The sequence below is a fragment of the Streptomyces lydicamycinicus genome (assembly GCF_000829715.2).
Classification (GTDB): Bacteria; Actinomycetota; Actinomycetes; order Streptomycetales; family Streptomycetaceae; genus Streptomyces; species Streptomyces lydicamycinicus.
In genome coordinates, this window is the sequence record NZ_BBNO01000001.1 from 1,004,577 (window position 1) to 1,062,247 (window position 57,671).

At 71.1% G+C, this 57,671-nt stretch carries 46 protein-coding genes (2 of these 46 cut by a window edge); 35 read left to right on the forward strand and 11 right to left on the reverse strand.

All coding sequences use genetic code 11. The annotated features are described in order from the left end of the window. The 14 genes from TU31_RS04330 to gatB all read left to right on the forward strand — a co-directional run. A protein-coding gene (locus TU31_RS04330; protein ID WP_245698424.1) for a VC0807 family protein crosses the window boundary here: on the forward strand, nucleotides 1-608 show its 3' portion. It extends 64 nt beyond the left edge of the window; 608 of the gene's 672 nt are visible here — the last part of the coding sequence; the start codon falls outside the window, past its left edge; it ends in the stop codon at nucleotides 606-608. 428 nt (nucleotides 609-1,036) lie between these two features. Next, a complete protein-coding gene (gene gdhA / locus TU31_RS04335; protein WP_181018525.1) occupies nucleotides 1,037-2,413 on the forward strand; it encodes an NADP-specific glutamate dehydrogenase in 1,377 nt (458 codons plus the stop codon). Between the two features lie 201 nt (nucleotides 2,414-2,614). Further along, the gene (locus tag TU31_RS04340) at nucleotides 2,615-3,157 is read left to right on the forward strand and encodes an LOG family protein (RefSeq protein ID WP_042149068.1); all 543 of its coding nucleotides are present in this window, start codon (nucleotides 2,615-2,617) and stop codon (nucleotides 3,155-3,157) included. 48 nt (nucleotides 3,158-3,205) lie between these two features. Next, a complete protein-coding gene (locus TU31_RS04345) occupies nucleotides 3,206-3,895 on the forward strand; it encodes an SDR family oxidoreductase (RefSeq protein ID WP_042149069.1) in 690 nt (229 codons plus the stop codon). 147 nt (nucleotides 3,896-4,042) lie between these two features. Further along, a complete protein-coding gene (locus tag TU31_RS04350) occupies nucleotides 4,043-4,420 on the forward strand; it encodes a MarR family winged helix-turn-helix transcriptional regulator (RefSeq protein ID WP_042149983.1) in 378 nt (125 codons plus the stop codon). A 145-nt stretch (nucleotides 4,421-4,565) separates the two neighbouring features. Then, the gene (locus TU31_RS04355; protein ID WP_245698397.1) at nucleotides 4,566-6,032 is read left to right on the forward strand and encodes an MFS transporter; all 1,467 of its coding nucleotides are present in this window, start codon (nucleotides 4,566-4,568) and stop codon (nucleotides 6,030-6,032) included. Nucleotides 6,033-6,205: 173 nt separating this feature from the next. Continuing rightward, nucleotides 6,206-7,219 (forward strand): methionine synthase, encoded by a 1,014-nt coding sequence (locus TU31_RS04360; RefSeq protein WP_078885566.1) that lies wholly within the window; start codon nucleotides 6,206-6,208, stop codon nucleotides 7,217-7,219. A gap of 31 nt (nucleotides 7,220-7,250) precedes the next feature. Next, on the forward strand, nucleotides 7,251-9,464 hold the full coding sequence (gene ligA / locus TU31_RS04365; protein ID WP_042149078.1) for an NAD-dependent DNA ligase LigA: 2,214 nt from the start codon (nucleotides 7,251-7,253) through the stop codon (nucleotides 9,462-9,464). 156 nt (nucleotides 9,465-9,620) lie between these two features. Beyond that, complete coding sequence (locus TU31_RS04370; protein ID WP_042149081.1) at nucleotides 9,621-11,729, forward strand: putative bifunctional diguanylate cyclase/phosphodiesterase; 2,109 nt, start codon at nucleotides 9,621-9,623, stop codon at nucleotides 11,727-11,729. Nucleotides 11,730-11,773: 44 nt separating this feature from the next. Next, nucleotides 11,774-12,205 (forward strand): hypothetical protein, encoded by a 432-nt coding sequence (locus TU31_RS04375; RefSeq protein WP_045867292.1) that lies wholly within the window; start codon nucleotides 11,774-11,776, stop codon nucleotides 12,203-12,205. 150 nt (nucleotides 12,206-12,355) lie between these two features. Continuing rightward, on the forward strand, nucleotides 12,356-12,652 hold the full coding sequence (gatC, locus tag TU31_RS04380) for an Asp-tRNA(Asn)/Glu-tRNA(Gln) amidotransferase subunit GatC (RefSeq protein ID WP_006602950.1): 297 nt from the start codon (nucleotides 12,356-12,358) through the stop codon (nucleotides 12,650-12,652). Between the two features lie 5 nt (nucleotides 12,653-12,657). Further along, nucleotides 12,658-14,151: an Asp-tRNA(Asn)/Glu-tRNA(Gln) amidotransferase subunit GatA gene (gatA, locus tag TU31_RS04385; RefSeq protein WP_042149086.1), complete on the forward strand. Its 1,494-nt coding sequence runs from the start codon at nucleotides 12,658-12,660 to the stop codon at nucleotides 14,149-14,151. A gap of 5 nt (nucleotides 14,152-14,156) precedes the next feature. After that, entirely contained in the window at nucleotides 14,157-14,390 is a 234-nt protein-coding gene (locus TU31_RS04390) for a hypothetical protein (protein ID WP_033266953.1), read from the forward strand. 16 nt (nucleotides 14,391-14,406) lie between these two features. Further along, a complete protein-coding gene (gatB, locus tag TU31_RS04395; protein ID WP_042149089.1) occupies nucleotides 14,407-15,915 on the forward strand; it encodes an Asp-tRNA(Asn)/Glu-tRNA(Gln) amidotransferase subunit GatB in 1,509 nt (502 codons plus the stop codon). A 135-nt stretch (nucleotides 15,916-16,050) separates the two neighbouring features. On the opposite strand, the gene TU31_RS04400 is transcribed toward gatB, so the two are convergent. The 4 genes from TU31_RS04400 to TU31_RS04415 are packed head-to-tail and all read right to left on the reverse strand — an operon-like array spanning nucleotide 16,051 to nucleotide 18,438. Continuing rightward, entirely contained in the window at nucleotides 16,051-16,308 is a 258-nt protein-coding gene (locus TU31_RS04400; RefSeq protein ID WP_042149091.1) for a hypothetical protein, read from the reverse strand. A 23-nt stretch (nucleotides 16,309-16,331) separates the two neighbouring features. After that, nucleotides 16,332-17,336 carry an aldo/keto reductase gene (locus TU31_RS04405; RefSeq protein ID WP_042149094.1) on the reverse strand — a complete coding sequence of 335 codons (1,005 nt, stop codon included), beginning with the start codon at nucleotides 17,334-17,336 and terminating at the stop codon, nucleotides 16,332-16,334. Nucleotides 17,337-17,353: 17 nt separating this feature from the next. Further along, complete coding sequence (locus TU31_RS04410; RefSeq protein WP_042149096.1) at nucleotides 17,354-17,617, reverse strand: DUF397 domain-containing protein; 264 nt, start codon at nucleotides 17,615-17,617, stop codon at nucleotides 17,354-17,356. Then, nucleotides 17,614-18,438, reverse strand: a complete 825-nt coding sequence (locus TU31_RS04415; RefSeq protein ID WP_042149099.1) for a helix-turn-helix domain-containing protein — start codon at nucleotides 18,436-18,438, stop codon at nucleotides 17,614-17,616. Before TU31_RS04415 ends, TU31_RS04410 begins: the two co-directional genes overlap by 4 nt. Nucleotides 18,439-18,550: 112 nt before the next feature. On the opposite strand from TU31_RS04415, the gene TU31_RS04420 reads away from it, so the two are divergent. Further along, nucleotides 18,551-18,979, forward strand: a complete 429-nt coding sequence (locus tag TU31_RS04420) for an ATP-binding protein (protein WP_042149101.1) — start codon at nucleotides 18,551-18,553, stop codon at nucleotides 18,977-18,979. A 43-nt stretch (nucleotides 18,980-19,022) separates the two neighbouring features. On the opposite strand, the gene TU31_RS35790 is transcribed toward TU31_RS04420, so the two are convergent. After that, the gene (locus TU31_RS35790; protein ID WP_052718813.1) at nucleotides 19,023-20,048 is read right to left on the reverse strand and encodes a hypothetical protein; all 1,026 of its coding nucleotides are present in this window, start codon (nucleotides 20,046-20,048) and stop codon (nucleotides 19,023-19,025) included. 205 nt (nucleotides 20,049-20,253) lie between these two features. Here TU31_RS35790 and TU31_RS04435 point away from each other — a divergent pair, with 205 nt between their 5' ends. The 6 genes from TU31_RS04435 (at nucleotide 20,254) to TU31_RS04460 (ending at nucleotide 32,168) form a co-directional block, all read left to right on the forward strand. Further along, nucleotides 20,254-22,362 (forward strand): phosphocholine-specific phospholipase C, encoded by a 2,109-nt coding sequence (locus tag TU31_RS04435; protein WP_042149108.1) that lies wholly within the window; start codon nucleotides 20,254-20,256, stop codon nucleotides 22,360-22,362. Between the two features lie 231 nt (nucleotides 22,363-22,593). Further along, nucleotides 22,594-24,828: an MMPL family transporter gene (locus TU31_RS04440; protein WP_042149113.1), complete on the forward strand. Its 2,235-nt coding sequence runs from the start codon at nucleotides 22,594-22,596 to the stop codon at nucleotides 24,826-24,828. 117 nt (nucleotides 24,829-24,945) lie between these two features. Continuing rightward, nucleotides 24,946-25,590, forward strand: a complete 645-nt coding sequence (locus tag TU31_RS04445) for a hypothetical protein (RefSeq protein WP_042149116.1) — start codon at nucleotides 24,946-24,948, stop codon at nucleotides 25,588-25,590. Between the two features lie 320 nt (nucleotides 25,591-25,910). Then, on the forward strand, nucleotides 25,911-28,499 hold the full coding sequence (locus TU31_RS04450) for a type 1 periplasmic-binding domain-containing protein (RefSeq protein ID WP_245698398.1): 2,589 nt from the start codon (nucleotides 25,911-25,913) through the stop codon (nucleotides 28,497-28,499). 137 nt (nucleotides 28,500-28,636) lie between these two features. Next, nucleotides 28,637-28,903 carry a hypothetical protein gene (locus tag TU31_RS04455; protein ID WP_245698399.1) on the forward strand — a complete coding sequence of 89 codons (267 nt, stop codon included), beginning with the start codon at nucleotides 28,637-28,639 and terminating at the stop codon, nucleotides 28,901-28,903. A 160-nt stretch (nucleotides 28,904-29,063) separates the two neighbouring features. Then, nucleotides 29,064-32,168: a helix-turn-helix transcriptional regulator gene (locus TU31_RS04460; protein WP_042149125.1), complete on the forward strand. Its 3,105-nt coding sequence runs from the start codon at nucleotides 29,064-29,066 to the stop codon at nucleotides 32,166-32,168. Here TU31_RS04460 and TU31_RS04465 read toward each other — a convergent pair. The 3 genes from TU31_RS04465 to TU31_RS04475 form a co-directional block, all read right to left on the reverse strand. Next, nucleotides 32,165-32,398: a DUF6191 domain-containing protein gene (locus TU31_RS04465; protein WP_042149128.1), complete on the reverse strand. Its 234-nt coding sequence runs from the start codon at nucleotides 32,396-32,398 to the stop codon at nucleotides 32,165-32,167. The two genes, TU31_RS04460 and TU31_RS04465, sit on opposite strands and share 4 nt — an antisense overlap. An 86-nt stretch (nucleotides 32,399-32,484) precedes the next feature. After that, complete coding sequence (locus TU31_RS04470; protein ID WP_042149130.1) at nucleotides 32,485-33,657, reverse strand: PQQ-dependent sugar dehydrogenase; 1,173 nt, start codon at nucleotides 33,655-33,657, stop codon at nucleotides 32,485-32,487. 220 nt (nucleotides 33,658-33,877) lie between these two features. Continuing rightward, the gene (locus TU31_RS04475; protein ID WP_181018527.1) at nucleotides 33,878-34,915 is read right to left on the reverse strand and encodes an aldo/keto reductase; all 1,038 of its coding nucleotides are present in this window, start codon (nucleotides 34,913-34,915) and stop codon (nucleotides 33,878-33,880) included. A gap of 88 nt (nucleotides 34,916-35,003) precedes the next feature. On the opposite strand from TU31_RS04475, the gene TU31_RS04480 reads away from it, so the two are divergent. The 9 genes from TU31_RS04480 (at nucleotide 35,004) to TU31_RS04520 (ending at nucleotide 47,280) form a co-directional block, all read left to right on the forward strand. After that, nucleotides 35,004-35,966, forward strand: a complete 963-nt coding sequence (locus tag TU31_RS04480; RefSeq protein WP_042149134.1) for a 2-hydroxyacid dehydrogenase — start codon at nucleotides 35,004-35,006, stop codon at nucleotides 35,964-35,966. A 305-nt stretch (nucleotides 35,967-36,271) separates the two neighbouring features. Further along, the gene (locus TU31_RS04485; protein WP_042149136.1) at nucleotides 36,272-39,190 is read left to right on the forward strand and encodes a putative bifunctional diguanylate cyclase/phosphodiesterase; all 2,919 of its coding nucleotides are present in this window, start codon (nucleotides 36,272-36,274) and stop codon (nucleotides 39,188-39,190) included. Between the two features lie 207 nt (nucleotides 39,191-39,397). Continuing rightward, on the forward strand, nucleotides 39,398-41,269 hold the full coding sequence (locus tag TU31_RS04490) for an acetolactate synthase large subunit (protein ID WP_042149138.1): 1,872 nt from the start codon (nucleotides 39,398-39,400) through the stop codon (nucleotides 41,267-41,269). Between the two features lie 40 nt (nucleotides 41,270-41,309). Further along, a complete protein-coding gene (ilvN, locus tag TU31_RS04495) occupies nucleotides 41,310-41,834 on the forward strand; it encodes an acetolactate synthase small subunit (protein ID WP_018087233.1) in 525 nt (174 codons plus the stop codon). A 101-nt stretch (nucleotides 41,835-41,935) separates the two neighbouring features. Continuing rightward, nucleotides 41,936-42,934 (forward strand): ketol-acid reductoisomerase, encoded by a 999-nt coding sequence (ilvC, locus tag TU31_RS04500; protein ID WP_042149142.1) that lies wholly within the window; start codon nucleotides 41,936-41,938, stop codon nucleotides 42,932-42,934. Nucleotides 42,935-43,191: 257 nt separating this feature from the next. Beyond that, on the forward strand, nucleotides 43,192-44,784 hold the full coding sequence (gene serA / locus TU31_RS04505; RefSeq protein ID WP_042149145.1) for a phosphoglycerate dehydrogenase: 1,593 nt from the start codon (nucleotides 43,192-43,194) through the stop codon (nucleotides 44,782-44,784). A gap of 302 nt (nucleotides 44,785-45,086) precedes the next feature. Then, on the forward strand, nucleotides 45,087-45,719 hold the full coding sequence (locus tag TU31_RS04510) for a PRC-barrel domain-containing protein (protein WP_042149148.1): 633 nt from the start codon (nucleotides 45,087-45,089) through the stop codon (nucleotides 45,717-45,719). Between the two features lie 80 nt (nucleotides 45,720-45,799). Then, a complete protein-coding gene (locus tag TU31_RS04515) occupies nucleotides 45,800-46,399 on the forward strand; it encodes a TetR/AcrR family transcriptional regulator (RefSeq protein ID WP_042149151.1) in 600 nt (199 codons plus the stop codon). A 230-nt stretch (nucleotides 46,400-46,629) separates the two neighbouring features. Next, complete coding sequence (locus TU31_RS04520) at nucleotides 46,630-47,280, forward strand: RDD family protein (protein WP_042149154.1); 651 nt, start codon at nucleotides 46,630-46,632, stop codon at nucleotides 47,278-47,280. Between the two features lie 27 nt (nucleotides 47,281-47,307). Here TU31_RS04520 and TU31_RS04525 read toward each other — a convergent pair whose 3' ends face one another. Then, nucleotides 47,308-48,648 (reverse strand): PucR family transcriptional regulator, encoded by a 1,341-nt coding sequence (locus tag TU31_RS04525; protein WP_042149157.1) that lies wholly within the window; start codon nucleotides 48,646-48,648, stop codon nucleotides 47,308-47,310. Nucleotides 48,649-48,909: 261 nt separating this feature from the next. Here TU31_RS04525 and TU31_RS04530 point away from each other — a divergent pair, with 261 nt between their 5' ends. From TU31_RS04530 to TU31_RS40195, 3 genes are all read left to right on the forward strand, one after another. Then, a complete protein-coding gene (locus TU31_RS04530) occupies nucleotides 48,910-49,836 on the forward strand; it encodes a proline dehydrogenase family protein (protein WP_042149160.1) in 927 nt (308 codons plus the stop codon). Nucleotides 49,837-50,033: 197 nt separating this feature from the next. Further along, nucleotides 50,034-51,665 (forward strand): L-glutamate gamma-semialdehyde dehydrogenase, encoded by a 1,632-nt coding sequence (pruA, locus tag TU31_RS04535; protein WP_042149162.1) that lies wholly within the window; start codon nucleotides 50,034-50,036, stop codon nucleotides 51,663-51,665. A gap of 501 nt (nucleotides 51,666-52,166) precedes the next feature. Then, nucleotides 52,167-52,298 carry a hypothetical protein gene (locus tag TU31_RS40195; protein WP_088800221.1) on the forward strand — a complete coding sequence of 44 codons (132 nt, stop codon included), beginning with the start codon at nucleotides 52,167-52,169 and terminating at the stop codon, nucleotides 52,296-52,298. Nucleotides 52,299-52,458: 160 nt separating this feature from the next. On the opposite strand, the gene TU31_RS04540 is transcribed toward TU31_RS40195, so the two are convergent. Further along, entirely contained in the window at nucleotides 52,459-54,066 is a 1,608-nt protein-coding gene (locus tag TU31_RS04540; protein ID WP_181018528.1) for a purple acid phosphatase family protein, read from the reverse strand. A 128-nt stretch (nucleotides 54,067-54,194) separates the two neighbouring features. Here TU31_RS04540 and TU31_RS04545 point away from each other — a divergent pair, with 128 nt between their 5' ends. Together TU31_RS04545 and TU31_RS04550 are read left to right on the forward strand one after the other, a co-directional pair. After that, entirely contained in the window at nucleotides 54,195-55,235 is a 1,041-nt protein-coding gene (locus TU31_RS04545; RefSeq protein WP_042149168.1) for a 3-isopropylmalate dehydrogenase, read from the forward strand. 339 nt (nucleotides 55,236-55,574) lie between these two features. After that, nucleotides 55,575-56,663: a branched-chain amino acid aminotransferase gene (locus TU31_RS04550; protein WP_018087220.1), complete on the forward strand. Its 1,089-nt coding sequence runs from the start codon at nucleotides 55,575-55,577 to the stop codon at nucleotides 56,661-56,663. A gap of 84 nt (nucleotides 56,664-56,747) precedes the next feature. Here TU31_RS04550 and TU31_RS04555 read toward each other — a convergent pair whose 3' ends face one another. After that, nucleotides 56,748-57,671, reverse strand: the 3' portion of a protein-coding gene (locus tag TU31_RS04555; RefSeq protein ID WP_042149172.1) for a cytosine permease. Its footprint extends 531 nt past the window's final position; only the last 924 of its 1,455 coding nucleotides appear in the window; its start codon lies off the right edge, out of view; its stop codon occupies nucleotides 56,748-56,750.

A 57,671-nucleotide genomic window follows, 5' to 3' on the forward strand; every position in this document is an offset into this window, starting at 1 on the left:
GCAGTGTGGTGCCGGCGCTGCGCACGGTGTGGGGGCTGGTCGGGAGCCGCAGTGTGAACGGTCTGGCGCTGCTGATGCTGATCGTCAATGTGGTGGGCCTGGCGCTGAGCGCGGTGGCCGGTGATCCACGGCTGATGATGGCCAAGGACAGCGGGGTGAGCAGCGTGGTCGGGATCGTGATCCTGCTTTCCGTGCGGAGCAAGCGGCCGCTGATGACGGCGGGACTCAAGCCGTGGGTCACCAAGGGGAGCGCGGCCGGCAACGCCGCCTGGGACCGGCTGACGGCCGGCTCGGAGCGGTTCCGGCGGGCCGAGCGGCGGTTCTCGGCGATATGGGGGACGGCCCTGCTGACCGAGTGCGTGGTCAAGGTCATCGGCGCCTACACCGTGCCGGTGGACACCATGGTCTGGCTGGGCACGGTGCTGACGGTGGTGGCCATCCTGGCGGCCATGGTCATCGCCGGGGGCAGCTGTGCCGAGCCGATGGAGAAGATGGTCGGCGCCGAGGTCGCGGCGGAGGCCGAGCGCGCCGCTGACCGGGGCGGGGCGGACGCGGGGAGGGGCGCGCCCGTCGCGGCGGCCGGGGCAGTGGCCGGGGTCGCGGGCTGAGGAGCGGGCGGCGGGGCGCGCAATGGCTGGCGGTGGGGGGAGCCGGGCGGGTCGGGCGCGGGGCGGACCCGCTGGTGGGGCGCATGGGGCGGGCCAAGACCGCTGGTCAACTGTGAGCTCCCGCACAGCGGGCGGTGCGGGCGGCCGGTGCGCGGGAGCCGTCACCGGTGCGCTGACCTGCGGGCATGCGGCGGGGGAGGGCGGGCCGGGGGAGTCGGGCGATTGCGTACGTGAACGATGTGTCGTATATCCCACAGTCGATCGGCTGGGTGCCGCCAAATAGGCTCGGGAAAGCGACGGGACGTCAGCGCTGTCGGGGCGAGAAATGGTGACGATAAGGACTGGCAAGGAGTTGTAGGCCTTGTGAGGACTCGTCAGGGTCCGGACCGCAGGCGGCCTTTCCGCGGCCACGAAAGGGAACGGAAGTCATGTCGACTGTTCAATCTCAGGTCAAGCCCGGCGTTCATTCGGCCGGGCCGGCATCCCTGTACGCCGAGCTGGTCCGGCGAAACCCCGGGGAGCCCGAGTTCCATCAGGCGGCACTTGAGGTGCTGGAGACGCTGGCCCCGGTGCTGGCGGCCCGCCCGGAGTTCGCCGAGGCGAAGATCCTGGAGCGGATCTGCGAGCCGGAGCGGCAGATCATGTTCCGGGTCCCCTGGCAGGACGATTCCGGGGCGATTCACGTCAACCGCGGTTTCCGGGTGGAATTCAACAGTGCGCTCGGCCCGTACAAGGGCGGTCTGCGTTTCCACTCGTCCGTGAATCTGGGGATCGTCAAGTTCCTCGGCTTCGAACAAATCTTCAAGAATTCCCTTACCGGGCTCAGTATCGGTGGCGGTAAGGGCGGCAGCGATTTCGATCCGCACGGCAAGTCGGACGCCGAAGTCATGCGATTCTGCCAGTCGTTCATGACGGAGCTGCACCGTCATCTCGGCGAGCACACGGACGTACCGGCCGGCGATATCGGCGTCGGCGGCCGCGAGATCGGCTTTCTCTTCGGTCAGTACCGGCGGATCACCAACCGCTGGGAGGCCGGTGTGCTCACCGGCAAGGGCCTGTCCTGGGGCGGCTCCAAGGCCCGTACGGAGGCCACCGGTTACGGCAATGTGCTCTTCACCGAGGAGATGCTCAAGCAGCGCGGCGAGGAGCTGGACGGGCAGCAGGTGGTGGTCTCCGGGTCCGGAAATGTCGCGATCTACACCATCGAGAAGGCCCAGGCACTCGGCGCCAACGTGCTGACCTGCTCGGACTCCGGCGGCTATGTCGTCGACGAGAAGGGCATCGACCTGGCCCTGCTGCGGCAGATCAAGGAGGTCGAGCGCGGCCGGATCAGTGCGTACGCCGAGCGGCGCGGGCTGTCCGCCAGATACGTGCCCGGTGGGCGGGTGTGGGATGTCGCGTGCGATGTGGCGCTGCCGTCGGCGACCCAGAACGAGCTGGACGCGGACGCCGCCCGGATCCTGATCCGCAACGGCGTCAAGGCCGTCTCCGAGGGCGCCAACATGCCGACCACGCCGGAGGCGGTGACGCTCCTCAAGTCGGCCGGTGTGGCGTTCGGTCCCGGCAAGGCCGCCAACGCGGGCGGGGTGGCGACCAGCGCGCTGGAGATGCGGCAGAACTCCGCGCGGGAGGCCTGGGCCTTCGAACGCACGGAGGGCGAGCTCGCGGCCATCATGCGCGGGATCCACCACCGCTGCTACGAGACCGCGGAGCGCTTCGGACAGCCGGGCGACTATGTCGCGGGCGCCAACATCGCCGGCTTCGAACGGGTCGCGGAGGCGATGCTGGATCAGGGCTTGATCTGATCCGGGGCGGGTGAGGGGGCGAGCTCGTGCTTGCTTGCTCCCCCCCCACCCCCGAACCCACCCCCGCCCCCTCCCCCCGAAGGGGGAGGAGGGGGAGGGGGCGGGGGAGAGCCCTCCGGGGCCTTTGCCCAGAGCTTCGGCCCCGCCCCCGGCCCCGAGCTTCGCCCCCGCCCCCACCCCGCCCGCTCGTAAAGTGACCGCATGAATATCTGCGTTTTCTGCTCCGCCGCCGATCTCGACGGCCGCTATGTCACCGCTGCCCGTGAGTTCGCCGAACTGATCGGCCGGGGTGGGCATGCATTGGTCTGGGGCGGTTCGGACACCGGCCTGATGAAGGTCATGGCCGACGGGGTGCAGGAGGCCGGCGGCAAGCTGATCGGCGTTTCCGTGGAGTTCCTGGCGCACAAGGCGCGCGAGGACGCCGATGAGATGGTCGTCACCAAGGACCTCGCCGAGCGGAAGGCGCAGATGCTGGTGCGCGCCGACGCCGTCGTCATCATGGTCGGCGGTACGGGCACCCTGGACGAGGCCACCGAGATCCTGGAGCTGCGCAAGCACGGGATGCACACCAAGCCGGTGGTGCTGCTCAACACCGCTGGTTTCTACGACGGGTTGAAGCAGCAGTTCCAGCGGATGGAGTCGGAGGGCTTTCTGCCGCTTCCGCTCACCGACCTGGTCTTCTTCGCGGAGGACGGCGTCGGCACGCTGGCCTACCTGGAGGAGAAGGCGGGCATCCAGGGCTGAGCCGCCGCGCCCCCGCGTCCGTCCCACCCGCTCGTTAGGATCGGGCCCATGGGTACGCACTTGATCACGGGCGCAGGGTCGGGCATCGGAGCGGCGGTCGCACGGCGGCTCGCGGACCGCGGGGAGGACCTGTGGCTGCTGGCGCGCAACGCGGTCCGGGCGAAGGAGCTGGCCGCGCAGTTCCCCGGCGCCCGTACGCTCGTCGGTGATCTCGCCAACCCCGAGAAGCTGTCCTGGGCCTTCGGCCAGCAGCCGCTGCCGGACCGGATCGACTCCCTCGTGCACAGCGCGGGCGTGATCGAGCTGGGCGCGGTCGCCGATCTGCCGGCCAAGTCCTGGCAGCGGCAGCTCGCCGCCAACCTGGTCGCGCCCGCCGAGCTCACCCGTCTGCTGCTGCCGCTGGTACGGGCCGCTCAGGGGCATGTCGTCTTCGTGAACTCCGGGGCCGGGCTGAGCGCGCGTGCCCAGTGGGGTGCGTACGCGGCGACCAAGCACGGTCTGAAGGCGCTGGCCGACTCGCTGCGGGCGGAGGAGCACGACAACGGCGTCCGGGTCACGTCGGTCTATCCGGGGCGCACGGCCACGCCGATGCAGGAGAGCACCCACCGGCAGGAGGGCAAGGAGTACGACCCGGCCCGCTGGATCGACCCGGAGTCGGTCGCGACGGCCATCCTCACGGCCATCGATCTGCCGCGGGACGCGGAGATCAACGATGTGTCGGTGCGGCCCGGCCGCTGAGGTCCGGGGCCGCCCCGCCGGCGGTTGTCCACAGCCTTCGTCCGCGCACCGCTGCTTTCCGCCCCGGCGACGTACGCTGCATGAGTGACCATTGAAGCGAAGGCGACCGCGGCGGCGGGGTGCGGGTTCCGGGAGATCCGGGCGCTGGTGACGGAGCTGAGCCGCCGGCTCGACGCCCATCAGCGCAGCCGGGTCGCCGAGCTCGATCTGACGCCGACGCAGGCCAAGGCGCTGGAGGAGCTCGGCGAGCCGAAGACGGCGCGGGAGCTGGCCGCGGTGCTGTGCTGTGAGCCGCCGAATGTCACCTATGTCATCTCCAAGCTGGAGAAGCAGGGCATGGTCGTGCGCCGGCCGCATCCTCTGGACGGGCGCGCCAAGCAGCTCGTACTCACCGAGGCGGGGCGGGAGTTGCGGCTCGATCTGCTGCGGCGGATGGGGACCGCCTCGCCGCTCGATCATCTTTCGCACGAGGAGCGGGCCGCGTTGCGCGAGGACCTGCTGAGGGCGCTGGGGCGGGGCGACTGACCGCTCGCGGGGACTGAGGGCGCCGACGCCGGGGCCCCGGGATGTGCACCGACGCATCCCGGGGCCCCGGCGTTTTCGTATGCGTTCAGCAAAGTTATAGCTGTAACTATTGTCCGCAGGGATAGCTACAGCTTTAACTAAATCCATGATCAGAGAGAAGATCGCGCCGCACGCGCCGGCACGCGAGGACGGGACGGTCACCCCGGGCCGGCCACAAGGCCCGGGCCGGTCACGGAAACGAGCCCGGCACCGGACACCACCGCCCCGCCGACCCCGCGACGGTGTCCAACTCCTCGTCCTGGCGCTCGGGTTCGTGATGGCGAGCCTGGACACCGGCATCATGAACGTCGCCGCGAACGATCTGCGGGCCCGGCTCGGGCTGACCATGTCCGGCCTCACCTGGGTCGTCGACGGCTATGTCCTCGCCTTCGCCGCGCTGCTGCTGCTCGCCGGCTCGCTGGCGAAGCGGTTCGGCGCCCGCCGGGTCTATCTCGTCGGGCTCGCCGTGTTCACCGTCGCGTCCCTGCTGGGCGCCGTCGCGCCGAACGGTGCCGTCCTGGTGGCGGCCCGCTTCATCCAGGGGGCGGGCGCGGCGCTCTTCATGCCCAGCTCGCTGTCGCTGCTGATGCACGCGTTCCCCGAACCGGCGCGCCGGGCGAAGATCCTCGGGATCTGGTCGGCGGTCGTCTCCACCTCCGTGGGGCTGGCGCCGACCCTCGGCGGCGTACTGGTCGGCACGCTCGGCTGGCGCAGCATCTTCCTCGTCAACCTGCCCGTCGGCCTGGCCGGCCTGCTGCTGACCCGGCGGGTGATCGCGGCGGTCCCGGCCCGCCGTTCGGCGCTCGGCGGTAGTGGCCACCTCCTGGGGCTGCTGGCCCTCGGGGCGTTGAGTTACGCCCTCATCGAGGGGCCCGGCAGGGGCTGGTCCGCGCCGTACGTCCTGGGGGCGTTCGCGGTCGCGGCGGTCGCGCTGGCCGGCTTCCTCGTCCGTGAACGGGCCGCCCGCACCCCGGTCCTGCCGGTCTCGCTCTTCGCCGACCGAAGTTTCACCGCGGCCAATGTGGTGGGCTTCCTCTTCAACTTCGCCTTCTATGGGGCGCTGTTCGTCCTCGGCCTCTTCCTTCAGGGCGCGCGCGGGGCGAGTCCGGTGACGGCGGGGCTCCAGATGCTCCCGGCCGTTCTGGTGCTCCCGTTCGGCAACATGCTCTACGCCCGGTTCGGGCCGCGGATCGGTGACCGGACCGCGCTCACCGCCTCTCTGGCGCTCTCCACCGCGGGTTACGTCCTGCTGTTCCTGATCCTCGGGCCCGGCCTGCCGTACTGGGTCCTCGCGGTGGTGCTCGCGGTCGCCAACCTGGGCAGCGGGGTCAGCTCCCCGGCGATGACCGGAGTCCTGATGGCGGCCGCCGGCCGGGAGCACGCCGATATCGGCAGTGCGACCCTCAACGCCAACCGCCAGATCGGCTCCCTGGTGGGGATCGCCGGTATGGGCGCGGTGCTGACGGGGGCGGGCGGCGGCTACCAGGGCGCGGCCTGTGCCTTCGCCCTGACGGCGGGCGCGCTGGCGGTCGCGGTCGTGGTCGGCCGGACGGGCATACGCACCCGGACGTGAGCGGCGTCCACGGCCGGGAGTGCGGGACGTACCCGGACGGGTGGGGCGGGGCGTACGCACCGGAGCGTGCCCGTCGTACGCACCCGGGCGGGACGGCCGGCGGCATCGGGGGCCGCCCCGTGCGCGCACACCTGGCGCACCCGGCTCCGCACCCCGGCGCATACCCTTCCTGGGTGAGCGAGAACAGCACGCAGAAGTGGACCGCTGGCGCGGCGACCGGGATCGGATCGATGCCGGGCGGTGACGCGCGGGAGGCGGCCAAGACCGTCACCGGATCGCTGGAGACCTTCCCGTATCTGCCGGAGCTCCCGGCCCGGGGGCCCGGCGCCGACATGATCGGCCGGACCCTCGGGATGCTGGTCGAGGTCTACGGCCATGTGGAGCCCAGCGGCTGGCGGATCAGCGACCGGCCCGGCCGGGACACCCGGCGGGCGCACTCCTGGCTCGGCGAGGATCTCGACGCCCTGGAGGAGTTCACCCAGGGGTACGAGGGCCCGCTGAAGGTCTCCGCGGTCGGCCCGTGGACCCTGGCCGCCTCCCTGGAGCTGCGCAACGGCGAGGCGGCCGTGGGGGACCCCGGGGCCTGCCGGGATCTTGCGGCGTCCCTGGCGGAGGGGCTGCGCGGCCATCTCGCGGACGTACGGCGGCGGGTCCCGGGCGCGCGGGTCGTGCTCCAGCTCGACGAGCCGTCGTTGACGGCGGTGCTCCAGGGCCGGGTGAAGACGGCGAGCGGCTACCGCACGCACCGGGCGGTGGACCGCGCGGTCGTCGAGGGTGCGCTGCGTGATCTCGTCGGGGCGGCGGAGGGTGGCCCCGTGGTCGTCCATTCCTGCGCGCCCGAGGTGCCCTTCGGGCTGCTGCGGCGGGCCGGTGTCACCGGCGTCTCGTTCGATTTCTCACTGCTCACCGAGCGTGAGGAGGAGGCGATCGGGGAGGCCGTCGAGGGCGGGACGACGCTGTTCGCAGGCGTGGTGCCGGGCGTGGACAGCCGATTGTCAGACCCTGCCGGTAGCGTCATGGGTGTCAGGACGCTGTGGCGCAGGCTGGGGCTGGCGCCGGGGACTCTCAGCGAGTCCGTGGTGATCACTCCGTCGTGCGGTCTGGCGGGCGCTTCGCCCGCTTATGCCCGCTCTGCTCTCGCCCACTGCGTCCGGGCGGCGAGATCACTCGCAGACAACCCTGAGTGACCGCACTCAAGGACCACGGGAGGACAAGACGGTGGCTGGCGAACACGCAGCGGAATCCAAGGTGCCCACAGCGGCGCGGGAGAAGCACGCGCAGCTCGCTGAGCAGATCGAGGAGCATCGCTTCCGGTATTACGTGAAGGACGCCCCGGTCATCAGTGACGCGGAGTTCGACAAGCTGCTGCGCTCCCTGGAGGCCCTGGAGGACGAGCACCCCGAGCTGCGCACCCCCGATTCCCCGACCCAGAAGGTCGCCGGGGCCTATGCCACGGAGTTCACCGAGGTCGAGCACCGCGAGCGGATGCTCTCGCTCGACAACGCCTTCGACGACGAGGAGTTGGCGGGCTGGGCCGAGCGGATCGCCGGTGAGCTGGGCGGCGACCCCAAGAGCGCCAAGTACCACTTCCTGTGCGAGCTGAAGGTCGACGGTCTCGCCGTCAACCTCACCTACGAGCAGGGCCGGCTGACCCGCGCCGCCACCCGCGGCGACGGCCGTACGGGCGAGGACATCACCCCCAACGTCCGTACGATCGCCGAGATCCCGCACCGCCTGAAGGGCGACACGATCCCGGACCTGGTCGAGGTGCGCGGGGAGGTGTTCTTCCCGATGGAGAAGTTCCTCGCCCTCAACGAACGGCTGGTGGCCGAGGGCAAGCCGCCGTTCGCCAACCCCCGTAACGCCGCGGCCGGTTCGCTGCGCCAGAAGGACCCCAAGATCACCGCCAGCCGCCCGCTGCACATGGTCGTCCATGGCCTCGGTGCCCGCGACGGCCTGGAGATCGACCGGCTGTCGGAGGCCTACGACCTGCTCAAGGAGTGGGGCCTTCCGACGGCCACGCACAACAGGGTCGTCGACTCCCTGGGGGCCGTGCGCGAGTTCATCGAGCATTACGGCGACGCCGACACCCGCCGTACGGCCGTTGAGCACGAGATCGACGGCGTCGTCGTCAAGCTGGACGAGATCCGGCTCCAGGGGCGGCTGGGCTCGACCTCGCGGGCGCCGCGCTGGGCGATCGCCTGGAAGTACCCGCCGGAGGAGGTCAACACCAAGCTGGTCGACATCCGCGTCGGCGTCGGCCGTACGGGCCGGGTCACGCCGTATGCCGTGGTCGAGCCGGTGACCGTGGCCGGCTCCGAGGTGGAGTTCGCCACCCTGCACAACCAGGACGTGGTCAAGGCCAAGGGCGTGTTCATCGGGGACACCGTCGTGATCCGCAAGGCCGGTGACGTCATCCCGGAGATCCTGGGCCCGGTCGTCGATCTGCGGGACGGCAGCGAGCGGGAGTTCGTGATGCCGGCCGAGTGCCCCGAGTGCGGGACGGCGCTCCAGCCCGCCAAGGAAGGCGATATCGACCTGCGGTGTCCCAACGCCCGCGCCTGCCCCGCCCAGATCCGTGAGCGGCTGTTCTACCTCGCCGGCCGCAAGTGTCTGGACATCGAGAACTTCGGCTATGTCGCGGCGACGGCACTCAGCCAGCCGCTGGAGCCCGCGGAGCCGCCGCTGAAGGATGAAGGCGATCTTTTCGGCCTTTCCATCGAACAGCTGCTGCCCATCAAGTCGTATGTCCTCGACCCCGATTCCGGTCTGCCCAAGCGCGACCCGAAGACCGGCGAGGAGAAGATCGTCACCTTCTTCGCCAACCAGAAGGGCGAGCCGAAGAAGAACGCCCTGGCCATGCTGGAGAACATCCAGGCGGCCAAGCAGCGCCCGCTGGCCCGGATCATCACCGGGCTGTCGATCCGGCATGTGGGCCCGGTGGCGGCCGAGGCGCTGGCACGGGAGTTCCGCTCGATCGACCGGATCCGGGAGGCGGACGAGACGGAGCTGGCCGCCGTCGACGGTGTCGGGGGCACCATCGCCGCCTCGCTGAAGCAGTGGTTCGCCGTGGACTGGCACCAGCAGATCATCGAGAGCTGGCGGGCCGCGGGCGTCCGAATGGAGGAGGAGCAAACGGGTGACGAGGGCCCGCGGCCCCTCGAAGGCGTCACCGTCGTGGTAACGGGCACACTTCAGTCACACACCAGAGATGGCGCGAAAGAGGCCCTCCAGAACCTCGGAGCGAAGGTGACCGGTTCCGTTTCGAAGAAGACCGGATTCGTAGTTGTGGGCGACAACCCTGGTTCGAAGTACGACAAGGCCATGCAGTTGAAGGTCCCCGTGTTGGACGATGATGGCTTCGCGGTGCTGCTGGAGCAGGGTCCTGACGCAGCGCGAGACGTAGCTGTCACTCCACCTGAGGAGGAGTGAGGTGTCACCTCATCGGCGCATACCAGATTGATCCGCGACGCCGGGTCGCATTCGGGCAACCGTCGTGGATGGCTGCCCGTCGCGGCCTTCCGCGGCCTACTGTTGAGGAGTGCGCCTGCCGTGGCGCGGGCACAGCCGGCTGTGAGAGGGATCGGAATGAAACCGACCGACAGCGCCGCTCCGGCGTCGCGGCTCCGGCGGCTCGTCGTGCCCGCGCTGCCCGCGACCATCGTCACCGTGGCGGGCCTCGCGCTCGCCACGGGCGTCATCGTGACCCTGGGCGAAGGTGACGCTCTGTTCCCCGGCCAGTCCGTGGGCTGGTCGCTGGCGATCCTCACGGGCATCATCGTCGGCCATCTGGTGGCCCTCGGCCGGGACCGCTGGTGGGGCGGCACGGGCTCCGGCGCCGCCCTCGCCCTCGCCGTCCTGCTGCTCTACGGCTGGATGCCCGCCGTCCTCGTCAGCCTCTCCGTGGTCGTGCTGGTCGGTGCCGCCCGGCGGCATCGCTGGCGACAGGCCGTGGTGCACGGCGCCGTGGACATCCTCGGCCTCGGCACCGCGGCACTCGGCCTCGCCGCGTTCGGGGTGGCCTCCAGCGTCCGCCACCCCTGGGCCCCGTCGTCCTGGAACCTCTCCGTCCTCCCCGAAGTCGTCGTCACCGCCGCCGGATACCTCCTGGTCAGCCGCGGCCTGCTCTGGGTCAGCCTCACCCCCCGCACCGGCCAGCTGCCCGCCATCCCCCGAACGGCCGTGGTCCGGCAGGCACTCGTCGGCATCGCCCTGCTCGGCATCTCCCCGCTGATCGCCGTCTGCGCCATCCACGCCCCTCTGCTGCTTCCGCTGTTCGCGGTCCCGCTGATCGCGCTGGACTCCACGCTCTGGATAGCCCGCGCCCGCGCCGAGGAGCAGCTGCGCGACCCGCTCACCGGCCTGCCCAACCGCCAGTGGCTGCTGGAGCGCACCTGGACCGCTCTGGACGACGCCGAGCGCGTCGGCGCCCGCTCGGCGCTGGTCCTCATCGACCTGGACCGCTTCCGCTCCGTCAACGACACCCTCGGCCACCTCGCCGGCGACCGCCTGCTGCTCCAGATCGCCGACCGCCTGCGGCACGCCCTCCCGCGCGGCGCCGAGGCGGCCCGGCTCGGCGGCGACGAGTTCGCCGTCCTGCTGCCCACCACCGACTCCCTCACCAGCTCCCAGCGGGCGGCCCGCAACCTCGTCGCCGCCCTGGGCTCCCCGCTGGACCTCGACGGACTGACCCTCGTACTCGAAGCCAGCGCGGGGGTCGCCGTCTTCCCCGACCACGCGCTCGACGCCGAGGGGCTGCTGCGCCGCGCCGATGTGGCGATGTACCAGGCCAAGCGCGACCGCAGCGGTGTCGAGCTCTACGAGGCCAAGCGGGACGGCAACACCCCCGACCGGCTCGGCCTGTTGGGCGATCTGCGCCGCGCCCTGGACGCCGGCGACGTCGAGCTGCACTACCAGCCCAAGGTCGGCTTCGACGGGCATGTCGCCGGACTGGAGGCGCTGGTCCGCTGGGTGCACCCGGACCGCGGCCGGGTGCCACCGGACGAGTTCATCGCCATCGCCGAGTCCTCCGGGCTGATGCCCCGGCTGACGGAGTACGTCCTGGAGACCGCGCTCGCCCAGGTGGCGCGCTGGCGCGCGATGGGCCTGGAGGTGCCGGTCGCCGTCAACGTCTCCCCGCGCGATGTGCACTCCCCGGGCTTCGCCGGAGCCGTCGCCGCGCGGCTCGCCCGGCACCGCGTCCCACCCGGCGCCCTCCAGCTGGAGATAACCGAGCATGTCCTCCTGGAGGACCCGCAGCGGGCCGCCGACACCCTCGCCGGGCTCACCGCGCACGGCGTCAAGATGTCCCTCGACGACTTCGGGACCGGCTACTCCTCCCTCGTCCACCTCAGGCGCCTCCCGGTCAGCGAGCTCAAGATCGACCGCTCGTTCGTGGCCCGGCTGGCCGTCGACACCGAGGACGCGGAGATCGTCCGCTGCACCCTCGACCTCGCCCACTCGCTCGGCCTCCTGGTCGTCGCGGAGGGCGTCGAGGACGACGAGACCTGGGAGCGGCTGCGCGACCTCGGCTGCGACGCCGTACAGGGCTGGCTGGTGGCCGCGGCGATGCCACCGGACGAAACCACGGCCTGGCTGAGAGCCCGCGGTGAGCGCGGCTGGCAGCGCGAATCGGAGACGGCCGCCCTGGCGGCGGAGAAGGCCGCCGAGCGCCCTTCGGGACAGGTCCTGAACTGACCCGGCCACCGGCCGTCCCTTGTCCCCGCTCCGAAGAACACCCCGTGGAAGCCCTCCCGGAGGCTGCGGCACCGGCCGCGGCGCCGGGTCACGGTGAGAAGTCCACCGGTCCCGACGGCGGTGAGCGCGACGCCGAGGTGCCTGAGGCCATTGATGCCGACGGCGGTGAGCGCGACGCCGACGTGCCCGAGGCCACCGATGCCGGGGCCGACGATTCCGACGGTGGCGCGCGTCACGGCGATCTGCCCGAGGCCACTGAACCCCCGGGCACCGAACCCCCGGGCACTGAACCCCCGGCCGCCGAACCGCCGGCCGGCGAGCCCGGCGCCGCCGACGCACGCCCGGAGCCCGCTGCCCCTGCCACGCCCCCGCCGGACCGGCCCGCGCCGCCCGGGCCCGGGCCGCAGATACCCCGGCCCGCCGTACCGCGGGCCGATGAGGGCTCGCCCGGCGGCCCGTCGTCCGGCGACCGCTGACCGGCGCCGCACGCCGGGCCGTCGGCGGGCCCGGTTACCCGGCGGAAAAGCCCTGCGCAATTCCCATGCAGGTACGCAGGGGGAATGCGAATAGGATTGGGCCCGCATATACAGCCAAGAACACTCCGAGAACCAGCAGAGGATCGCTGCATGCCTGGCATCACGCGCGAGGAGGTCGCCCACCTCGCCCGGCTGGCACGTCTGGAGCTGAAGGCCGAAGAGCTCGACCACTTCGCCGGACAGCTCGACGACATCATCGGCGCGGTCGCCCGCGTCTCCGAGGTCGCCGATCAAGACGTACCGCCGACCTCCCACCCGCTGCCCCTGACCAACGTCATGCGGCCGGACGAGGTCCGTCCGTCGCTGACCCCCGAGCAGGCGCTCTCCGGCGCCCCGGCCCAGGAGCAGCAGCGTTTCAAGGTGCCGCAGATCCTGGGGGAGGAGTGACCGACATGGCAGACCTGATCAAGCTCACCGCCGCCGAGATCGCGGCGAAGATCGCCGCCGGCGAGGTCACCGCGGTCGAGGTGACCGAGGCCCACCTGGCCCGCATCGAGGCCGTCGACGAGAAGGTGCACGCCTTCCTGCACGTCGACCGCGAGGGCGCGCTCGCCCAGGCCCGCGCCGTGGACGAGAAGAAGGCCCGCGGCGAGAAGCTCGGCCCGCTGGCCGGTGTTCCGCTCGCGCTCAAGGACATCTTCACGACGGAGGGCATGCCCACCACCGTCGGCTCGAAGATCCTCGAAGGCTGGCTGCCGCCGTACGACGCGACGCTCACCAAGAAGCTCAAGGCCGCCGACGTCGTCATCCTCGGCAAGACCAACATGGACGAGTTCGCCATGGGGTCGTCGACGGAGAACAGCGCCTACGGGCCGACCGGCAACCCCTGGGATCTCACCAAGATCCCGGGCGGCTCCGGCGGTGGCTCCAGCGCCGCCCTCGCCTCCTACGAGGCCCCGCTCGCCATCGGCACGGACACCGGCGGTTCCATCCGCCAGCCCGCGTCCGTCACCGGCACGGTCGGCGTCAAGCCCACCTACGGCGGCGTCTCCCGCTACGGCATGGTGGCCTTCTCCAGCTCCCTGGACCAGGGCGGCCCCTGCGCCCGTACGGTCCTGGACGCCGCGCTGCTCCACGAGGTCATCGCCGGGCACGACCCGCTGGACTCCACCTCCATCGACGCGCCGGTCCCGCCGGTCGTCGAGGCGGCCCGCAACGGCAGCGTCGCGGGCATGCGCGTCGGCGTCGTCAAGCAGTTCCGCGGTGAGGGCTACCAGGCCGGTGTCATCCAGCGCTTCGACGAGTCGGTCGCGCTGATGAAGGAGCTGGGCGCCGAGATCGTCGAGCTGGACTGCCCGTCCTTCGACCTCGCGCTGTCCGCGTACTACCTCATCGCGCCCTCGGAGTGCTCCTCCAACCTGGCCCGCTTCGACGCCATGCGGTACGGCCTGCGGGTCGGCGACGACGGCACCAAGTCCGCCGAGGACGTCACCGCCCTGACCCGTGAGGCCGGCTTCGGCCCCGAGGTCAAGCGCCGGATCATGCTCGGTACGTACGCGCTCAGCTCCGGCTACTACGACGCGTACTACGGCTCCGCCCAGAAGGTGCGGACGCTGATCACCCGCGACTTCGAGAAGGCCTTCGAACAGGTCGACGTGATCGTTTCGCCGACCACGCCGACCACCGCCTTCCCGATCGGCGAGCGCGCCGACGACCCGATGGCGATGTACCTCGCCGACCTGTGCACGATCCCCACCAACCTGGCAGGCAACGCGGCCATGTCGCTGCCCTGCGGTCTGGCTCCCGAGGACGGGCTGCCGGTGGGCCTTCAGATCATCGCTCCTGCCATGGCCGACGACCGGCTCTACAAGGTCGGTGCCGCGGTCGAGGCCGCGTTCACCGCCAAGTGGGGCCACCCGCTGCTTGAGGAGGCACCTGCACTGTGACCGCCATGACCAAGAAGGCCAAGAACTTCAAGAAGTCCAAGTCCGGTCTGTACCTGTCGATCGGCAGCACCGCGTTCGGCGCCATCAGCGTCGCCAAGCAGGCCAAGCTGGCCCGCAAGGAGAACGACACGCTCCGCCTGATCGACGCCGCCGTTTCGGCCGCGGCGATCGTCACCGGCCTGGCGATCCTCTACCGCGAACTGAAGCGCCTGGGCGACGACGACGTCCTGCTGGGCTGAGAGGGAAAGTTTCACCGTGACTGTCACTGACCTGGTGTCGTACGAGGACGCCCTCGCGACGTACGACCCCGTCATGGGCCTGGAGGTCCATGTCGAGCTCGGCACCAAGACCAAGATGTTCTGCGGCTGTTCCACCGCCCTCGGCGCGGACGCCAACTCGCAGACCTGCCCGACCTGCCTGGGCATGCCCGGCTCGCTGCCGGTCGTCAACGCGACCGGTGTGGAGTCCGCGATCAAGATCGGCCTGGCGCTGAACTGCTCCATCGCCGAATGGTGCCGCTTCGCCCGGAAGAACTACTTCTATCCGGACATGCCGAAGAACTTCCAGACCTCCCAGTACGACGAGCCGATCGCCTTCGACGGCTACCTCGACGTACAGCTGGAGGACGGGGAGATCTTCCGGGTGCACATCGAGCGCGCCCACATGGAGGAGGACACCGGCAAGTCCACCCACATCGGCGGTGCCACCGGCCGTATCCACGGCGCCCGCCACTCGCTCCTGGACTACAACCGCGCCGGCATCCCGCTCATCGAGATCGTCACCAAGCCCATCGAGGGCGCGGGCGAGCGGGCCCCCGAGGTCGCCAAGGCGTACGTCGCCGAGCTGCGCGAGCTCATCAAGGCGCTCGGCGTCTCCGAGGCCCGGATGGAACAGGGCCAGATGCGCTGCGACGTGAACCTCTCGCTGCGCCCCAACGGCACCGAGAAGTTCGGTACGCGTTCGGAGACCAAGAACGTCAACTCCCTGCGCTCCGTGGAGCGTGCGGCCCGCTTCGAGATCCAGCGGCACGCCGCGGTGCTCTCCTCCGGCGGCACGATCGTCCAGGAGACCCGGCACTTCCACGAGGAGGACGGCTCCACGACGGCCGGCCGCATCAAGGAAGAGGCCGAGGACTACCGCTACTTCCCCGAGCCGGACCTGGTGCCGGTGGCCCCCTCCCGCGAGTGGGTCGAGGAGCTGCGGGCGGGCCTGCCCGAGCTGCCGCGGGTGCGCCGCAACCGCCTCCGCGAGGAGTGGGGCATCTCCGAGCACGACATGCAGTCGATCCTCAACGCGGGCGCGGTCGACCTGATCACCGCCACCGTCGACGCCGGCGCGGACTCCGCCTCGGCCCGTAAGTGGTGGATGGGCGAGCTGGCCCGGCGCGCCAACGAGGACGGCATCGACCTGGCCGCCCTGCCGATCACCCCCGAGCAGGTCGCCCGGGTCACCGCGCTGGTCGCCGACGGTTCCCTCAACGACAAGCTGGCCCGGCAGACCATCGAGGGTGTGCTGGCCGGCGAGGGCGACCCGGACACCGTCGTCGAGAAGCGCGGCCTCAAGGTCGTCTCCGACGAGGGCGCCCTGGGCACCGCCGTCGACGAGGCGATCGCCGCCAACGCCGCCATCGCCGACAAGATCCGTGGCGGCAAGGTGGCCGCGGCCGGCGCCCTGGTCGGCGCGGTCATGAAGGCCACCCGGGGCCAGGCGGACGCGGCCCGCGTCCGCGAACTGATCCTGGAGAAGCTGGGCGTCGAAGGCTGACGCGCCCCTTCGTGTGCATGACGGTGAGCGGCCGTCCTTCCCGGGGATGTACTCCTCGGGGAGGACGGCCGCTTTCTGCTCACGGCAGGCGAGAACGGCCGTCTGCCCGCCCTGCGGCGCCTCGTCGGGCGGCGTTCACTCCGCGAAGAGCCGGCCACCGCCGAAGACCGTGACCAGCAGCCCGGCACCAGCGGTGAGCGTCATCCACGCCCTCTCTTTGCGCCATCCGACCACCGCGAGCACGGCGCAACAGACCAGCACCAGATCCGTCACGATGAGCTCCACGCGGGCCGCGCCCTTGGCGATGCCGATGACGCTCGCCACCGTGACCAACAGCGCGATCCCGCTGGTCCCCAGCGCGATGCGGCGTGGGTAGTCGTTCCTGATCAGCACTGTTCCAGGCCCTCCCCAGCGGCTCAGTGGCCCAGGCGTTCCAGGGCGGCGAGGGGATAGCGTTCCCCCGCCACGGCGCCGTCGGGCACGGCCGCCCGGAGCAGGGCCATCTGCTCCTCGCTCAGCTCGATCCCGGCCGCCGCCGCGTTCTCCTCCAGGTATGGACGGCGCTTGGTGCCGGGGATCGGCACGATGTCCTCGCCCTGGCCGAGCAGCCAGGCGAGCACGGCCTGGGCCGGGGTGCAGCCGAAGGACTCGGCGGCGGCCCGCACGGCCCGGACGAGGCGCAGATTGCGGTCGATGTTCTCCTCGGCGAACCGCGGCCATCGCCGTCGGGCGTCCTCGGCGGTCAGATCGTCCCGTGCGGAGAGCGCGCCGGTCAGCATGCCGCGCCCGAGCGGCGAGTACGCCACGATGCCGATGCCCAGCTCCCGGCAGGTCGCCAGCATCTCGCCCTCCACGACCTCGCGGGTGAAGAGGGAGTACTCCAGCTGTACGGCGCTGATGGGGTGGACGGCGTGCGCCCGGCGCAGCGTCTGCGGGCTCACCTCACTGAGGCCGAGGTGGCGTACGGCACCGTCGGCGACGAGCTCTGCCATCGCGCCGACCGTCTCCTCGATGGGGACGGCGGGGTCGCGGCGGTGCAGGTAGTAGAGGTCGATACGGTCCGTGCCGAGGCGGCACAGCGAGGCGTGGCAGGCCTCGCGCACCCAGGCGGCGGAGGAGTCGACCGCGTTCACCCGACCCGTGGCGGCGTCATGCCGCAGCCCGAACTTGGTCGCGAGGACGAGCCCGTCCCGCAGCGATGCCGTACGGCTGTGCAGCCAGCGGCCGAGGAACTCCTCGTTGGCGCCGCGCCCGTAGGCGTCCGCGGTGTCGAGCAGGGTGACGCCGAGCTCGGCGGCACGGTCGAGCGTACGGAGCGATTCGGCGTCGTCCGGGACGCCGTACGAGGTCGACATCCCCATGCAGCCGAGGCCGAGGGGGGAGACGGCGGGGCCGTGCTTCCCAAGCTGACGGAGCTTCATCGTCATTCCAGTGACCGTCAGTTGGTGACGTCAGACAGGAACGCGGACCAGGCGGCGGTGCTCAGGGTGAGTATGGGGCCGCCGGGGTTCTTGGAGTCGCGGATGTGGATGGCGTGGGGGCAGGTGGAGACTTCTAGGCAGTCGCCGCCCTCATCGCTGCTGTGGCTGGACTTGCGCCAGGCGTAGGCGACTTCGATGCAGTCGCCGCCTTGGCTGCCGCTGTAGCTCGACTTGAACCAAGTGAGTGCGTCGGTGACGTACGAGGAAGCTTCGCTGGTCATAACTCTCCTAGCAAGTCGTCCAGCAGACCCTTGCTTTCATTGGGCGAGTAGGCCTGCGAGCGCAGCATCCCATATTTCTGCTGGAGGGTACTGACCTGATCGGGGTCCTCGATGAGGTACCTGACCAACTGCCCCTCGATGTAAGCCAAGTATTCGTGTTGAGGCGTCTCAAGCAGGATCATCGGCCCATCGAGACCAGCGTGGCTTCCGCGCTTCGTTGGCATGATCTGTAGGCCCAGAAAGGGAAGTTCAGTGCACTGCCGCAGATGACGGATCTGCTCGCGGAGCACCTCCGGCCCGCCGACCGGCCGGTGCAGAATCACTTCCTCCAGGATGAAGTTGAGCATTGGCCGTGGCTTTTTGCGTTCCAACAGCTTCTGCCGATCGAGTCGTGTGGCGATCCAGTCCGCGGCCTCGTCCGGGTCGGGCGGTGGATAGAGAGAGTCGACGACCTCCCGCGCGTACGCCTCCGTCTGCAACAGCCACGGCACCACCTGGTTCTGATACGACAGCAGCGTCAGCGCCGCCTCCTCATGCTCCACCAGGTCCTGCACGAACGCGGGCAGCTTCTCCCGCTCGGGGACCTTTGACACGGCGACCGCCAACACGCCCTTGGTGTCGAGGAGTTCATCGAGGGTCTCGGCCAGGTCGAGCTTGAGTGGTCGGCGGCCCTGTTCGATGGAGCCGATGGTGTCCTCGTGGAGTCCCACCCGCTCGGCCAGTGCGGGCTGGGTGATGCGGGCGGCCCTGCGGAAGTGGCTCAGCTGGGCGCCGATTACATGCCAGGACGTGATTTTCTTCGGTTTGTTCGCCGATTGCATGCGGTCTGCCTTCCCCTCCCTGTGACGGCATGACACAGCCAGAAGTCGTACAGCGGATCTGTACGACCTGACACTGTGGTCCAGTGTAGTTACGCACTGTGACAGTGGCGCCATGCAAAAGGAGATCCAGACGCTCTGTGCCCGTACGGTGCGCTACCGGCGGGAGCGCCGATCCGTGCCGCTGGCCAGGGAGTTCGCCCGTACCGCGCTTGTCGAATGGGACCTGGAACGCCGGGCGGACGAAGTGCTGTTGTGTGTCAGTGAGCTGGCCACCAATGCCCTGCTGCACGGTGTTCCGCCCGGCCGTGAGTACCGGCTGCGGCTGTTGCTGGGTGAGGACGGGCTGCTGCGGGTCGAGGTGCACGACAGCGGGGGCGGGGAGCCGCGGGTTCCGGTGCGGGACGGCGCGGCGGAAGGGGAGTGCGGGCGGGGGCTGTTGCTGGTGTCCGCGCTCGCGGACAAGTGGGGGGTGGGGGAGCGCGCTCCGGGCAAGATCGTGTGGTGTGAGTGGTGGCCGGAGTACGTGGGCGGCCGCCGTTGACCGGGCAGGCCGGGCATGCGCGGCGGCCGCCGGCCGGTGCGGGTCAGTGGCAGCCCATGGTGGCGCCGACCTTGGTCAGCACGGCGCGCTTGATCGCCGCGTACTGGGCGTCCGAACCCTCGGAGATCACGTGGACATACCTGCGCTCGCGGCCGCCGGCGCAGGCCAGTTCCGTGGCGGCGTCGCGGTCGAAGCGGAGGTCGTCGGCCGTCAGGTGCAAGGGCTTGCCGGGCCGCACGGGTATCCGGGCCCGGACGCCGGTCGGTGAGAACGCGTCCAGCGTGGACCGGTCACGCAGTACGAGCGCCGAGAAGAGCCCCAGGTCGAGTTGGTCGTCGCCCGCACCGAGTGCCGTGCACCGGCTGACCGGGTCGTCGGTGAAGCCGCCGAGCTGGGAGACCTTTCCGCCGGCCCACTTCCGTACGATCCTGGCGTCCGCCACGTCGCACGGGGTCTCTCCCCGGGTGAGGTCCACCGGCCGGACCGTGGGCCAGTCGAAGCGCTCGGGCGCGGGGAAGGGCTTGCCGCCGCACCGGGCTATCTGGGCGTTGCCGACGGCGAGCAGGGAACGGGCGGCGAGGTTCTGGGCGGCGCGCCGGTCGGTCAGCGCGCCGGGGACGTTGACGTTCACCAGCTTGTTGCGGCACTGCGGCAGATGGAGCCAGCCGTCTGTGCGGTCACGGTTCGTTTTGATCATGCCGGGCAGGCCGTGGTGGAGCGGGACGGTGCCGAGCCCCCACCACAGAGACGCCTTGAGGGGCGTCTCCATCACGGTGGTGCGGAACCGCCAGTCGCCCCTCTCGACCGTGCACTCCGGGTCGCCCCACCGGTCCTTCCCCTCCGTGACCTCCCAGGGCGCATCACCCGGTGCCGCCTTCGTCAGCAGCGAGCGGTCGAGGGAGCCCCAGCACGCCCGGTCCGGCAGGGCGCCGTTCCAGGGCCACGTGCCGTTCACCGTGGTCCAGACGGCGAGGAGCAGTGCGGCCGCGGCCAGGGCGACCGCGGCCCAGAGCCGCCTGCGGCGCGGCGCGCCGGGCCCCGCGTTCGCCGGCTGTTCGATTTCCCCCATGCCAACTGAACCTAGGGCGTGATCCTTTGACGCCGCAACCGCCTGTGGACAGTGCCGCCTGTGGACAGTCCGCAAAGTTGTCACCCCGCTACCTACCGCCGGTCACGGGGGTCCACTAACGTCCCGGTCGCACCATCTCAATGGGCTGATTGCGGACCATTGAACGGTCTGTGGCTGCCGTGGACTGACAACCGGGAGGTCGGGCGTGGCACCGGAGGTATCTCGTAGACGCGTACTGGGAGTTGGTGCGGCCGCGGCGGGCGCGGCGATGACCGGGTCGCTGCTGCCGCCGTCGTTGCAGCAGGCGCTGGCGGACGACGCGGCGCGGCCGGCCCGCGGCGGCGGGCTCGCGGACATCCGGCATGTGGTCGTGCTGATGCAGGAGAACCGCTCCTTCGACCACTACTTCGGGATGCTGCGCGGCGTACGCGGCTATGCCGACCGCAATGCGATCGAGCTGCCCGGCGGCCGGAGCGTCTACGAGCAGCCCGGGCTGCTGGGCGCCGGGACCGTGCTGCCTTTCTCGGTGCGCGAGGCGGCCGCCGCGCAGAAGAAGGACCGGCAGTACATCGGCGCGCTGGACCACGGCTGGGACGGCGGGGCCAGGGCGTGGAACGGCGGCTGGATGAACAACTGGGTCACCGCCAAGACCGCGGCCACCATGGCGCACTACGACCGGCAGGACGTCCCGCTGCACTACGAGCTCGCCGACACCTTCACCGTCTGCGACGCCTACCACTCCTCGATCCACTCCTCGACCAGCCCCAACCGCAACCACCTGGTGAGCGGTTGGACGGGCTACGAGCCCAACGGGAAGCGGGCGGTGGGCAATGACGCTTATGAGGAGGACACCCACCCCGGCTACACCTGGACCACCTACGCCGAGCGGCTGGAGAAGGCCGGCCGCAGCTGGCGCGTCTACCAGGAGTGGGACAACTTCACCGACAACAACCTGGAGTTCTACGCGCGCTTCAAGGCGGTCGCGCAGAAGGCCCTGGCCAAGGTGGACGGGGTGCGGAACATGACCGCCTTCTACATGACGCTGGCGGGCGCCGACGAGGCCGGGCGCAAGCGGCTCACGGGGCTTCTGGAGGAGGGCGTCAGGGCGCTGAGCCGCGCGGAGCGGAGCCTGTTCGAGCGGGCGCTGCGCAGGGGCGAGCCGAACACCCTGGCGACCGCGTTCGCCGCGGATGTGGCGAGCGGCAAGCTGCCCGAGGTGTCCTACCTCGTGCCGTCCGCCGCGGACTCCGAGCACCCCGGCTCGTCCTCACCGGTGGAGAGCGCCACCATCGTCTACCAGGTGCTGGACGCGCTCGGCCGGCACCCGGACGTCTGGCGGCACACCGCGCTCTTCCTGACCTACGACGAGAACGACGGGTTCTTCGATCATGTGCCGCCCCCGGTGCCGCCCGCCGGGACCGACGGGGAATTCTGGGACGGCCGGCCGACCGGTCTGGGCATCCGGGTGCCGATGCTCGTCATCTCGCCGTGGACGGTCGGCGGCTACGCCTGCTCCCAGGTCTTCGACCACACCTCGATCACCCGCTTCCTGGAGCGCTGGACGGGGATCGAGGAGCCCAACATCAGTGCCTGGCGGCGCACCGTCTGCGGCGATCTGACCGCCGCCTTCGACTTCTCCCGCGGGCGCAGGCAGCCGTCGGTGCGGCAACCCGGCGCGATCCCGGCGTTCAGCGGGCGCTGGGCACCGCAGCCGCCGGTCCGGCAGGCGCTGCCGCAGCAGGAGCGCGGCGTCCGGCCGGCCAGGGCGCTGCCCTACCAGCCGGACGCCGACGGCGGCTTCGATCCGGGCACCGCGGTCTTCCGGATGGCCGTCCGTAACGCCGGCAGGGCCTCCGCCCATCTGGCGCTCTATCCGTACGCGAGGGAATTCGATGTGCCGCAGCACCGGGACGTACGGGGGAAGGGGCGGTGGGAGGTGCCGGTGAAGGACGGCAGGTACCGCTTCACGGTGACCGGGCCGAACGGCTTCCGGCGGGAATTCGCCGGTACCGGGCAGGGCGCGGCCGCGGCCGTCAGGATCAGTACGCGGATCGACGCCGGGCGGCAGGAGCTCCACCTGACCGTCACCAACCCCGGCCGCACCGAGCTGACCTGCACCCTCACGCCGCTGGCTTATACGGATACCCCGCCGCGCACAGTGAAGGTGAAGGCCGGCCGCAGCCGCACCGTCGGGTATCCCGCCGCGGCCGCGCACGGTTGGTACGACCTCGGCCTCACGGTCGCCGAGGACCGGTCCTTCCACCGCCGGCTCATGGGGCATATCGAGAACGGCAAGGAGTCGGTCACCGGCTGAGAGGCGGCATACGGGGCCGGGGCGGGGAGGAGTTCCCTATTCCCGTCCCTTTGTGGGGAAGGCCACAAAGAGGTCAAAGGATCTTTTCCGGCTGGCATCCTGCCCCGGGGGGTGGACCGGACGCTTCCGCTTGTGCGTGTGCGACGGCCCGCCCCGTCCCCGTACATCCGCGTTCGGCACCGCCCGCCCCCGGGAGATATCGACGCCCGACCCGGGAAGCAGACGAGGTCCGTGACCGCTCTGGCTCGGTGGTGTCTCCGGCGCCGCATCGTGGTGATCGTGCTCTGGCTCGCCGTCTTCGCGGGGGTCGCCGTCGCAGCGGGGGTGACCGGGGCCGCGTACTCGAACAACTACGAGGTGCCCGGGACCGAATCCGGGCAGGCGAGCGCCCGGATGGCGAAGGCCTTCCCGGACCGCTCCGGGGACGGCGACACCCTCGTATGGCACACGGACTCCGGAACGGTGCGCTCCGGCGCCGTGGAGAAGGCCATGCGGCACACCCTGAAGGAGATCGCCGGACTGCCCGGTGTCTCCGAAGTGCAGGGCCCCTACGGCAAACACGGCACGGACGGCGCCGGCACCCGGCAGATCAGCAAGGACGGGCACACCGCCTACGCTTCCGTGATCTTCGATCGGCCCACCGACGAGCTGGACGTCGCCCAGGTCCGGACGGTCGTCGACACCGCGCAGCGCGCGTCCGGCCGGGGCCTCCAGGTCGAGCTGGGCGGCGCCGGTATCGCGCTGACCGAGGCACCGCGCGCCCAACTGGCGGAGATCATCGGGCTGGGCGCCGCGGCCGTGGTGCTCTTCCTCGCCTTCGGCTCGCTCGCCGCGACCTTCCTGCCGATCGTCACCGCGCTCGCCGCCGTCGGCACCGCCTCGGCCGGCATCACCCTGCTCAGCCACGCGATGACCGTCGCCGACTTCGCCCCGATGCTCGGCATGCTGATCGGGCTCGGCGTCGGCATCGACTACGCGCTGTTCATCGTCACCCGGCACCGCAAGGGCCTGCGGGCGGGCCTGCCGGTCGAGGAGGCCGCCACCCGGGCCGTCGCGGTATCCGGGCGCGCGGTCGTCTTCGCCGGTGCCACGGTCTGTATCGCGCTGCTGGGCATGCTGATCCTGCGGCTGAGCTTCCTCAACGGCGTCGCCCTCGCCGCCTCGCTCACCGTCGTCCTGACCGTGGCCGCCGCCATCACCCTGCTGCCGGCGCTGCTCGGGCTGATCGGAATGCGGGCGCTGAGCCGCCGCGAGCGCCGACGGCTGGCCGAGCACGGACCACGGCCCGAGCGGCCCACCGGGATCGCCGCCCGCTGGTCCGGCTTCGTCGAGCGGCACCCGAAACTGCTGGGCACCGTCGCGGCGACCGTCATGCTCGTCCTGGCACTGCCGACCTTCGGCCTCCATCTGGGCACCTCCGACCAGGGCAACAACCCGGCCGCCTCGACCACCCGCAAGGCGTACGACCTGCTCGCGGGCGACGGCCACGAGAGCGGCTTCGGCCCCGGCTTCAACGGGCCGCTGACGCTCGTCGGCACCCTGGACGGCGCCAAGGACCGGATCGCGTTCTCGGACCTGCCGGACCGGCTGCGGGACACGCCCGGCGTCGCCCAGGTCGGCCGTCCCGCGTTCGACGGCAACCACAGCACCGGCGTGATCACCGTCGTACCCACCACCTCACCGCAGTCCCGGCAGACCTCCGACCTGGTGGAACGTCTGCGGACCGAGGTGCTGCCCGAGGCCGGGGGCACGAGCACGCTGCGCGTACAGGTCGGCGGGATCACCGCGAGCTACGACGACTTCGCGTCCGTCATCGTCGGCAAACTGCCGCTCTTCATCGGCGTCGTGATCGCGCTGGGCTCGGTCCTGCTGCTGCTCGCCTTCCGCAGCATCGGCATCCCGCTCAAGGCCGCGCTGATGAACGTCGCCGCCGTGGCCTCGTCCTTCGGGATCGTGGTCGCGGTCTTCCAGTGGGGCTGGGGCAGCGAACTGCTGGGGCTGGGCAGCGCCGGCCCGGTCGAACCCTTCCTGCCGGTCATCATGGTGTCGGTGCTCTTCGGCCTGTCCATGGACTACCAGGTGTTCCTGGTCTCCCGGATGTACGAGGAGTGGCAGCTGACACACGACAACCGGCGGGCGGTACGGGTCGGCCTCGCCGAGACCAGCCGCGTGATCAACTCGGCGGCGGTCATCATGATCGCGGTGTTCGGGGCCTTCATCCTCAGCGGCGACCGGATCATCGCGATGTTCGGCATCGGCCTGGCCGGCGCCGTCGCCCTCGACGCCTTCGTGCTCCGTACGCTGCTGGTTCCCGCCCTGATGCATCTGCTGGGCGGCGCCAACTGGTGGCTGCCGTCCTGGCTCGACCGATGGCTGCCCCGGATCAGCATCGAGCCGCCCCCGGAGCCGGGCGGGGTGCGGCTGCCCGGCCCCCAGGACGGGGAGAAGCCGCTGGTGGGGGTGTAGCTCCCGGCCCCGACCGCCTTCTGGCGCCGCCCCCGCGGTCGGCGTGTCGCCGTCCGCCGCGCGCTCGGCGCCGCGGCTCTCATCGGACTCTCAGACGGGACGCCTACCGTCGCGCCCATGGGTACCAGGACGACCGAGAAGCGAACCGACGAAGAGAAGTCCGTGCCGGCGCAGACCGCCACGGAGACCGCCGAGATTCCGGAGGCCACCGAGGCCGAGGCGGCCGGCAAGGCCGCCGCCAAGGCCGACGAGCAGGCCGATGACAACGCCGCCCTCGCCGCGCAGGACGAGGCCAGTGACCTCGGCGCGGACGACGGCACCGACGAGCCCGGCCACGGCCTCGACACCGCGCCCGTAGCGCCCTCCACCGGGATCGCCGCCGGCGCCGGTGCCGTCGTCGCCGCGGGGCTCGGCCTCGCGTCCGTCACCGGCACCTGGCTCGGTACAACGATGGCCGAGCGGGCGAACCTGATGGGCCAGATCAAGCTCCAGTCGGGCAAGGCCAGCGACCAGATCGCCGCCGTCTACGGCGCCTCGTGGCACACCAACGCCCTGGTCAACGGAGTCTTCGCGCTCCTGGCCGTGATCGTCGCCGCAGTGGCGCTGAGCCGCAGCCGCGCCACCTGGGTGCGGGCCGTCGCCTTCGGCGGACTGGCGCTGGGCGTGCTGGGGATCCTGATCTCCGCGGGCATGTACCTCGACCTGTTCGGCAGCATGCCGACCGTGCCCAAGGCCCCGCCGGGCGGACCTGCCGCTCCGTAGGGCACCGGAGCCGACGCCCGCCGAAGACCCACCGGTCCGCCCGGTGGGTCTTTGCCGTTGGTGGGGGAGCGGTGGCCTGCCGGGCCCGCTGCGGGGGCGGAACCGGCAGCGGCCGCCCCGCGGCACACACGAAATCCGAAAGTTGATTGAGCCCGCGATATCACTCTTCTAACATGGGTAACTACCCTGTGTAGATCATTAGTTGGCCGGAAGGCCGCTAGTCGGCCGATGAGGTGAGATCCGCGAACAACTCTGTCGAACCCTCCTCTTTTCCGGATGATTCCGGAGCGGACTACTTCATCCGCGAGTACCGCACCGCCGTGAACCCAGCCCGGCGCGACCTCCTGGAGAACAAGCCGCCGCTGCTCATCCTCAGCACCCCGGCGAATGCCACGGAGTCCCACACCCACCGGGTCCTCGAAGCGCTGCGCTGGGCACTCGGCCCCGAGCACAAGCGCGTTCCGCACACCGTGCTGTACGCCGAGGGCGATGTGCCGCTGCTGACCGTCCAGGCGGGCGCGGGCCTCGGGTTCGACATCCCCCGGCGCTCGACCCCCGACCGGTTTCCCCATTTCTGGCTGATGGCGGATGTCGTCGCGCAGATCCAGGAGAGCCGTCCGGGCGGCGGCGGCCTCGGGGCGCGGAAGTTACGCGACCACGTCTACCGCCAGCGGGCCGAACGGGGCGGCATACCCGGCCTGTTGTGGCACATGGGCGGCACGGACACCGCGCCCATCGGCGGGGTGCGCGGCTTCTTCGTCGGACTCGTGTGGCACTCGCTGACCCGGGCCCTGCCCCGGTGGATCTGGGCCCGGCGGCAGAACCGCCGGCTCGTCAGGTCCAAGCGGAGCGGCTGGCTCGGCAAACACCTCAACGCGACCGCCGGCGGGGCGCCGGTGTTCGAACTCCTCGACCAGGTAGGCGCCCGCCAGTCGCCCCGGCTGAGTCTGGAGCCCAGCCATCCGCGCCACAAGGAGGGCCTCGCCGCCCTCGAACTCCTGCTGCTGCGCGCCCTGCTGGAGGACCTGCGCAAACCCGCCGTCGGACGGCTGCTGCCCAAGCGCCGCCGAAGGGTGGCCCGCCCCGTACTGCTGGTGGAGATTCCGCCGGAGGGCGCCCCGGGGGCCGACGCGGCGGAGCGGTTCCTGCGCGCGTTCCACACCCTGCAAGCCGGGCTGGACGGGCCCGGCCCGCTCGTCATCGCGGTCGGCCGTCCCTCCGGCTCCCTCCAGGCCGATCTGGGCGTGGAACGCACCAACCTCCGCCGGGCGAGCAGTCTGCTCCACTCCAGCAACCCGCGGCCGGTCGTGGTGCCCCTGGAGGACGAGCCCTTCGAGCGCCCCGGACTGCAGATTCCCCCGGTGCAGCCGCGGAAGTTCACGATGGGCTGGCGCGCCGTGACCGCCGTCGAACTGGCCGCGCTGGCCACGGTCCTGGTGGGCGGCGCCCTCGCACCCGGTTTCTGGGAAACGCCGCCGGACACCCGGTGCGTGGGCGGGGACCGGCCGGCCGCGGCCGGCAGCCAGACCGAACGCGTCGAGGTCAGGCCGAAGCAGTGGTACCAGGATGCGCTGGACCGGATCGACAGGCAGAACAAGGAGGCCGAGAAGTACGCCGCGGACCGCGCGGTGCGCACCGTCGTGCTCTTCGAATCGGCCCCTCCGACGAGTGCCGAGGACACCATCTTCGACGGGGCCATCCCCGAACTGCGCGGGGTCGCCATGTGGCAGCAGCGGCTGATCGAGGACGCCGCTTCGGACTCCTCCCGGGTACCGCTGCGGGTGGAAGTGCGGAGGGCCGGTGCGGGCTTCCGCGACGCCGTCCCCGCCGTGCGTGACCTCATCCAGGACGTCAAGCAGGAGAACTCCGGAGAGGCGTACGAGCAGATCGTCGGCGTCCTGGGCTTCGCGCAGAGCACGAAGCAGACCCAGGAGGCCGTGAAGGAACTGGGCGCCATAGGCATGCCGATGGTCGGCACCACCGCGACGGCCGACGAGATGCAACAAAGCGATTCCTACTGGCCCTTCACGCCGGCCAACAGCACGGAAGCAGGCATTGAGGCCGCCTTCGCCGCCCATTCCCCCCTCGTGGCGAAGCCGGGGCAGACGGACCCGCACGCGCCGGTGGAGTGTGTTCCCGCCGGGCACGCGGTGATCGTACGGACCCCCGACGACCTCTACAGCGAGAGCCTCGCCGACAAGTTCCAGCAGGCCTTCAAGGGGGGTGAGACGGTCATCAGCTTCCGCCAGGACTCACAGCCCTTCGCCACACAAGCGGGTACGCAGAAGGCGACCACGGCCGACCAGCTCGTCGGCCAGGTGTGCCAGGCCCTGAAGGCTGAACCGGACACCGCCGTCTACTGGACCGCAAGGGCGAAGGACTTCACGGCCTTCATCAGAGCCATGGACACCAACGGGACCTGCATCGAGAACGATCTCACCGTGCTCGGCGGCAATGAGCTGACCAATGTGGCGCTCACCGGCCAGTATGCCGACAAGGACTGGCTCCGGCTGTACCACTCCGCGCACCGCCTCCCCGAGGAGGACCACCGCGCCAGTGCGAAGACCAAGGACTTCGTGCGCCAGTACAACGGGCAGTATCCGCAGGACCCCTGGCGGCAGGACGGGCACTCCGCGGTCTCCTACGACGCCTTCCACGTCCTGTCCAGGGCCGTGGACAGCGCGGGCAGCACCGTGCGGCGGGAATCCGTTCTGACCGCCCTGAGGAACAACATCACCTTCGACGGTGCCACCGGGGCCGTCAGTTTCTCCGAGTTCAGCAGTGGCCCCCCGAAGCGGAAGACCCTGGTGATCCTCCGGCAGTCGGCCGGCGAGCCGGAAGCGGTGGTCGCCTGCGGGGCGTACAGCCTGACGGCACGGAAGCAGCAGGATTCGCCCTGTCGCGACTGACCCTCACCGCATCCGTTTTCCGGGGGCCCTACGGCCCCCGGAGGCCATCCCTAGGCATCCCCCCGCCCGCCGCTGCCGCTTCCTAAGGACCGTACGGACACCAAGATCGGGCACCCTCCCGATGTGGCGGACCCCCCTTGGAGACGAGGCTGGAGCCACTCGACGAACCGTCGGGGCACCACCTCACCACCATCAGGGGAGACACCATGTTCCACTCCGAGCTGGAGCTGCGGGTCCGCTACGAAGAGCTGCGCCGCCGGGCCGACCGGCAGCGCCTGGAGCGCGAGGCGACCGAGGCCCGGCGTGCCGGGCGCCGCGGCGCCGCCCGCTCCGGGGCCGACGAACCCGAGGGGTGGGTGAGTACCTGGGGCCGGCGGGCGCGGATCCGCCGCGCCACCGCCTGACCGCGAGGCCCCCGTGCCACTTCCCACGCCGGCCCCGCGGCCGGCCCGGCCCCCGCACGCCCGGCCCCAGGTGCTCACCGCACCGGGCCGGGCGTTCCGCGTACCGGGTCACGCGTTCCACGCAGCGAAACCCCCTGCCGGATTGTCAGAGCCCTGTGCGATGCTCAGCGGCGTGGAGACCAGGTCCGTCAGTCCCGTGTTCGTCGGCCGAGCGGCCGAACTCGCCGCGTTGGGGGACGCGCTCGACCGCATCGCGGCGTCCGGCGAGCCCCAGGCCCTGCTGATCGGGGGTGAGGCAGGGGTCGGAAAGACCCGTCTCATCGAGGAGTTCGGTGAGTCCGCGCGGGCCCGGGGCGCGCTCGTCGCGCTCGGCGGCTGTATCGAGATCGGCTCCGAGGGCCTGCCCTTCGCCCCGTTTTCCGCGATCCTGCACACCCTCAACTGGCATCTGCGCGACGAGCTGGCCGCCGCCGTCGCCGGCCAGGAGGGCGAACTCTCCCGTATCCTGCCCGAATTGGGGGAGACCCCCGGCGAGGCCCACGACGAGGAGATCGGCCGGGCCCGGCTCTTCGAGCTGACCGCCCGCCTCCTGGAGCGGCTCGCCGCCGACCGCACCCTCGTCCTCGTCATCGAGGACCTCCACTGGGCCGACCGCTCCACCCGCGAACTGCTCGCCTACCTCCTGAGGGCGCTGCACGACGCCAACGTCCTCCTGGTGGCCACCTACCGCTCCGACGACATCCACCGCCGCCACCCCCTGCGCCCTTTCCTCGCCGAGATCGACCGGATGCGCACGGTCCGGCGCGTCGAACTGGCCCGCTTCAACCGCGAGGAGGTCCGCTCCCAAATCGCCGGGATCAACGGCAGCGACCCGGAAGAGGACACCGTCGACCGGGTCTTCAAGCGCTCCGAGGGCAACGCCTTCTTCGTCGAGGAACTGGCCCGCGGCCTCGCCGAGGGCGCTCTGCACGGCCTCAGCGATCCTCTGCGCGATCTGCTGCTGGTCCGCGTCGAGGCGCTGCCCGAGGACGCCCAGCGGGTGGTGCGCACGGCCGCCGAGGGCGGCTCCACCGTCGAACACGAACTCCTCTCCGCCGTCTGCCGGATGCCCGAGGACGACCTCATCGAGGCGCTGCGGGCAGCCGTCGGCAGCAACATCCTCGTGCCCACCCAGGACGGCACGGGCTACCGCTTCCGGCACGCCCTCGCCCGCGAGGCGGTCGTCGACGATCTGCTGCCCGGCGAGCGCACCCGCCTCAACCGCCGCTACGCCGAAGCCCTGGAGGCCGGCCCCTCCCTGGTCCGCGCCGAGGTCTGCGCCGCCCGGCTGGCCAGCTACTGGTACAAGGCCCATGACGCCGCCAAGGCCCTGCCCGCCGTCCTCGCCGCCTCCGTACAGGCCCGCCGCCGCCATGCGTACGCCGAGCAACTGCGGCTGCTGGACCGCGCCCTGGAGCTGTGGGACGACGCGCCCACCGAGGTCCGCCAGGGGGTCCGCCCGGTCGACTACGCCGAGGCGTATCCGGCCTGCGGCTGCCACGACGGCGACGCCCTGCGCTTCCTCGACCTGCTCGCCGAGATCGCGGTCGCCGCCCGGCTGTCCGGCGACATCGAACGGGCCTTCACGATCACCAAGCGTGCCCTGCGCTCGCTGCGCAGTGAGAGCGACCCCCTGCGCACGGCATGGTTCCTGGTGCAGCGCTCCCGCCTCTGCCAGGGCACCGGCCGCGGCAACGGCTGGGAGGACCTCGGCACCGCACAGGAGCTGGTCCGCGGACTGCCGCCGTCCTCCGTGCATGCCGAGGTGCTGGCCGCCGTCGCGAGCTGGGAGGTCCTGCACGAACCCGGGCCGGGCACCTTCGCGACGGCCGAACGGGCGGTGGAGCTCGCTCAGTTGGTCGGCGACGAGGAGGCCGAGCTCAACTCCCGGCTGACCCTGGCGGGGCTGCGGGTCGACGCCGGCGATGTCGACGAGGGCATCGCCGAGTTCCGTACGAGCCTGGCGCGCGCCGTCGACCGCGGCTACTTCGCCGTGATCGGCCGCGGCCAGGTCAATCTCGCCTCCGCGCTGGAAGGCGTCGGCCGCTCCCGTGAGGCCGTCGAGGTCACCGACCAGGGCGTCGAACTCACCACCCGCTACGGCCTCAAGGACAGCACCAGCTGGGTGCTGGGCAACCGCGCCGAATCCCTTCAGTCGCTGGGCCGCTGGGAGGAGGCGGGCCGGGCCGCCGCCGATGCCCGCCGTCTCGCGCAGAACCCCCGCGCCATCGCGCTGGCCGCCAGCCGCCGCACCGATCTCGCGCTGGACGAAGGAGACCTCGCCGAGGCCGAGCGCGAACTGGCCGTCGCCCAGGAGTACTACGGCACCCACGACCCCCAGCCGCAGCACGCCCTCGTCATGGCGCGGCACGCACTGCGCATCGCCGCCCGCCAGGGCCGCCTCCTCGACGCCCGCAGCATCCTCCAGCAGGCCCTGGACGCCGGCTTCCCGCCCGGCACCCAGCGCTACACCTGGCCGCTGCTGTGGGCGGCCACCACCGCCGAGGCGGACGCCCGCGGACTGCCCGCCGCCGAGCCCGGCCGGCCCGCGATCCTCGCCCGCATCCGTGACGCGGCCAAGCGGCTGCCCCGGATCTGCCCGGTCTGGTCGGCGTACGACCGCGCGGTAGACGCCGAACTCCGCCGTGCCGAGGGCCGCGAGACCCCCGACGCCTGGGCCGAGGCGGTCGCCGCCTTCGAGCCCCTGGAGCGCCCGCACGAACTCGCCCGTGCCTGCTACCGCTGGGCCGAATCACTCCTCCACGGCAGCGAGCGGGCCACCGTCGGACTGCACGGCCGGACCCCGCGTGAGGCCGCCGTCCTCCTGCTCACCCAGGCGCACACCGCCGCCGTGACGATGGGCGCCCGCCCGCTCGCCGACGAACTCGAACTCCTCGCCCAGCGGGCCCGTGTCCCGCTGCCGGGCCTGATACCGGACGCCACGGCCGGGACCGCCCCCGGCCGCACCCGCGCCACCGCCGAGGCACCCGCACCCTCCGCCGCCCCCGCCGAATCCCTCGGCCTGACCCCGCGCGAACGCGAGGTGCTGCGGCTGGTCGCCGACGGCCGCAGCAACCGCCAGATAGCCGACGCCCTGTTCATCTCCCCGAAGACCGCCAGCGTCCATGTCTCCAACATCCTCGCCAAGCTGGGCGTCTCCGGCCGGGGCGAGGCGGGCGCGGTGGCGCACCGCCTGCGCCTCTTCGGCGAACCGGCGGCCGGCTAGGGCACGTTCGGCGATCCGACGCCCGGCTGGGACGGGCCCCGGGACGGCTCGGCGTCCCGGTCCCGCCGCGGTGGCGCCGTCCGGACGACGACGGTGCCCGAGGCGAGATCGATCGGGCCCTTCCCGGGGTCGCCGTCGCCCACGTCATCGACGACGAGCGACATCCGCTGCCGCTCCTCGTCGGTGTGTTTGCGCCCCGGTGCGAACAGTTCTTCCGCGATGTTGAACATGGTGCCCTGCCCCCTCTTCGGTGTGCGCGCACCCGTCCCCCTGCCCCCGAGTCTAGGCAGGACACCCGAAAAGGGGATCTGCCGGATCAGCTCACCTTGAGGCGGAGAATCCGGTCATCGCCCTTGTGCGGGGTGCCCCGTCCGTCCGTATTGCTGGTGACCAGCCACAACGTGCCGTCGCCGGCCGCCACGACGGTCCGCAGTCGTCCGTAGGTGCCCTTCAGGAAGGCCTGCGGAGCGGCCACCGGCTTCGTCCCGTCCAGCGGAATCCGCCACAGCCGTTCGCCGCGCAGCGACGCCATCCAGACCGAGCCCTTGGCGACGGCGATACCGCTGGGCGAGGCGTCCGCGGTCTTCCACTGCTCGACCGGGTTCACGAACCCGGGGCCCTTCGACCCGCCCTTGGCCCGGCCCTCGACCTCCGGCCAGCCGTAGTTCTTGCCCGGCTCGATGAGATTGAGCTCGTCCCAGGTGTCCTGCCCGAACTCCGAGGCCCACAGCCGCTTGTCGCCGTCCCAGGCCAGCCCCTGCACATTGCGGTGGCCGTAGTCGTACACCACCGAATCCGCCTCGGGGTTGCCGTGCGCCGGCTCGCCGTCCGGCGTCATCCGCAGGATCTTGCCGGCCGGGGAGTCCTTGTCCTGGGCCAGCCCGCTGTCACCGGTCTCGCCGGTGCCGACGTAGAGCATCTTGTCGGGGCCGAACGCGATCCGGCCGCCGTTGTGGATCTGGCCCTTGGGGATGCCCTTGTAGAGGGTGTCGGGCGCGCCCAGCTGATTGCCCGGCGGGCGCTTCTCGTCGTAGTTCATGCGCGCGATGCGGTTGTCGGACGCGGTGGTGAAGTACGCGTACACCTGGTGGTCCGCGCCGAACGTCGAGGACACCGCGATCCCCAGCAGCCCGCCCTCGCCCCCGGGGTCCACGCCCGGCACCGACCCCAGCTCGGTCTTCTTCCCGTTGTCCGCCGAGACCCGGACGATCTTTCCGGTGTCACGGGAGGCGACCAGCAGATCCCCGCCCGGCAGCACCGCCACCCCCCACGGTGACGTCAGCCCGGTCGTCAGGGTGCGGGTCACCTTCACCGAACCCTTGGCGGGCGGTGCGGTGGACTCCGGTGTGGCGCCCGGCGAGGCGGCGGCGCTCTTCGACGGGGTGGCGGAGGAGCCGCCGCCCTCGGGCTGTGCGCCGCCGGACGAGCAGCCCGCTGCCAGGAGCAGCGAAGCGGTGGCCAACACGGCGGTCTGGGAACGGCGTTGCACGGCAGGGTCCTCTCGTCGGCAGGGCGTGGACAAGAACACCACATCGCGCGCCGCGGCGCCGCGCCATACACGCTCCGGAGCCACTCCCACCTGCCATGATCCGGTGCGCACGGCGCGGCCGCGAGCGGGCCGGGCGGGTCCGGGAGGGCCGCCGCGGCCGCCGCGGGCCACAGGGACGCCATGTTCGCGGCCGGCCCGGCCCTGACCCGCCGGACCGGCTCTAGTACCAGGACCCGCGCGCCGGCGGCAGCGCGGCGATCTCCGCCAGATCCTCGCGGGTGAGCGTCAGTTCCACGGCCTTGGCGTTCTGCGCCGCCCAGCGCTCCTTCTTCGTACCCGGCACCGGGACCACATGCCGGCCCTGCGCCAGCGTCCACGCCAGCGCCACCTGCCCCGGCGTCGCACCGTAACGGGCACCCACCCGCCGCAGCCCGGCCACCACCGGCTGGTTCGCGGCCATCATCTCGGCGGTGAAGCGGGGGTGGCGGGCCCGTAGGTCCTCCGGTTCGAAGCCCTGACCCGGGGTGAGGGTGCCGGTCAGATAGCCGTTCCCCAGCGGCATCGCCGCAAGGAAGCCGACACCCCGCGACTCACACCACGGCAGCAGCGCCTCCAGCGCCTCCGGCGACCACACCGACAGCTCGGCCTGCACACTGCTGACCGGGAACACCTGCTGGATCCGCTCCAGTTGGGCCAGCGTCCCGTCGTGCATCCGGGACCGGGGACGCGCCCGCCCGGCCGGCCGCCGCTCCGTACGGGCCGCGCGGGCCGGCCGGACCGCCCGCGCGCCCACCGCGCACAGCCCCAGCGACCGCACCTTCCCGGCGGCCACCAGCTCCGCCATCGCCCCCCAGGTCTCCTCGATGGGCACCTCGGGATCCGGCCGGTGCAGCTGGTAGAGATCGATACGGTCGGTCTGAAGCCGGCGCAGCGAGGCATCGCAGGCCCGCTTGACGTAACCGGGCCGCCCATTGGCGACGATGTGCTGCTCACCCACCAGCAGCCCGCACTTGGTCGACACGAACGCGTCCGCCCGCCGCTCCTTGAGCACCCGCCCCACCAGCAGCTCATTGGTGAACGGGCCGTACATGTCGGCGGTGTCCAGCAGGCTGCACCCCCGGTCCAGCGCGGTGTGCACGGCCCGCAGCGAGCTGTCCAAGCTGCGCTGCGACTCGGTGTACCCCCAGCTCATCGGCATACAGCCGAGCCCGATGGCCCCCACGTCAAGGGCCGCCGCACCGATTGTCCTGCGCTCCACCTGGTTGTGCCTCCGTCCCCTCGCCCCCGGTCAAGGGCCAGACCAAACTAACGTCTGAACAGAACGTCTCTTCGCATAGCCTCGGGGCATGGCAACAGCGGACCAGCACACCGACGCGCACGACGTATGGCTCCCGATCCCGCCCGACGAGATCGAGGGGCTCCCCGACGGACTGCACTACGTCCACTGGGACGCCGGCCCCGACTATCCGGCCGACCCCGCCCGCTGTGTCTTCTATGCCGTCCCCTACATGAAGAGCGCGGAGATCCTCCTGCGCCCGCTGCCCCGGATGAGCCGGGTACGGGTGGTGCAGGCGCTCACCGCCGGCACCGAGAACCTGCTCCCGGGGCTGTCCGACCTGCCGTCCGGCGCCCAGCTGTGCAACGCCCGCGGGCTCCACGACGCCAGCACCGCTGAGCTGGCGCTCACCCTGATCCTCGCGGCGCTGCGCGACATCCCGGGCTTCGTCCGGGCCCAGGACGCGGGGGAATGGCGGCCGGCCTTCCGGCCGGCGCTGGCCGACAAGTCGGTCCTCATTGTGGGCTATGGTTCGATCGGCAGTGCCATCGAAGACCGGCTCACACCTTTTGAGTGTGCGCGGGTCGTGCGCATCGCACGCACCGCTCGTGACACAGTGCGCGGTCCTGTGCATCCACTCTCCGACCTGTCCGCCCATCTGCCCGACGCAGACGTCGTCGTGCTGGCGACTCCGCTCACCGACGCCACGCGTGGCCTGGTGGGAAGCGGTTTCCTGGCGCAGATGAAGGACGGCGCACTGCTGGTGAACGTCGCGCGCGGCGGTGTCGTCGACACCAAGGCACTGCTCGCCGAGCTGGAATCCGGACGGCTGTACGCGGCGCTCGATGTCACCGATCCGGAACCCCTGCCCACCGGACATCCGCTGTGGCACGCTCCCGGCGTGCTCGTCACTCCACACGTCGGTGGCCCCAGCTCTGCCTTCCTGCCCCGTGCGAAGCGGCTGATCCGGGACCAGTTGACGCTTTTCGCGGCCGGCGAGCCCCTGCGGAACGTGGTCGCCACCGCCGACTGAAACCGGTTGCGGGTAGCGCTACGAGGCCGTACGACTGCAAGGAGTGTTCGCCATTCGCTCGTAGTCACGCTCCGTAGAGACGCTATGTCCCTGAGTGACGGAACTGGTGTATCGTCCGAGCGGGGACGACGCCGGGAACGACGCGGCGCGTGCGAACGATCCGGGACTCGAGGGGGGCGACGGGCGATGTACGGCCGATGGACGAGTAGCGAGAAGCACGATCCACGAGCGCCCGCGGGAATACTGCGCGGCCCCCAGGAGCATCGCTCGCAGCGGCGCCCGGTGCGGGTGAGCGGGAGAGTCCGGTGAGCGCCCCCGGGGCGATGCTCTCCAGGTCGCCGGCACCGGCCGGCAACCCGCCGAGCGTCGTGCCGCAGATCGTGCTGGCGGTGGTCTGTGGCGGCTATGCCGTCGGCGCCGCGTTCGGCTGGGGATCGCGCGAAGTCGCCGCGATCATGGGGGACTTCGGCCTCAGCTTCGCGGCATTGCTGGCCGCTGTCTCCTGCGGGCTGTACGCCCGCAAGCGCCGCAGCCGGTTCCGCCCGGCCTGGATGCTGTTCGCCGCGTCCTCCGGGATGGCCGGCCTCGGCAACGGCGTATGGGGCTGGTACGAGGTCATCGAAGGGGTCACGGTACCCAGCCCCTCCCTGGCCGACTTCTGCTTCCTGCTCTTCGCGCCGCCGGCCATCGTGGGCCTGCTGGTGCTCGCCAAGAGGCCGGTGACCAGGGCCGGTTGGGTCTGCCTGGGGCTCGACTCCTGGCTGATCGCCGGATCGCTGGTCACTCTCTCATGGAGCCTCGCGCTCGCGCACACCGCCCACTTCCAGGGCCGCAGCGTGGCCCAGAGCGCCCTCTCGCTGGCCTATCCGCTGCTGGACATCGTGCTGGTGAGCATGGTGCTGGCGCTGCACTTCCGGCGCTCCTCCGTGCACCGCTCGGCCATCAACACCGCTGTCGCGGCACTGGCGTTGACGGTGCTGTGTGACGCCCTCTTCAGCTCCCCGCTGCTGCGCGAGCACTACCGCTCCGGCCAGATCCTGGACGCCGGATGGTTCGCCGGCTCGATGCTGCTCGCCTACGCGCCCTGGGTCGCCCGCCGCGCGGGGGAGGAGAGCGCCGAGGAGGACGTCAAGCCCGCCGCCCGCCGGGTCCAGCCGCACGGCAGCCGCCCCATCGCGGGCTCGCTCGCCGCACTGACCCCGTATCTCGCCGCCGCGGTCTGCACGCTGGGCATCCTCACCAACGTCCTCGACGGGCGGCGCATCGACCGCGTGGTGCTCTTCACCGGCTGCACGGTCGTCCTCGCACTGGTCGTCCGCCAGGGCATCATGCTGCTCGACAACATCACCCTCACCCAGGAACTGGCGCAGAAGGAGAACCACTTCCGCTCCCTGGTGCAGGGCTCCAGCGACGTCATCATGATCGCCGCCCCGACCGGTGTGCTCCGCTATGTGAGCCCGGCCGCCGCCGGGGTCTACGGCCGCGACGCCGAGGAACTGGTCGGCTCCGAGCTGGCCTCGCTGATCCACCCCGAGGACCTGGGCCGGGTGGTGCACGAGGTCCGCAGATTCCTGGCCGCGGCCCCCGAGGACGAACCGACCACCCGTATCGAGTGCCGCTTCCGCGCCGGTGAGCAGCGCTCCGGCGGCGACGGCTGGCTGAACGTCGAATCCACGGTCAACCGCCACCAGGGCGGCCTGATCTTCAACTCCCGCGATGTCACCGAACGCGTCCGCCTCCAGGCCCAGCTCCAGCACAACGCCTCGCACGACGCGCTCACCGACCTGCCCAACCGCGCGCTGTTCACCGAACGCGTCACCCAGGCCGTCACCGGCCGCCGGGCCAGCGACCACGACACCGCGGTGCTCTATATCGACCTCGACGGCTTCAAGCAGGTCAATGACACCATCGGTCATCAGGCGGGCGACGAACTGCTGGTGCAGGCCGCCCGCAGGCTCGCCGACTCGGTGCGCTCCGGCGACATAGCGGCACGGCTGGGCGGCGACGAGTTCGCCGCGCTGATCACCGGCGACGGCACCCGCGACCGGGCCGCCCGTGAGTTCCGTATCCACGAGATCGCCGACCGGCTGCGCATCAAGCTCTCCGAGCCGTACCGCATCGACGGCCGGGACGTGCGGGTGGCGGCCAGTATCGGTGTCGCCTTCGCCGAGCCCGGGGTGAGCCCCGCGGGCCTGCTGCGCAACGCCGACCTCGCGATGTACCGCGCCAAGCAGGCCGGCAAGGGCCGGGTGGAGCTGTACGCACCCCAGATGCAGGACGAGGTCGCGCACCGCGCCGAGCTCGTCGGCAAACTCCGTACGGCGCTGAACGACGGCGCCTTCGCGCTGCTGCACCAGCCCGTCGTGGAGCTGGCCACCGGACGGGTCACCGCGGTCGCGGCACACGCCCGCTGGCGCTCCGCCCAGGGGATTCTCTTCACCCCGGCCGAATTCCTGCGGGTCGGCGACCGCGGCCGGTTCGTCGACGACGGCGACCGCGCCGCCGAGCTGGACCGCTGGCAGCTGGAGGAGGCCGTCGAGCAGGCCGCGGCCCGCCACCGGGCCGGCTATCCGGTGCCGGTCGCGGTCCGGCTCTCCGCCCGCCGCCTGCTGGACCACGCCCTGTCCCCCAAGGGCGTCGAGTCGCTGCTGACCCGGCACAACCTCCCCTCGCGCGCGCTCGTCGTGGAACTGTCCGAAAGCGACCCCCGCCTCCCGCTGGACGACCTGGAGCGCCGCCTGATCGCACTGCGCCGCCTGGGCGTACGGATCGCCCTCGACGGCTTCGGCAGCGGGTACGCCGCCATCAGCGCGCTGCGCCGGCTCCCGGTCGACGTGCTGCGGCTGGACCGCGGGCTGGTGGACGGTGTGGTGGAGTCCGCCCGGCTGCACAAGATCACCGCGGGGCTGCTGCGGATCGCCGGTGACCTGGGCATGCAGTCCGTCGCGGACGGCGTCGATCTGCCCGAGCAGGTCCTCGCCCTGCGCTCCATGGGCTGTACGCACGGCATGGGCACGGCCTTCTCCGGGCCGCTCGACGAACACCGGCTGCGGCGGTCCCTGACGCACGCCCACTATCCGGTACCGGACCTGGCGGGCAAGGGCCGCGCGGTGGTGCTCACCGGCAGCGGTCTGCCCGCCCGGCAGGGCGGCCCGGTGGGTCCGGAATCGCTCGTGCATCCGCCATTGCGCTCAAATAGTGAGACCTCCGTCCCACCCACTTGACACTCGGTGCACGGCGGGGGGAGGGTCAGTGCCATGCGCACCCGAATTCTCGTACTTGGAAAGCGCGTCGGCTGAAGCCGGGTCCTGACGAACCCGGCTCATCGCACCGACGCGCTCCCCTCGCTTGCCACCTGGCACGGGGGGTTTTTTGTTGCACAGCAACCTCACAAATCCCGTCAAAACCCTCAGCTTCGAGAAGAGACGCAGATGACCGAGCAGGCCTCCGGGGCCCACCATCCGCAGCCGCGGGCCCGTAACGCCGGCGGACCGCAGCAGCCCGCCACCGTCGAGCACGTCACGGGTGCGCAGTCCCTCATCCGTTCGCTCGAGGAGGTCGGGGCCGACACCGTGTTCGGCATTCCCGGCGGTGCGATCCTTCCCGCGTACGACCCGATGATGGACTCCTCGAAGGTCCGGCACGTCCTGGTGCGCCACGAGCAGGGCGCCGGTCACGCCGCCACGGGATACGCGCAGGCCACCGGCAAGGTCGGGGTCTGCATGGCCACCTCGGGCCCGGGTGCCACCAACCTCGTCACCCCGATCGCCGACGCCCACATGGACTCCGTCCCGCTGGTCGCGATCACCGGTCAGGTCGCGTCCAAGGCGATCGGCACGGACGCCTTCCAGGAGGCGGACATCTGCGGCATCACGATGCCGATCACCAAGCACAACTTCCTGGTCACCGACCCCACCGAGATCCCCCGGACGATCGCCGAGGCGTTCCACATCGCCGCCACCGGCCGCCCCGGCCCGGTCCTGGTCGACATCGCCAAGGACGCGCTCCAGGCGCAGACCACCTTCGCCTGGCCGCCGCACACCGAGCTCCCCGGCTACCGCCCGGTCACCAAGCCGCACGCCAAGCAGATCCGCGAGGCCGCCCGGCTGATCGTCGAGTCCAAGCGCCCGGTGCTCTACGTCGGCGGCGGCGTGATGAAGGCCGGCGCCACCGCCGAGCTCAAGGTCCTCGCCGAGCTGACCGGCGCCCCCGTCACCACCACCCTGATGGCGCTGGGCTCCTTCCCCGACAGCCACCCGCAGCATGTCGGGATGCCGGGCATGCACGGTGCGGTCACCGCCGTCACCGCGCTCCAGAAGTCGGACCTGCTGATCACCCTCGGCGCCCGCTTCGACGACCGGGTCACCGGCAAGCTCGACTCCTTCGCGCCGTACGCCAAGGTCGTGCACGCGGACATCGACCCGGCGGAGATCGGCAAGAACCGCGCCGCGGACGTCCCGATCGTCGGTGACGCCCGCGAGGTCATCGCCGACCTGATCGTCGCCGTCCAGGCCGAGCACGACGCCGGCCACCGGGGCGACTACACCGCCTGGTGGAAGGACCTCAACCGCTGGCGCGAGACCTACCCGCTCGGCTACGACCTGCCGGAGGACGGCAGCCTCTCCCCGCAGCAGGTCATCGAGCGGATCGGCAAGCTCGCCCCCGCCGACACCATCTACGCCGCGGGCGTCGGCCAGCACCAGATGTGGGCCGCCCACTTCATCGGCTACGAGCAGCCCTCCACCTGGCTGAACTCCGGTGGCGCCGGGACGATGGGCTACGCCGTCCCCGCCGCGATGGGCGCCAAGGCCGGGCAGCCGGACCGTACGGTCTGGGCGATCGACGGCGACGGCTGCTTCCAGATGACCAACCAGGAACTGGTCACCTGCGCGCTGAACAACATCCCGATCAAGGTCGCGATCATCAACAACGGTGCGCTGGGCATGGTCCGCCAGTGGCAGACCCTGTTCTACAACCAGCGCTACTCCAACACCGTGCTGCACAGCGGCCCCGAGTCCAACGGCCTGGTGACGGCGGGCAAGGCCAGCGGCGGCACCCGCGTCCCGGACTTCGTGAAGCTGTCCGAGGCCATGGGCTGTGTCGCGATGCGCTGTGAGGACCCGGCGGAGCTGGACGCGGTGATCGCCAAGGCCAACGCCATCAACGACCGCCCGGTCGTGATCGACTTCATCGTCCACGAGGACGCCCAGGTGTGGCCGATGGTCGCCGCCGGCACGTCCAACGACGAGGTCATGGCCGCCCGGGGCGTGCGTCCCGACTTCGGCGACAACGAAGACGACTGAGCCCAGGACGTCACGGACGCACGGAAGAAGAGAGAAGACCATGTCCAAGCACACGCTCTCCGTCCTGGTGGAGAACACCCCCGGCATCCTCGCCCGGATCGCCGCCCTGTTCTCCCGCCGCGGCTTCAACATCGACTCCCTCGCGGTCGGGGTGACCGAGCACCCCGACATCTCCCGCATCACCATCGTGGTCAGCGTCGAGTCGCTGCCGCTGGAGCAGGTCACCAAGCAGCTCAACAAGCTCGTCAACGTGCTGAAGATCGTCGAGCTGGAGCCCGGCTCCGCCATCCAGCGCGAACTGGTCCTGGTCAAGGTCCGCGCCGACAACGAGACCCGCTCGCAGATCGTCGAGATCGTCCAGCTCTTCCGCGCCAAGACCGTGGACGTCTCGCCCGAGGCCGTCACGATCGAGGCCACCGGATCCAGTGAAAAGCTGGAGGCGATGCTCAAGATGCTGGAGCCGTACGGCATCAAGGAACTGGTGCAGTCCGGAACCATCGCCATAGGCCGTGGCGCCCGGTCCATCACCGACCGCTCGTTGCGCGCACTGGACCGTACGGCCTGATCGCCGTGGTCCGACCGGACCGCATGGCGAGACCCACCGCCCTTCCCCACCCCGCCCGACGTACTGTGTGGGCACCCGCTAGATCCAAGGAGATACCCGAAGTGGCCGAGCTGTTCTACGACGACGATGCCGACCTGTCCATCATCCAGAACCGCAAGGTCGCGGTCATCGGCTACGGAAGCCAGGGCCACGCCCACGCGCTGTCGCTGCGTGACTCGGGCGTCGATGTGCGGGTCGGTCTGCACGAGGGCTCCAAGTCCAAGGCCAAGGCCGAGGAGCAGGGTCTGCGCGTGGTGACTCCGGCCGAGGCGGCCGCCGAGGCCGACGTCATCATGATCCTGGTGCCGGACCCCATCCAGGCCAAGGTCTACGAGGAGTCCATCAAGGACCACCTGAAGGACGGCGACGCGCTGTTCTTCGGTCACGGTCTGAACATCCGCTACGGCTTCATCAAGCCGCCGTCCAACGTGGACGTCGCCCTCGTGGCCCCCAAGGGCCCGGGCCACCTGGTCCGCCGCCAGTACGAGGAAGGCCGCGGTGTGCCCTGCATCGCGGGTGTCGAGCAGGACGCCTCGGGCAAGGCGTTCGAGCTGGCGCTCTCCTACGCCAAGGGCATCGGCGGCACCCGCGCCGGCGTCATCAAGACCACCTTCACCGAGGAGACCGAGACCGACCTGTTCGGTGAGCAGGCCGTGCTCTGCGGTGGCGCCTCGGCGCTGGTCAAGGCCGGCTTCGAGACCCTGGTCGAGGCGGGCTACCAGCCCGAGATCGCGTACTTCGAGTGCCTCCACGAGCTGAAGCTGATCGTGGACCTCATGTACGAGGGCGGCCTGGAGAAGATGCGCTGGTCGGTCTCCGAGACCGCCGAGTGGGGCGACTACATCACCGGTCCGCGGGTCATCACCGACCAGACCAAGGCCGAGATGAAGAAGGTGCTCGCCGAGATCCAGGACGGCACCTTCGCCAACAACTGGATGGCCGAGTACAACGCCGGTCTGCCGAAGTACAACGAGTACAAGAAGGCCGACGAGGACCACCTGCTGGAGACCACGGGCAAGAAGCTCCGCAAGCTCATGAGCTGGGTGGACGACGAGGCGTAAGCCCGGTGACAGGGGGTCGCGGCGATGCTGCGGCCCCCTCGTCCATGGCGCCCCGCGGCGCCTTGTCCGCCGCGTAGAACCACGCACGGGTGATCCTTCCGCAACGGCACAGGACGCGCCCCCCACCGCCACTACACTGCCAAGCACAAGCGCGTCAGGCTCACAGCGTCGTGCGTCTTCCACGCGGCATCCCCCCTTCACCGCCTTCGGCCGTCGGGACGGCCGTCCGCGAAGGACAAGTGAGGACTGAAGACCACGTGAGCTCGAAACCTGTCGTACTGATCGCCGAAGAGCTGTCGCCCGCCACCGTCGACGCCCTCGGCCCGGACTTCGACATCCGGCACTGCAACGGCGCGGACCGCGCCGAGCTGCTCCCCGCCATCGCCGACGTCGACGCCGTCCTCGTGCGCAGCGCGACGAAGATCGACGCCGAGGCCATCGCCGCCGCCAGGAAGCTGCGGGTCGTCGCCCGCGCGGGCGTGGGCCTGGACAACGTCGATGTCTCCGCCGCCACCAAGGCCGGCGTGATGGTCGTCAACGCCCCGACCTCCAACATCGTCACCGCCGCCGAGCTGGCCTGCGGTCTGCTGGTCGCCACGGCCCGCAACATCCCCCAGGCGAACACCGCCCTGAAGAACGGCGAGTGGAAGCGCAGCAAGTACACCGGCGTCGAGCTCAGCGAGAAGACCCTCGGTGTGGTCGGCCTCGGCCGGATCGGCGTCCTGGTCGCCCAGCGGATGTCGGCGTTCGGCATGAAGGTCGTCGCCTACGACCCCTACGTCCAGCCGGCCCGTGCCGCGCAGATGGGCGTCAAGCTGCTGACCCTCGACGAGCTGCTCCAGGTCTCGGACTTCATCACGGTGCACCTCCCCAAGACGCCGGAGACCGTCGGTCTCATCGGGGACGAGGCGCTGCACAAGGTCAAGCCGTCGGTCCGGATCGTCAACGCCGCGCGTGGCGGCATCGTCGACGAGGCGGCGCTGGCCACCGCGCTGAAGGAGGGCCGGGTGGCCGGCGCGGGCCTGGACGTCTACGCCGTCGAGCCCTGCACGGACTCCCCGCTCTTCGAGTTCGACCAGGTCGTCGCCACTCCGCACCTCGGTGCCTCGACGGGTGAGGCGCAGGAGAAGGCCGGTATCGCGGTCGCCAAGTCGGTGCGGCTGGCGCTGGCCGGCGAGCTGGTGCCGGACGCGGTCAACGTCCAGGGCGGCGTGATCGCCGAGGACGTCAAGCCCGGACTGCCGCTGGCCGAGCGGCTCGGCCGGATCTTCACGGCGCTGGCCGGTGAGGTCGCCATGCGCCTCGATGTCGAGGTGTACGGCGAGATCACCCAGCATGACGTCAAGGTGCTCGAACTCTCCGCGCTCAAGGGCGTGTTCGAGGACGTGGTGGATGAGACGGTGTCCTACGTCAACGCCCCGCTGTTCGCGCAGGAGCGCGGTGTGGAGGTGCGGCTGACGACCAGCAGCGAGTCGCCCGAGCACCGCAATGTGGTGACCGTGCGCGGCACCCTCGCGGGCGGCGACGAGGTGTCGATCTCCGGCACGCTGTCCGGCCACAAGAACATCCAGAAGATCGTCGCGGTCGGTGAGCACTCCATCGACCTGTCGCTCGCCGATCACATGGCGTTCCTGCGCTACAGCGACCGCCCCGGTGTCGTCGGCACCGTCGGTCGGATCCTGGGCGAGGCGGGTATCAACATCGGCAATATGCAGGTCTCGCGGGCGGATGTCGGTGGTGAGGCGCTGGTCGCGCTGACCGTCGACGACACCATTCCGCCGAACGTGCTCAGCGAGATCGCCGACGAGATCGGCGCGACCTCGGTGCGCGCGGTGAACCTCGGCGACTGACCGCCAGGTCTTCGCAGGTCAACGGGCCCGGGCCCCGCTTTTCGCGGGGGCCGGGCCCGTTTGCGTGCCCGCATCGTACGGGCGCCGGTGCGGTCCGCGAGCGGGCGTCCGGCGCGGTCGCACCGCTCCGGCATTCACCCGATTGGCCTATCCGGGGGTGGGCGCGCGGGGGCCGTCGGCGCCGTCGTGGGGCCGCCGGAGCCGTCGGCCGCCGGTCCGCCCGATTCGCAGCGGAGATGTTCGCGTCGCGCAATGGGAACTGCGCGTGCCCCCGCCGGTGCGTGCGGAAGGAGAGAGACGCCATGAATGCACCCCTGGGTGATGCCCCGCAGAGTCTGACCGGGTTGCACGTGGTCGACGCGGACGGCGCGAAGGTGGGCAAGGTCCAGCAGGTCTACCGGGACGATGCCACCAACGAGCCCGAGTGGATCACGGTGCGTACCGGCCTGTTCGGCATGAAGGAGACCTTCATCCCGCTCGCCGGGGCCCGGCGGACCGGCGACGAACTGCATGTTCCGCACGCCAAGGAGACCATCAAGCACGCGCCGCGGATCGACGCCGACGGCCATCTCGACCCCTCCGAAGAGGCCGAGCTGTACCGCCATTACGGGATGACCCGGCCGGGCACCGTCGAGCCGGGCGTCGGCGAGCCGGGCGGTCCCGCGACGCAGACCGGCCCCCGGGCGGCGGGGGAGGCCGCACCTCCCGCCCCCATGCCCGGCGAGCGCGACACGCCGGTCGGCGGGCCGATGGCGGGCGCAGGGGCCGGTACGCGGGCGGCCGACACCGGCGACACCGCGCGCGGCAAGGAGCAGGAGCAGCGGGAGATCGGCACCGAGGAGGGCGAGCGCGGCCGGTCCGGTCCGCGCGGGAGGGAAGGGTGGCCGGGTGACGGTACGGGGGGCGGCCGTGAGGGGCCGGACCGGCCGCGGTGAGGACCGCGCCCAGAGGAAGTATACGTACGTCTAAAACGGGTGTCTGGTACGAGCGTATGTGTGGGCGATAGGCTGCCCTCATGGGACACCGTGAAGATCTTCTGGAGGGCGCCAAGCGCTGTCTCCTGGAGAAGGGATATGCGCGCACCACCGCCCGCGACATCGTGGCCGCGTCCGGCGCCAACCTCGCCTCCATCGGGTACCACTACGGCTCCAAGGACGCCCTGATGCGTCAGGCGATCATCGCGTCCAGTGAGGAGTGGGGGGCCGGGGTCGCCCAGGTGCCGGCCGGTGACCAGGCGGTGCCGGCCGACGCCGAGCCGCTGGAGCGGTTCGCCGCGGTCTGGGACCTGTTCCTGCAACGGATCGCCACGGAGCGGGAGTTCATCGCCGCGCAGGTCGAGGTGCTGGGGCTGCTGCCGCGCGACGCGGCCCTGCGCGAGGCGATCGGTGAAGTGCTCCCGGAGGGCGGCGAGGGACTCGTCGCGATCTTCGAAGGGGTGCCGGACACCGAGGTCGACGCGGAGGCCGCCCGCGTCGTCGGCTCCTTCTACCAGGCCCTGCTCACCGGCCTGATGGTTCAGTCGCTGCTCACGCCCGACAGCATGCCCACGGGCCGGGACCTGGCGGCCGCACTGCGCCGGGTCACCGCGGGAGAGGTACTGGGGAAGGCGGAGTGACCGCTGCCCGGCGCCCGTCCGGTGGAGATTTGCGGCGGCTTGTGCGGCGTGCTGTCCTGAGATGAAGAGGTTGCGCAGCCGACGCCTGCGGGCGCGGTGACACGTGGTTGAGCGGCCGTCAGGAAGGGCTGCCGTTCACCAGGCCGGTGCCCGTGGGGGCTGAGCGGCGGATCCACCATCCACGGCACGCCAGTCCTGCTCGCTGGTTGCCGGTGACGAAGGACCTGCGCATGACCGAGAATCCCCACGATGCGGCGGAGCCGAAAAGGGCGGAGCGGTCGAAGAAGGCGGAGCGGTGGAAGAAGGCGGAGCAGCCGCCGGCCGGTCCGCGGCCCGCACCGCGATGGGCGCAACGGGGACCAAGTTCCGCACGTGCCTACGCCCCCGCCTCGGCGCCCACCGTGTGCCCGGTGTGCCGGGGCCCGGTGGAGGGTGAGCTCACCTGCCAGTTCTGCGGGCAGGTCATGGTGCTGCCGACCGGAATCCACCTGTCCACCGTGGGGCTCCGCTTCGGCGGATTCCTGCTGGAGAACCTGCTGATGATCTGCACGCTGTACATCGGCTGGTTGATCTGGGCCTTTCTCGTCTTCCCGCAGGGGCAGACCCCGGCCAAGCAATTGCTGCACATGCGGGTCATCTACATCCCGGAGGCCCGCGCGGCCCGGTGGTGGCGGATGTTCTTCCGTGAATTCATCGCCAAGGGGATCATCGGCCTGCTCGCCGCCGTCACCCTGCTGATCCCGTACTTCTGGCTGCTGTGGGACCGCAACCGGCAGGAGCTGTGGGACAAGATGGCCACCACGCTCGTCGTCACCGACCGTGCGGACCGGCTCCGGCCGTCCCCGCAGCCCCCTGCCGAGCTCCCCGGGGGACGGAGCTGACGAGCCCGGCCCGGCCCTCCGCGCCCTTCACAGGCGCGCCGCCTTGAGCGCCATGTGCAGCAGCAGCCGGTGCTCGCCGTCGTCCAGATCGAGGCCGGTCAGCTTCTCCACCCGGCCCAGGCGGTAGTAGAGCGTCTGCCGGTGGATGCCCAGGGCCTGGGCGGTGCGGCTCGCCTGGCCCGCGCAGTCGAGGAACACCTCGGCGGTGCGCGCGAGTTCGGCGTGCGCGGGGGCCAGCAGCGGGCCGATGGCCGGGTCGGGGGCGGTGGCCGGCAGGGCGGTCAGCATGCGGTACGGGCCGATGGCGTCCCATTGGGTGATCGGGCCCAGCCGGGGCTCGGCATGTGCCGCGCGGGCCGCGTCCAGCGCTTCCCGCCAGGTGGCCGGGAGGTCGGTCAACTCCCGGGTGCCGGCGCCGATTCCGGCGGCGCCCGGCCGGGGTGGCGGGGGGTGCCCGGAGCCGCGCGGTGCCTGCCTCTCGCCCTGTGCGGCGCCCGCGCGCGGGGAGCGCAGCAGATGCTCGGCCACCGTATGGGCCGGGGCGGGCGCGGCGGACGCGCGCAGCCGTACGAGCGCGGCCAGCGCGGGCACCGGCGCCGTGGGCTGCGGCCGGGCGGCGGACCCGGTGCGGCCGGTGCGTCCCGCGCCGGGCTCCGTCTCCTCCGCCCCCACGGACGGGCCGTCCGCCGGGCCGCCGCCCGCCGGCAGCGCACAGGCCGCGAGCAGCCCCGGCAGGCTCGGCAGCGGCGCCGCGTCGGTGTCCGAGGTGTCCCAGGGCAGCACCGCGACCAGGGTGAGCGGGGCGCCCGGGGTGAAGCGGAGGCTGTCCCGCAGCGCATCGCGCAGCGCGGCCGCCGCGGCCGGCTGTCCGTCGGGCGCCGCGACCAGCAACTCCCGCAGCAGATCGCCGAGTTCGGCCCCGGCGCGGGCCTCGTCGGCCAGCAGTGCGCCGATCCGGGCGGCGGTCTCCATGGCCTGCGCGATCCGCGGGTCGGGCGGCGCGCCCCGGGTGCCCAGTTCGAGATCGGTCAGATGGCCGTCGTCCAGCAGCCAGACGTAGCCGTGCACGATGCCCCGGTGGCGCACGGGCAGACAGATACGGCCCCGGAAGACCCCCGCGGCCGGGTCCGGCGGGATGCGCAGCGCGGTCTTGGCGCGGGCGATCCCGAACGCCTCGAACCAGGCACGGACCGCCGCCGAGGAGCGGCGCTGGAGGATCGAGCGGGTACGGACCGGGTCCATCACCTCGTCGTCGTCGCCCTCGTGCGCGCCGAACGCGATCAGCCCGAAATCCCGGTCCTCCAGCGTCGCCGGTGCGCCGAGCGCCGCCGAGATCTCGTCCACGAGCTGCTGATAGTCGCCCCGCATCGGCCGCCCGGCTCCTCTCCTGTCGTCACACCACCGGCACCGCCGGTGACTCGGACACCTCTCACACCACAGTCACCACTGGCACGGTCACCTCACCCTCATTCTCATACATCTGTCTGAGATCCCGGCCACGAAGGCGTGACAGCTGTCGATGGCCGGGAAGTGGCGCGATCCTTAAGTTTCAGGTGGCTCAATATTGCCGACGCGTTCGCCCGCCCGGTGTCCGCCCGGTACTTGTCACCCTGAATCGTGGAGGTGCCCATGCTGGGTCCCGTGCTTCTGGCCGCAGCGCGCAGTGACAGCATCCGCCGGATCGTGGCGGCCGCTCCGGTCACCCGGCCCGTGGTGGAGCGTTTCGTCGCCGGCGAGCGCCTGGCCGAGTCCATGGCGGCCGTGCGGACCCTGGCCGCGCGAGGTCTGGAGGTCACCCTCGACCACCTGGGCGAGGACATCACCGACCCGGCCGAGGCGCTGCGCAATCGCGATGCCTACCTCCAGCTGGCCGCGGCCCTCAAGGAGCACGGGCTCGGCGTCAAGGCCGAGATGTCGGTCAAGCTGTCCGCTTTCGGGCAGGCGCTGGCCGGCGGCCATGAGCTGGCCCTGAAGAACGTCACCCCGGTGGTCGAGGCCGCCGCCGAGGCCGGGACGACCGTGACCCTCGACATGGAGGACCACACCACGGTCGACTCCACCCTGGCGATCCTCGCCGACCTGCGCGAGCGGTTTCCCCAGACGGGCGCGGTGCTGCAGTCCTACCTCTTCCGTACCGAGGACGACTGCCACGCGCTCGCCGGGGAAGGCTCCCGGGTGCGGCTGGTCAAGGGTGCGTACAAGGAGCCCGCGGCCGTCGCCTTCCAGGACAAGCGAGAGGTCGACAAGGCCTATGTGCGGTGCCTGAAGATCCTGATGGCGGGGGAGGGCTACCCCATGATCGGGTCGCACGACCCGCGGATGGTGGCCATCGCCCAGGAGCTCGCCCACCGCAACGGCCGCAAGCCGGCCGACTACGAATTCCAGATGCTGTACGGCATCCGCGAGGCCGAGCAGCAGCGGCTGGTCGCCGAAGGACACCGTATGCGGGTGTACATCCCCTATGGCACCGACTGGTACGGCTACTTCATGCGCCGGCTGGCCGAGCGCCCCGCGAACCTCGGGTTCTTCCTGAGGTCGCTGGCCACCCGCGGCTGACGGCCACGGCAGGCGGCGGCCCGCGGCCGCCGGCGATCCGCGGCTGACCGGCCCCGCGAAAGGCCGGTGCGGGTGGATGCTGGAAACCGGGGGATGTTCCCGGACGGCGCCGCCCGCAGCCGCCCACCCGAAGCGGCCGCGGCCGCACCACCGACGTACGAAAACCGACGAGCGAAATCGAAGGAGACACGGCCGCTATGGACGCTGTGACCCAGGTCCCCGTGCCGGTTAACGAGCCGGTCCACACCTACGCCCCCGGCAGCCCGGAGCGTTCCCGCCTGGAAGCCAAGCTCAAGGAGCTGGCCGACAACCCGATCGAGCTGCCGATGACCATCGGCGGCGAGCGCCGGATGGGCGGCGGCGAGCGCTTCGACGTCGTGCAGCCGCACAACCACGCCTCCCGGCTCGGTACGTACGCCAACGCCACGGTCAAGGACGCCCAGGACGCGGTCGACGCCGCGCTGGCCGCCGCCCCGGCCTGGCGTGCGCTGTCCTTCGACGACCGCGCCGCGATCATCCTCAAGGCCGCCGACCTGCTCGCCGGCCCCTGGCGCGAGACGATGGCCGCCGCCACCATGCTCGGCCAGTCCAAGACCGCCCAGCAGGCCGAGATCGACACCCCGTGTGAGCTCATCGACTTCTGGCGCTTCAATGTGCACTTCGCGCGCCAGATCCTCGCCGAGCAGCCCCCGGCGAACTCCCCGGGCGTCTGGAACCGCTCGGACCACCGCCCCCTCGAAGGCTTCGTCTACGCGATCACGCCGTTCAACTTCACCGCGATCGCCGGCAACCTCCCGACCGCGCCCGCGCTCATGGGCAACGTCGTGGTCTGGAAGCCCTCCCCGACGCAGACCTACGCCGCCGTGCTGCTGATGCAGCTGCTGGAGGAGGCCGGGCTGCCCAAGGGCGTCATCAACCTCGTCACCGGTGACGGCAAGGACCTCTCCGAGGTGGCGCTGACCCACCCCGACCTCGCCGGTATCCACTTCACCGGTTCGACCAAGACCTTCCAGTACCTGTGGAAGACGGTCGGCAACAACATCGAGAACTACAAGACCTACCCGCGGCTCGTCGGCGAGACCGGTGGCAAGGACTTCATCGTCGCCCACCCCTCGGCCGACCGCGCCGTGCTGAAGACCGCCATGACCCGTGGCGCCTTCGAGTTCCAGGGCCAGAAGTGCTCCGCGGCCTCCCGCGCCTACGTCCCGGCCTCGCTGTGGAACAGCGGCCTCAAGGAGGAGTTCGCGGCCGAGGTCGACGCCCTGTCCATGGGTGACGTCAGCGACCTGTCGAACTTCATGTCCGCCGTCATCGACGAGCGCTCCTTCGCCAAGAACAAGGCGGCGATCGACCGCGCCAAGGCCGACCCGACCATCGAGGTCGTGGCCGGCGGTACGTACGACGACAGCGAGGGCTACTTCGTCCGCCCGACGGTCCTGGTCTCCACCGACCCGGAGAACGAGATCTTCAAGGACGAGTACTTCGGTCCGATCCTCGGCGTCTACGTCTACGACGACGCCGACTACGACACCATGCTCACCCAGATGGAGTCCGCCTCGGCGTACGGCCTGACCGGTTGCGTCATCGCCCAGGACCGTGCCGCGGCCGCCGAGACCTGCGAGAAGCTGCGCTTCGCGGCCGGCAACTTCTACATCAACGACAAGCCGACCGGCGCCGTCGTCGGCCAGCAGCCCTTCGGCGGCGGCCGCGCCTCCGGCACCAACGACAAGGCCGGCGCCAAGCAGAACCTGATGCGCTGGACCTCCACCCGTTCCATCAAGGAGACCCTGGTCCCGCCGACGGACTACCGCTACCCGCACATGGGCTGACCGCCCCCGCGCACACCGACGGCCCGGCTCCCCTCTCCCCAGGGGCGCCGGGCCGTTCGGCTTTGCTTCAGGCGTTGCGCGGCGGGCCGGTGATGGCCTCGCCGATGACGAAGCCCTTGGCGCTCGGGCGTCTCCTGCGCGGGCGCGGTCATGGTGCAGCACCTCCTCAGTGCGGGCGGGCTTGGCCTCGTGGCACAAGCCATACCGCCACGCTAGGGAGGCGTCGCACCGCCATGAGCTGCAAATATCCGGGGATCACTCGTTCGAGCACACGCCCGCCGTCTCAGATAGTAGGAAGCCCAAGTAATTGTGCAGACATCACGGCCGAGCTGTCCTAGCGTTGTAGAAGCCGAACGTAACGCTCCATCGAGCGATTGCGGATGCGGCCCGGTACGTGAGCGCAGGTGACCCCTGCCGTGCCGAGGCCCCCGCCTCTTCCGGCCGCTTCTGGAACGACGCATCCCATTTCTTCTCGGGGCTCTGGCTTAGGAGACGTGAATCATGGCTGAGACTGCCGTCCGCAGGACCCGTCACTCCGCCCGTACGACCAGCGACGCCGACCGCAGGAATGCCGCCGCCGCCCTCCAGCGTGCCCTCGACCGCCGTGACAACGGCGGCTCCACCGGGCACTGAGCCGATGCGTGCGCGACCCGGGTCGGTCCTGTCGAGGCCGGCGTCGATGCCCTGCCGCTGCTGCTGGCGGATCCGGCTGTCCGTGGCCCGGTGGCTCTTTCTCTCCTGAACGTGCGGGGCGCCCGGATCCCGGGCGCCCCTGCAAGGGATCGTCCCCTGATTACTGCGCGGGCGAGCGCGTCACCTCGAAGTGGTCGATGCGCTCGCCGGACTCGGCGAGGGCGGTGACCTTCATCCGCGGGTGGCTGCCCGGTATGACCTCGACGGCGATGAAGGAGTAGCCGGTGTAGCGGACCCGGGACCACTCCACGGTTTCCTTGGTCTTCTTCTGGCCCTTGGACCAGTGGTAGGTGTCCACATGGTCGAGGTCCTTGACGTGCCCCTCGTAGCTGTCCGGTACGGGGAAGTCGTAGAGGGCCCGGCCCGCGCCGCCCGCGGTCACGTACACGATGCCCTCGCGGGTGGTGTCCACGCTCGCGCCGATCGGCATCTTCTTGGCGACCCGCCCGCTCTTGAGGGCGTCGGTCCGCTCGTAGACGTGGTTGTGGCCGTTGACGACCAGGTCCACCTGGTGCTTGTCGAACAGCGGAAGCCAGGCGTCCCGCACCGCGCCGTCGGAGGCGTGCGAATTCGTGGTGGAGAAGGCGCAGTGGTGGAAGAAGACCACGATGAAGTCGATGCCGTCGGCGGCGCGCAGCTCGGCCAGCCGGCGGTCGAGCCAGCGGGTCTGCCGGCCGTCGGTGTAGCCCTGGTTGGCGGGGATCTCGTAGGAGATGTCGTTGGCGTCCAGGGCGACGACGGCGGTGTTGCCGTAGGTGAACGAGTAGACGCCGGGGGCGTTCTCGGCGTCCGGGCCGTTGCCGGGCAGCGACCAGCGGGCGTTCTGGCCGCCGTAGCCGTTGGGGGAGTACCAGGCCTCCATGTCGTGGTTGCCGGTGGTCACCATCCAGGGCACGGACTTGGCCACCGACTCGGTCTGCGCGAGGAACTGGTCCCAGACCCGGGCGTCGTAGGCGTCGTGCTCGGAGCCGTCGCCGTCGGTGTCCGCGTAGCAGATGTCGCCCGCGTGCAGATGGAAGGACGGGTTCTGACCCAGGATCAACTGGTCGTTGGCGAGGGCGTGGTAGCTCACGCCCTGGTCGCCGAAGGCGGTGAAGACGAACGCCTCGGGGCGGGCCGGGGCGGTACGGAAGGTGCCGACGGTGGAGAAGTGGCGGGGGTCGGCCGGGTCGAAGCCCTCGTGGCCGACGCCGTAGTAGTACGTCGTCCCCGGGCGCAGCCCGTCCAGCGCGGCGTGCAGGTAGTACTGCTGCACGGCCGGCAGCTTCGCGGACAGCGACGGGGTGTGCAGCGGCCGGACCTCGGCCTCGATCTTGCGCCCCAGGTCCCACGGCTTCAGACCCACCCGCAGATACGGCCGCTTGACCGCGAGCGGCACCTGCCAGCTCACCCGCATCTGGTGCTTGGGGTCGGCGCCGAAGGCCAGATGGCGGCCGAACGGGGCGACCAGCGAACCGTCCACGGCGGCCGTCGCGGGCGAGGACAACAGGGTGGGCGAGACGCCCTGGGCCGAACCGGCCAGCAGCCCGGAGCCCGCGACCACTCCCGCGGTGGCGGCCGAGGTGCGCAGCAGACCTCTGCGGCTCAGCTTGGTACGGAGGTAGTCATGCTGTTCCGGCATGCTCATCCGGGCCGCCAGCTGCTCCGGGATGCCGACGCGGGGGGTGTGCGAGGGCTGGGGGACGGTCCCCCGGGGATTTCCAGTCATGCCCCGAATTTCCCAGCGCGACCCGACCGTTGTGGGGACAGCGGGTGAACGCCGGCTGACCGCCTCCCCACGTGTCCGTATGGCGGACGTTACGTGTCAATCCATGGGACGGCGAGTAGGGTCCAGACATGTCTCGCAGCATTCGCCTCGCAGTGATCCCCGGTGACGGTATCGGCCAGGAAGTCGTGGCCCAGGGCCTGAAGGTCCTGACCGCGGTCCTCCCGCAGGACGTCAAGCTGGAAACCAAGGAGTACGACCTCGGTGCCCGGCGCTGGCATGCGACCGGTGAGACCCTCCCCGACGCGGAGCTGGAGTCGCTCAAGCAGCACGACGCGATCCTGCTCGGCGCGATCGGCGACCCGTCCGTACCCTCCGGTGTGCTGGAGCGCGGTCTGCTGCTGAAGCTCCGCTTCGCCTTCGACCACTTCGTCAACCTGCGCCCGTCGAAGCTCTTCCCGAACACCTCCACCCCGCTCGCCGGCCGCCCCGACATCGACTTCGTGGTGGTGCGCGAGGGGACCGAGGGCCCCTACACCGGCAACGGCGGCTCGCTGCGCACCGGCACGCCCGCCGAGGTCGCCACCGAGGTCAGCGTGAACACCGCCTACGGCGTGGAGCGGGTGGTCCGGGACGCGTACGAGCGGGCCAACTCCCGTCCCCGCAAGAAGCTCACGCTGGTGCACAAGAACAATGTGCTGGTGTACGCGGGCCACATGTGGAAGAACATCTTCGACAAGGTCGGCCAGGAGTACCCCGAGGTCACCACCGACTACCTGCATGTCGACGCCGCGACGATCTTCTTCGTCACCCAGCCCGAGCGGTTCGACGTGATCGTCACCGACAACCTCTTCGGTGACATCCTCACCGACCTCGCCGCGGCCGTCACCGGCGGTATCGGCCTGGCCGCCTCCGGGAACATCAACCCGACCGGCGACTTCCCGTCGATGTTCGAGCCGGTGCACGGCTCCGCGCCGGACATCGCGGGCACCGGAAAGGCCGACCCGACGGCGACGGTCCTCTCCGTCGCCCTGCTGCTGCGCCACCTCGGCTACGAGCAGCAGGCCGCCCGCATCGAGGAGGCCGTGGCCGCCGACCTGGAGGCCCGGGACGGTTCGGCGCGGAGCACCGACGAGATCGGTGACGCGCTGGTCGCACGGGTAGCGGGCTGAGGCCCACCGCGCAGACACGCACCACGCACAGCGCCGGGCCGCCTCCAGGGGGCCCGGCGCTGTGCGCGTGGGCCCGGCACCGCCGCCGCCCCGGTTCCGGCCGCACGGACCCACGGGCGATAATCGGACGTGGCATCCTTGCCCGCGAGGAAACTCGGACGTCCCAATAACGACCGGTACGTTCAAGTGCCCTCGTAGGCGCGGCAGCCACCGCACCGGTGCCGCAAGGTGGGGGACCGAACCCCTCATCCCCGGCCGGAGGGCTGGGCCGGTGATGCTCCCCAGCGCACGCTGGGAGGTACCCCCCGGTATCGCACACGCAGTGAAGGACATGCATCCATGACGACGCCCACGATCGAGCTCAAGCCCTCCTCGCATCCGCTGTCCGACGCGGAGCGGGAGCAGATCCTGGCCGCCCCCGGCTTCGGCCGCCACTTCACCGATCACATGGTGACGATCAAGTGGACGGAGGGCCGTGGCTGGCACGACGGGCAGCTCGTGCCGTACGGGCCGCTCTCCCTCGACCCGGCGACCAATGTCCTGCACTACGCCCAGGAGATCTTCGAGGGCCTCAAGGCGTACCGCCGGCCCGACGGGTCCGTCGCCACCTTCCGTCCGGACGCCAACGCCCGGCGCTTCCAGGCCTCCGCGCGCCGGCTGGCCATGCCCGAGCTGCCCGTCGAGACCTTCATCGAGGCCTGCGACCTGCTCGTTCAGCAGGACAAGGACTGGGTGCCCGCGCACGGCGGCGAGGAGTCGCTCTACCTGCGCCCGTTCATGATCGCGACCGAGGTCGGCCTGGGCGTGAAGCCCGCCAACGAGTACCTCTTCGTCGTCATCGCCTCGCCCGCCGGCGCCTACTTCGCCGGCGGCGTCAAGCCGGTCTCCATCTGGCTGTCCGAGAACCGGGTGCGGGCCGTCCCCGGCGGTATGGGTGACGCCAAGACCGGCGGCAACTACGCCGCGTCGCTGCTCGCCCAGGCAGAGGCCGCCGCGCAGGGCTGTGACCAGGTCGCCTACCTCGACGCCGTGGAGCACAAGTGGGTCGAGGAGCTCGGCGGGATGAACCTGTACTTCGTCTACGGCGACAAGATCGTCACCCCCACCCTGACCGGCTCGCTGCTCGCCGGCGTCACCCGTGACTCCCTGCTCTCCGTCGCCCGCGACCTGGGCTACGCGTCGGAGGAGGCCCGGGTCTCCATCGACCAGTGGAAGACCGACACCGCGAACGGCACCCTCACCGAGGTCTTCGCCTGCGGCACGGCCGCCGTGATCACCCCGGTCGGCACGGTCAAGAGCGCGGGCGGCGAGTGGACCCAGTCCGACGGTGAGCCCGGCAAGGTCACGCTGAAGCTGCGCGAGGCGCTCCTCGACATCCAGCGCGGTGTCGCCGAGGACAAGCACGGCTGGATGCACGAGCTGGGCTGAGCCCGCCACCGCGTATCGCCCGGACCTGATCGAGGCCGCCCCCGAGAGTGCGTCGGGGGCGGCCTCGGTCGGGTCCGGGCCGGCTCAGCCGACCTCCGCGGGGGCTTCCGCCGCCGGGGCCGGGGAAGTGGGCGGCAGGGCGCGCAGCGCCGCGACCGGGCGCGGGTCCCGGACGGTGAGGGCCAGGTACGCGATCGCGCCCACGGCCGCCGCGAGCAGGAAGCTGAGGTCGATGCCGCCGGTGAGGGGGAGCAGCGGCCCCTGGTAGAGCGGGGTGTCCACGCCCATCAGGCCGACCACGGAGCCCAGCGCCCAGGCCAGCGTCGCCCGGACGTGCCAGCCCGCCCGGTACCAGTAGACGCCGCCGCGTGTGCCCCGGTTGTAGACCTGGAGCGACTCCGGGTCGTAGGCGCCGCGGCAGCGGACGAAGCCGATCACGGTGATCACCGCCCAGGGCGTCCCGACGGCGGTCATCAGCAGCACGAACGAGGTCATCGCGTCCTGCGCCGCCCACAGGAAGTGACCGGCGTAGACCAGCGCGGTCGCGAGCGCGGCGACGACATAGGTGGCCTGGGTGCGGGTCGCGCGCGGCAGGATCGCGTCCAGGTCGAGGCCCATGCTGTAGAGCATCAGGCCGGAGTTGCCGACGGAGCCGGCCGAGGCGTTGAGCAGCAGCAGCACCAGGTACCAGAACGGTGCGCCGGCCACCAGCGGGCCCGCGTAGTCCGCGCCCGCACCGACCGCGAGCGCGGTGAACGTACCGAAGAGCTGCGGCACCAGCAGGCCGACCACCAGCCCCAGACAGGTGGCGCCGAAGACCTTTCGGCCACTGTGCCGGCGTGGGGAGATGTAGCGGCTGTAGTCACCGAGCAGCGTGATGAAGGCGATCGGGCCGCTCAGGCCCGCGGAGACGGCTGCCAGCAGCCAGGTCTGCCAGAAGCCGCCGAGCAGGTAGGAGCTGCCGGGTGGGGCGGCGGTGGTGAAGGTGTCCGCGTAGGCGACGATGCC

What these genes read in the sequence shown, in the direction of transcription:
- gdhA (WP_181018525.1), top strand. Translation starts at nt 1,037, where the DNA reads ATGTCGACTGTTCAATCTCAGGTCAAGCCCGGCGTTCATTCGGCCGGG.
- TU31_RS04340 (WP_042149068.1), top strand. Translation starts at nt 2,615, where the DNA reads ATGAATATCTGCGTTTTCTGCTCCGCCGCCGATCTCGACGGCCGCTAT.
- TU31_RS04345 (WP_042149069.1), top strand. Translation starts at nt 3,206, where the DNA reads ATGGGTACGCACTTGATCACGGGCGCAGGGTCGGGCATCGGAGCGGCG.
- TU31_RS04355 (WP_245698397.1), top strand. Translation starts at nt 4,566, where the DNA reads ATGATCAGAGAGAAGATCGCGCCGCACGCGCCGGCACGCGAGGACGGG.
- TU31_RS04370 (WP_042149081.1), top strand. Translation starts at nt 9,621, where the DNA reads ATGAAACCGACCGACAGCGCCGCTCCGGCGTCGCGGCTCCGGCGGCTC.
- gatC (WP_006602950.1), top strand. Translation starts at nt 12,356, where the DNA reads ATGCCTGGCATCACGCGCGAGGAGGTCGCCCACCTCGCCCGGCTGGCA.
- gatA (WP_042149086.1), top strand. Translation starts at nt 12,658, where the DNA reads ATGGCAGACCTGATCAAGCTCACCGCCGCCGAGATCGCGGCGAAGATC.
- TU31_RS04390 (WP_033266953.1), top strand. Translation starts at nt 14,157, where the DNA reads ATGACCAAGAAGGCCAAGAACTTCAAGAAGTCCAAGTCCGGTCTGTAC.
- TU31_RS04405 (WP_042149094.1), bottom strand. Translation starts at nt 17,336, where the DNA reads ATGAAGCTCCGTCAGCTTGGGAAGCACGGCCCCGCCGTCTCCCCCCTC.
- TU31_RS04410 (WP_042149096.1), bottom strand. Translation starts at nt 17,617, where the DNA reads ATGACCAGCGAAGCTTCCTCGTACGTCACCGACGCACTCACTTGGTTC.
- TU31_RS04415 (WP_042149099.1), bottom strand. Translation starts at nt 18,438, where the DNA reads ATGCAATCGGCGAACAAACCGAAGAAAATCACGTCCTGGCATGTAATC.
- TU31_RS04420 (WP_042149101.1), top strand. Translation starts at nt 18,551, where the DNA reads ATGCAAAAGGAGATCCAGACGCTCTGTGCCCGTACGGTGCGCTACCGG.
- TU31_RS35790 (WP_052718813.1), bottom strand. Translation starts at nt 20,048, where the DNA reads ATGGGGGAAATCGAACAGCCGGCGAACGCGGGGCCCGGCGCGCCGCGC.
- TU31_RS04445 (WP_042149116.1), top strand. Translation starts at nt 24,946, where the DNA reads ATGGGTACCAGGACGACCGAGAAGCGAACCGACGAAGAGAAGTCCGTG.
- TU31_RS04460 (WP_042149125.1), top strand. Translation starts at nt 29,064, where the DNA reads ATGCTCAGCGGCGTGGAGACCAGGTCCGTCAGTCCCGTGTTCGTCGGC.
- TU31_RS04465 (WP_042149128.1), bottom strand. Translation starts at nt 32,398, where the DNA reads ATGTTCAACATCGCGGAAGAACTGTTCGCACCGGGGCGCAAACACACC.
- TU31_RS04480 (WP_042149134.1), top strand. Translation starts at nt 35,004, where the DNA reads ATGGCAACAGCGGACCAGCACACCGACGCGCACGACGTATGGCTCCCG.
- TU31_RS04490 (WP_042149138.1), top strand. Translation starts at nt 39,398, where the DNA reads ATGACCGAGCAGGCCTCCGGGGCCCACCATCCGCAGCCGCGGGCCCGT.
- ilvN (WP_018087233.1), top strand. Translation starts at nt 41,310, where the DNA reads ATGTCCAAGCACACGCTCTCCGTCCTGGTGGAGAACACCCCCGGCATC.
- TU31_RS04510 (WP_042149148.1), top strand. Translation starts at nt 45,087, where the DNA reads ATGAATGCACCCCTGGGTGATGCCCCGCAGAGTCTGACCGGGTTGCAC.
- TU31_RS04515 (WP_042149151.1), top strand. Translation starts at nt 45,800, where the DNA reads ATGGGACACCGTGAAGATCTTCTGGAGGGCGCCAAGCGCTGTCTCCTG.
- TU31_RS04520 (WP_042149154.1), top strand. Translation starts at nt 46,630, where the DNA reads ATGACCGAGAATCCCCACGATGCGGCGGAGCCGAAAAGGGCGGAGCGG.
- TU31_RS04525 (WP_042149157.1), bottom strand. Translation starts at nt 48,648, where the DNA reads ATGCGGGGCGACTATCAGCAGCTCGTGGACGAGATCTCGGCGGCGCTC.
- TU31_RS04530 (WP_042149160.1), top strand. Translation starts at nt 48,910, where the DNA reads ATGCTGGGTCCCGTGCTTCTGGCCGCAGCGCGCAGTGACAGCATCCGC.
- pruA (WP_042149162.1), top strand. Translation starts at nt 50,034, where the DNA reads ATGGACGCTGTGACCCAGGTCCCCGTGCCGGTTAACGAGCCGGTCCAC.
- TU31_RS40195 (WP_088800221.1), top strand. Translation starts at nt 52,167, where the DNA reads ATGGCTGAGACTGCCGTCCGCAGGACCCGTCACTCCGCCCGTACGACC.
- TU31_RS04540 (WP_181018528.1), bottom strand. Translation starts at nt 54,066, where the DNA reads ATGACTGGAAATCCCCGGGGGACCGTCCCCCAGCCCTCGCACACCCCC.
- TU31_RS04545 (WP_042149168.1), top strand. Translation starts at nt 54,195, where the DNA reads ATGTCTCGCAGCATTCGCCTCGCAGTGATCCCCGGTGACGGTATCGGC.
- TU31_RS04550 (WP_018087220.1), top strand. Translation starts at nt 55,575, where the DNA reads ATGACGACGCCCACGATCGAGCTCAAGCCCTCCTCGCATCCGCTGTCC.